Below are 41,373 nucleotides of genomic sequence, written 5' to 3'. Positions count from 1 at the left end.
CTCCGTGCTGCGCGACACTATCGCGGACCTTAGCCAGGACGCCGCGCACCCGGATCCTGAAACGTGCAGCACCGATCAAGTGTGTAGGTACTTGTAGACGGCGGGAGTCAATGACTCAAACGCTACAACCCCGATATGCGCTAGCGCATGTCGATGCCGCCGGTGCCCACCTCGATGATTTTGGTGGTGGCCGCGATAGCACACAGCAGCGGCATCGGGGCGGAGGCCTGCAGCGCGAAGTGGTGGACTCGGAAGGACGCGTTGTTCACGCCGATTTCGTCCGCAGCCTGGGTGATCTCCAGACGAGTCTTGGCGATCTTTTCCGCAGATGGCCCGCACTAGCTGCCGAAGGCGTAATGCCCGAAGCTTAAGAAGCCGAACGCTTTCATTGGATAACACTCCTTTTGATGGTGTTAACGAGAGGGGGTAACTTTGCAACGACATACCGTCGAGTTCAAGTTCAACGTGTAGTTACGTGTAGTCAGGGGGGCACCGCGTCGCGCTCGACTTCCCACGCGAAGCTAGCCCCAGCGATGCGTCCCTGGAACCCGGACATGAACTGGCCGGGCCGGATCTGGGCCCACGCATTCACACCGGGCAGATGACCGGCACGCCGTCGTCGTCGAGGATGCGGGCGCTAATGCCGTAGACCTCGTTGAGGAGCTCAGGGTTGAGCACCGCGGCCGGGGTATCCAGCGCCACGACACGGCCCGCTTTGACCACGAGCAGCTCGTCGCAGAAACGTGCGGCGAGGTTGAGGTCGTGGATTGCAACCAGGGCAAGCCTGTCGGTTCCCGCCACTTCATCGCGGATGATTTCAAGCAGGTGCACCTGGTGGCGCAGATCGAGGGCGGACGTGGGTTCGTCGAGAAGTAAGACGCTCGGGGTGCGCACGAGCATCTGCGCGACGCCGACCAACTGGCGCTGGCCGCCAGACATGTCGGAGACCATGCGGTCGGCGAGGTGCGTGATGTTGAGCCGCTCCATGATGTCCGCCGTTGCCGCGACTGGATCAGCATCGACCGCGCCGCGGCGCTTCGCGGAAACCATGATGGACTCGAACGCGGTGAGTGACGCGGTAGTCAGCATGTCTTGGGGCACGTAGCCGATGGCGGTGGTGCGAGACTTGCCGGTGACTTCGCACCCATCGACGACGATGGAGCAGGTGCCTTGCGACGGCTTCTTAATCCCCGCGATGGTTTTCACCAGCGTGGACTTGCCGGCGGCGTTTGGGCCGATGAGCCCTACGACTTTGCCTTCTTCCAGCGGGCCGAAGGTCATGTCGTCGATGATCGTGGTACGGCCGTAACCGACGGTGAGGTGCTTAGCGAAAATTGCCACGGTTAGCCCCTCTTTCGTGCGCGGGTGAAGATGAGGAAGACGAAGAACGGCACGCCGACCAGCGAGGTGATGATGCCGATGGGGATCGCTAGCCCTGGGATGATGGAGAGCGATACTGCGTAAGCCACGCTGAGCAGCATCGAGCCCGCGGCTGCCGCGCCGGGAAGGAAGAACTTCTGGTCCTCGCCCACCAGCATGCGGGCGACGTGGGGGCCGACAAGGCCGATGAAGCCGATGATGCCGGTGAACGCGACCGCCGAGGCGGCCAGGAAGGATGCCACAAGCAGGGTAGTGAGGCGCAGGCGTTTGACGTCGATGCCGAGGGCAGCAGCGCGATCGTCGCCAAGTCGTAGCGCCGTGAGGCGCCAGGAGTTGACTACGCAGAAGGGGATCGCTGCGGCGACCACCACAGCGAGGATGGCGTTCGCGGTCCAGTTCGCGCGCTGCATCGAACCCATGGTCCAGAACACGATCTGCTGGAGCGCTTCGATGTTGGCGCTGTACTGCAGCAGCGAGAGCAGGGCCTGGAAGAAGAAGCTCAGCGCGATGCCGAGGAGGATCATCGATTCGGCGGTGGTGCCGCGCCACACGGACGCCGCTGCCACGATAGCGACGGCGAGAAGTGCTGCGATCGCCGCAGTGAGCGCCAGGTTGAACTGCGGGTTCGGGATGAGCGTCCAGCCCATCACAATGGCGATCGCCGCACCGAACGCGGCTGCCGCCGAGATACCGAGGGTGAAGGGCTCGGCAAGGGGGTTGTCCAAGATGGTCTGCATCTGCCCGCCAGCGAGGCCGAGCGCGGCGCCGCACAGCAGTGCCATCACCGCAGCGGGCAAGCGCAGGGTGCGAATGACCACACGGGTCTGATACTCCACCGACTCGGGGTGGAAAACGGCGTTGTAGACGTCGGCAAGTGCGATGTCGATGGGGCCGACGATGACGGCGACGAGGAAGCTCGCGAAAGCCGCAATGACCAGCCCCACGATGGCGAACGCTTTGTTGCGCCCGCGCTTGTGGTAGCTCGTAATCGCGGCCTGGCGAGCATCCACGTTTGCGGCGGGCTGCGCGGATACTCGAGTTGTCATGGGTTAGCTCTCGTCCGGGTTCGCAGGATCGTAGAAGAACACGCCGCTGTACTCGAACGGCATCCACTCCTTGTGGAACTCGATGAAGTCCTTGGTGGGGTGGTAGTCAGCGAACTCCTCCGGGTGGATCCACTTGGCGAAGGCTTCAAGCGCGAAGACGTTGAACGGGTTGTCGTAGAACTGGTGGTACACGGCGAAGTAGTTGCCGGTCTTCGGCGCTTCGAGCAGCTCGAAGCCGGGCAGTTGCAGCGGGCCGCTGCTAGTTTCTTTCGCCAGCTCGGCATTAGACTGGTAGCCCATCTCGACGTGACGGAAGAGGTCGGTCTTGTTCGGGTCGCGCGCCCACTCGCCGCCGGTGACAATGATTTTCTCTGGGTTGAGCTCAATCATCTTCTCAGGGGTGATGGTCTTAGTTTCCGGGCCGAGGACTTCTGGGCCGAGGTTGTGGCCGCCGGCTGCGGTGACCAAGGTGCCCAGGTGCACGTTGCCTGCGACGGCGCAGCACTCGTTGTAGCCGGCCGCGGTCCACAGCAGTACGTCAGGCTTCTCGGCAATCTTTGCTGTACGCTCGGAGATTTCCTTGACCTTTGCGTCGTAGAACTCGTTGTACTTCGCGGCGCGTTCGCTCTGGCCGAGCAGGTCACCCAGAAGCTGCATGGATACGGTTGTGTTTTCCAGCGGCTTCTGGCGGAAGTCGATGTAGGCGTAGGTAATGTCGGCGGCATCCATGTCCGCGATCATGCCGGACTCTTCGGCGGCCTTCTTCTGGTCGAGCGTCATAATGACCACGTCTGGGTCCTGCGCGAGCAGGTTCTCAACGGTGACGTCGCCCTTCTGGATCATGCCGATCGTCGGCAGATCCTTCGCTTCCGGCTGCAGTTCGAGGAGCTTATCGCGGAACGCGCCCGCGTTCTTCACTAGGTCCTGGCCGTACGCAACGATGTTGTCCAGCGGGTTTTCCTGCAGCAGGGCGGTGGCGTAGGCTGCGCGGCCCTCAGCCAGCAGGATGCGGTCCGGCATCTCCGCGAACTCGATGGTGCGGCCCGCCGCATCCTTCACCGTCAGCGCTGCGTCCGCAGTGCGTGCTGACGTCTGCTTCTCCGCCGCTGCGGCCGAGGTGGCAACCTCAGAGGATGCCGTGCTGGCGGTGGTGCTGCCGGAGTCGGAGCAGGCAGCCAGGCCGATCGTGGTGGCGAGTGCAACCACGGTTGCACCGATCTTTTGTGAAAGCTTCAAAACTTCCCCTTTTGGTAAGTAAGCCTAAGCTTAGTTGTAGGAACGCTGGAAAGACTAAGGTAAGGCTAAGCAAATGTCAACGGTCTGAGTCGTGCATCATGCCACTTACCCCATAAACATCCCCATATACCCCATATTTTCGCAGTTCTGCTGCCTACACAAAAACTTGTTGCGTTCTGGATCCTGCATAACGGTCCAAACAAGTCCAGGTGCCTCATGGCTGCCGAGTTCAGTGGCACCCAACATCCTGACGCGCTCCACTAGGGCTTCGCGTTCAGTGGCGCCGCCGTCGATGTGCATGCGGTTTTACCGGGGGTGGGGTCGGCAACGCGCTGAAAACTTAGCGCCGGGGCTTACGCCTCGTCGACTTCAACTCCGAGCGCCGCTTCTTCGCTTCGAGACGGCGTCGCACCGAGCCGCGCGTCGGCTTCGTTTTGCGCCGCGGGGGAGGTGGTGGGGCGAGTGCCTCGCGCAACAAGGTGGCCATGCGTTCCCGCGCTTCGGCACGGTTGCGGATCTGCCAGCGCTGCGTCGACGCGCTCACGGTGAGCACCGTGCCGTCCAGGCGGTGTTCGAGGTTGTGGAGGGCGCGGCGGCGTTGGGTGTCGGAAAGCGATGCGCATTCCGCGATGTCGATGGAGAGCTGCACCTTACTGTCGGTGGTGTTGACGCCCTGGCCGCCCGGGCCCGATGCCTTCGCGAACCGCTCCGACAAGTCCGCAGCGACGACGACGAGGCCGTCGGGGATACCCTGGCCGGGTGCGATGGTCAGGTCCTGCATGCCAAACACCCTACGTTCACCCTGGGCGGCGGGCTGTTGCGTCCGGTCCCACAGCATTGATTCCAGTAGCGGAGGCCTGGAGCGTCCATTATCCTGCTCGTAGGGGCTTTCCTGTTGATGAATCACGAATCCGTGCTGCTGAGGATGCCTTGGGACGTACCTTCCCAGACGTCTTGCGGCAGCGCTTGATGTCGGAGAACGGCGGCCAAATCGACGATGACGCACTGGGCGATCTAGCTGGTCATGGCCCCACCGGCCTGTCGGGAGTGCGGTTGTTTAAAGGGGGGGTAATTTAGCACTTCAATGCCCACTTCGGCGTTGTCGTCGAGCATGAGCTGGCTGCCGAAGAGCAGGCTTGCGTCGGACGAGTACGAGAAATGGTTAGGTGAAACCCGCAGCCACACCCGCTTTCCTACGTACTCGTCCCAGCCATTGGTGTTGTCCGAGGTTCCGAAATCCCAGTGCTGCACGGATCCGAGGCGAGCGAAGGGGCTTTCCTGGGCGACCTGGCTTCCCGCCTTATTTGCCGTGATGTTGACGGGGGAGTCGAAGACCAGCACGTAGTACACGTTGTTCGGGTCTTCGTCGCTCGGAGTGGGGCGGCCCTTCCGGGCCTGTTCGGTCGACCATGCCTCCACGTTGCCGGTGACGAGCAGGTCACCGTTCGAGTCGACGACTACCGGCAGGTTTTCCGCAGTATCCGCCGGTGCCTCCGCATCCGCCGGTGCCTCCGTATCCCCGCCAGGCTCTGCAACCTCCGCAGACTCCACAACCTCACTCGAATCCGGGTCCACCCACTGGGTGGACGTGACCACCACGATCTCGGGCGCGCCACCTCCGGCGCAACCCGAAACCACCCCGACAGAACTAGCTACAACAAGCGCGAACGCACGACGCAAATGCATGCGCCCACTCTAACCGGTGGGCGCAGGAAACTCTCGGCTATTTCCCAAGCTCCTTGCGTCGCTCGGCGGCGAGTTTCTCATCCAGCTCGAGCTTGGACGGCGTCCGCTTCTTCAGTGAGACCGGTTCGGCCGGGAGGGCGTCGAAAAGCATGGAAAGCTCCCCGCGCGTGCGCGCAACTACGGCCTGATCTGTGCGTTCTTCGAACTCCCCAACGTCCAGGTGACCGTCTGCGAACAGTGTGCCCAGCTGGTCCAGAGCTTTCGAACGCTCGGCGTCGCCGACGCGGATTTCGTCCATTAATGCTTCCAACTTGCACTTGCCCCTGCGGCAAGCTGTTCAATCGTAACCATGGTAGATGGTATCGAATACACGATCGGCGAGGCCGCGGAAGCCCTCGGCGTTTCCACCAAGGCGCTGCGCCACTGGGAGGCGCTCGGCCTCATCACACCCGCGCGCACGTGGGGCCGACCACCGCGTTTACAGCGATGCGGACCTCGAGCGCGGCGCGGCCATCGCCCTCTACCGTGGAGTCGGCGTGCCGCTTGCGCAGATCGCGCAGCTTCTCGACGCCTCCGGAGCCGCTCTCACCCGCGCCCTCAAGCACCACCAAGAAGCACTCGCTTCTCGACGGCGCACGCTCGACGCCCAACTCACATCTGTCCAGCACCTCATTGACAACGCAACGAAAGGATCGACCGACATGGACGCAATGAAGAAGTACCTCGGCGAAGATATGCCCGCCTACCAGGAGGAGGAGGCGGAGCAGCGCTGGGGTGATACCCCGGAGTGGGCGCAGTCCCAGAAAAAGCTCGCTCAAATGGGCGAAGGTGACTTCAAACGTCTGCAGGAAGAACAAGACGCGCTCGCCGCGGATCTGATCGCCGCACGCGATTCCGGCGTGGACCCCGGCTCCGAGGAAGCCGAAGCACTGGTGGAGCGCCACCGTGCAAGCATCGCCCAGTGGTACGAGGTGACCCCGGCTCGCCAGCTCATCCTCGCGCGCATGTACGTTGACGACGCGCGCTTCCACGAAGCCTACGGCGGCGCGCAGGACTACCTGCTCGAGCTGGTCACCGCCCACGCGGCGGCCGAAGGTGTGGACGTGGGCAACCCGCAGTGGGATTAGAAACCGCGCAGCAGGTGCCCCACCGTGCCCTGTTGTTTCTCTGGATTTACTTACTGTCTTTCGCGAAAGGTTTCTTTGAAACTATGCGTGACTAGTCGAGCAGGGCGCGGTACTGTTTGCGTGCCTTCATGGAGTGAATGACCGTTTCGGTGCTGTCGTCCCAGATGAGTACGACAATCTCGAGCAGCCTCATTGAGCTGTCGAACCCGAGGCGCAGTTCCCGTTGAGGGTGATCTTCGTCGAGCGGGGCCTTAAAAACACAACCTGATGTCGCGGCGGTAACTGTGTCTTCTGGCTTGATGCCGTGTTTCGTGGCGCTTCGGCGTACGTCCATTTCTAAATAGCATTCTTTAGCGCTTCGCGGATTGCCTGAGAGCGTGACCATCCGTTTGCAGCCGCATACTTGTCGAGGTCCGATATCTCCCCGGGGGAAAGCCGAATGGAGATAACCTTCGCAGCATCTTCGTTTCGAGGTTTCCTTCCACGTCGACGAAGTGTCTCTACGTCGTAGCCTTTCTCGGCTTCGGTTACCCACGCATCGATTTGCTCTTCGCTGACTAGCTTCCCGTTGATAGTTTTCATGCAGATAATCGTAATACGGAAAAGGACTTGGTGGCTAGGGAGAGGTTAGATTCTTCCGACAATTCGTCGATTTCAAATTCAACGTGGAACGCAGGGCGGAGCGTGGTTCACGCGTGGCCTTCACTGACGCTTTTCTCCGCCGCAGCACCCGGGGTACCCGCCGACACGCCATGTTATCGACCGACGGTCAATTCACGGTGGAGCACGTGGTCGCGGCCACAGGCACGTGGTCCGCGCCCTTCGTGCCCCACCATCCCGGTACCTTCCGCAGACGCCAATGGCCTCGTCGACCTACCCCGGTCCCGAACCATTCCGCGGCGCGAAGGTCGCGGTGGTCGGTGGTGATTCCGGCCAGCTCACCGCTACCCCCATCGTCGATAGCTTGAACGATCTCGACCACGATCATCTGATCTGGTGCACTGGTTTCCGTCCGGCCCTCGGCCCATTCCGCCACCTCATGCGCGGCCGCGAAACCGCGTCGAAGAATTTACATCTAGTGGGTTACGGCAACTGGACCGGCGACGGCTCGGCTACCCTGATGGGTGTCGGGCCCTTTGCCAAACACACTACCCAGGTAGTCGCGGGCCGTGCCGATGAAACTCGGCATCAAAAGTTTTGAGGCGACGCTTGGTCCCTGAGCAGCTCGATCCTTCTAAGATCCGCGCTGGAGAGCCAGCGCGCTGGGCGAAGGTGTGTCTCAGCGCTTCGCTCGTGCGGCCCGCAGGCCGTTCAAGATCACGATCACTTCGGCGACCTCGTGAACCAACACGACGGCAGCCAGGCCCAGCACGCCGCTGATCGCCAGTGGCATCAGCACGATGATGATGGCCAGAGACAGCACGATGTTCTGGTTGATGATCCTGCTGCCTCGCCGGGCGTGCTGCAGCGCCTGCGGGATCAACCGGAGGTCGTGGCCGGTGAAGGCGACGTCAGCGGACTCGATTGCGGCGTCAGAGCCGGTTGCTCCCATCGCTATGCCCACCGTCGCGCCCGCCAGCGCAGGAGCGTCGTTGATGCCGTCTCCAATCATCGCCGTCGGTGTTTTGGAGGAGAGCTCGGCGACGATGCTTGCCTTGTCCTCTGGGTGAAGCTCAGCGCGCACGTCGTCGATTCCGGCGATTTCAGCCAGCGCCCGGGCGGTGCGAGCGTTGTCGCCGGTGAGCATGCTCACTTCCACGCCGTTGGCGTGCAGGGTCTGCACGGCTTCGGGCACCTCGGGCCGCAGCTCGTCGCGGACCCCGATCGCCCCGGAGAGGGCGTCATCGACGGTGACAAGGACGCAGGTTTGGCCCTCGGACTCCATGCGCTCAACGTCTGCCTTTAGTGGCCCGGCGTCGATCCACCGGGGGCTGCCCACTAGCACCCGTCGACCTTCGACGGTGCCGCCGATGCCATGTCCGGCTTCCTCGCTGATGTCCTGGGCGACGGGCGCTTCGGGCACCGCTGCCGCGATCGCCGCAGCGAGGGGGTGCGTCGATTGCTGCTCAACTGCCGCCGCGAAGGCAAGCACCTGCGCCCGATCGAATCCGTCTGCCGGGACCACGTCGGTAACCTCGGGCTGGTTGCGGGTAAGGGTTCCGGTCTTGTCCACCGCCAGGTGACGGATGCCGCCGAGCCGCTCGAACGCAGCGCCGGACTTGATGACCACGCCGAACTGGCTGGCCGCGCCAATCGCGGCCACGACCGTCAGCGGCACGGAGATTGCCAGCGCGCACGGCGACGCTGCGACCAGGACCACCAACGCGCGGGTGATCCACGTCTCGGGGTCGCCCAGCAGCGAGCCAATCACGCCGACCAGCACCGCCAGGATCATCACCCCGGGCACTAGGGGTTGGGCAATCCGGTCGGCGATCCGGGCGCGGTGGCCCTTTTCCGCCTGCGCCTGCTCGACCAGGTCCACGAGTGTGGTCAGCGAGTTGTCCGTTCCAGCTGCGGTCGTCTCAATCTCCAGCACGCCGGCGGAGTTGATCGCTCCCGCGGGCACCTCGTCGCCGGGCGCGACCTCCTCCGGAATGGATTCTCCGGTGATCGCTGAGGTGTCAAGGCTGGAGCGCCCAGAGCGAATGATGCCGTCCGTGGCGATCCGCTCTCCGGGGCGCACGAGCATCAGCTCGCCGGTCACGAGGTCCTTCGCTGCGACTTCGACCGCCGTGCCGTCGCGCAGCACCGTCGCGGTCTGCGGTACCAGCTTCAACAGTGCCCGCAGTCCGCCCTGGGCCCGGTCCATCGCCTTGTCTTCAAGCGCTTCGGCGATCGAGTACAGGAACGCCAGCGCCGCGGCCTCTCCGACGTAACCAAGGATCACCGCGCCGACCGCGCTGATTGTCATAAGTAAGCCAATGCCGAGCTTGCGCTTCGTGACAAGGTTTCGTACTGCGCCGGGCGCGAACGTATACGCCCCTAGCAGCAGGCTGACCCAGAACAGTACTGTCGCGGGTGCCTCTAGCCCGGACCAGCCCAGCGCCAGGCCTATGCAGAGGGCTACACCGGAGAAGATCGGCAGTAGCAACTCGGGGTCCTTCCACCATGGTCGATCGAGATCTTCGATCTCCGTGGCTGGTTTGTGTTCGCATCCACATGCTGAACTCATGCGTCCGCTCCTTTCCCGTCGCAGCCGGGCACCGAGCACTCAGGGTCGATGCACGGGGCGTTTTCGTCGACAGCCAACGTCGCGTTCACTAGCGCGTTGAGCGCTGTCGCAAGGTGCGGATCGGCGATTTCGTAGCGTGTCTTGCGGCCCTCGGGCTCGGCGACGATGATGCCGCAGTCACGCAAGCAGGTCAGGTGGTTCGAAACGTTCGAGCGGGTCAGGTCCAGGTCGCGCGAAAGCACAGCCGGGTAGCTCGGGCCGTCGAGTAGGGTCATCAGGATTCTGGAGCGCGTCGGATCCGCCATGGCCCGGCCGAGCCGGTTCATGACGTCGAGGCGTGAAGCAATAGTCAGCATGTGCTGAACAATACATCGTGTACTGAACTATTCAAAAGGTGCTGAACTGACAGTTACGCGAAGGTCGTCCTGCGACCTGCAAGAATTAGTCGATGGGATAGCAGATGACTGATCCTTTGTGGTTCGGCTGCCACCCAACGCGGGAGCGACGTGGGCGGCGAGGTTCTCGAGAAAGTAACTTTGCAACTACATACCGTGGAATTCAAATTCAACGTGTAGCTGGGCCTTGGTGCTTCCCACACAGAACTCGTTTCCTTCGGGATCCTGCATGACGGTCCATACGAGTCCTGGTGGATCGTGAAGTTGGGATGGCTCAAGAGCATCATTATGACGGCGGGGCTTAAAAGGCTTCACTGATCGACTTCCCTTTTATCGTCTTCGCGGTAGTCACCGTAATGCGGACTGGACACGGTGTGGTTGCGTAAGGCGGGGGTGTATTTGCATTCGGGTGAGCTCAAACTTAACGTTTTGCGTTATTGACGCTTCGCGTTATGGGGGATAGGGTGAAGCATGATCCAGTCATTCGGGAACCGAGAGACAGAACTGGTATTTCTGCGTGAACCAGTTCCGAAACTGGATCCTCGGATCCACAAGTCGGCGAACAAGAAGCTCCACCAGCTCGACGCTGCTGTCTCTCTTGACTCCCTTCGCATACCGCCTGGTAATCGCCTGGAGGCTCTCAATGGAGATAGGAAAGGGACGTTTAGTATCCGAGTGAATGACCAGTGGGGGATTATATTCCGCTGGAAGGGCGCAGGGCCAGAACAAGTGACCATCGAGGATTACCACTAAGGAATGTCATGGCGAACAAGCTGTACCCGCCGATCCATCCTGGAGAGATTCTCTTAGAGGACTATATTGAGGGATTCGGAATCACCCAGCACAAGCTTGCCGTGTCTATCGGGGTTCCGCCCCGCCGTATCAACGAGATTGTGTACGGCAAACGTGGAATCACGGCTGACACCGCGCTGAGACTAGGAAAGTTTTTTGGCGTGGAGCCGATGTTCTGGATGAATTTGCAGAACCAATTTGAAATTGAGCTGGCGGAAGATAAGGCCCTCGCCGAGATCGAGCGGATTCAGCAGGTTCGCGCTGTCTCGGCGTAGAAAGTCAGCGGCCTCACACGCGTCGCGCCATATCGGGGTAGTGGACTACAACCCCATCATCGTCGACTTCCAGCTCTACATCTACTCCTCGTGTTCCGCTTGCGTAGCGAACTGTGTGTAAGTCGATTGAACTGTAGTAATGATCCGAGGCGATTACCTGGAGAGAAGGCATATCGATCCAGGCCATGATGAGCGGAGTCTTGGGGACATTCTCTTCGAGCAACCCGAGGCGCCGAATGGGCATCGTGTTTGTCAACGGGCATAGTCCGAGGTCGCAGTCCCGTGCAGTAGTAAGATCAGCTGGTTGCGCAATGCCAGGTGACGGGAGGTCGTCCGGCTGGGTGCCTGATTCTTTAGTAGTCGATGTCCATTCGCCTGCTTCGGATCGGATAAGTTCTAGGTGGCGCTCCCAGCCATCGCCCACGACGTTGACCACCACGTTTTGGGTTGCCCAACTGTTTTCAGCACTCAGTTCCCAGGTGGCTTCGTACCCTTCCCCGACTTGGGCGCCGCTAGCCGACAAGCCAGTCTGGTGAAACTGCACCCTTGCTTCGTTCTGGATCAAGGGGTTGTCCACGTGCCGCCATGTGTAAGTCCGCTCCATGGACAGAAGCCTACTGGCCCAAGCCGCTTCTGGTTGCTTGCGCAGAGGCCAAGACGTGTTGCGCGTAGATTTTCGACGGTGTGATCGATGGTGACAGTGCTAGGGAATCTGGGGGCGCCGCCTCGTAGCCTTGAGCTCCGAGCGCCGCTTCTTCGCTTCGAGCCGACGCCGCACTGAGCCACGGGTCGGCTTCGTCTTGCGCCGCGGGGGAGGAGGTGGGGCGAGCGCTTCGCACAAAAGCGAGGCCATGCGCTCGCGTGCTTCGGCGCGGTTGCGGATCTGCGACCGCTGGGTCGACGCGCTCACGGTGAGCACGGTGCCGTCCAGGCGGTGCTCGAGGTTGCTTAGGATGCGGTGGCGTTGGGCGTCGGAAAGCGATGCGCAGCTGGCGACATCGAGGGAGAGCTGGACCTTGCTGTCAGTGGTGTTGACGCCCTGGCCGCCGGGGCCCGACGATCTTGCGAATCGCTCCGTCAGGTCAGCGGCGGCGATGACCGCACCGCCGGGGATCCCAGGGCCGGGGGCGATGGTCAGGTCGTTCATGCCGCCCACTCTACGCACGGATCGGAAAGAGATTCGCTACCGATTGAGGTCGGCCAGGATGTCGTCAAGGCTGAATCGTTCGCCGGTGTCGTGAGCGATTGCGTCGCGAAGCTCCCGTAGGTCGTGTGCATCCTCAATGTCATCCATCCGTATCATCCTTTGCCATGGTTACCCCCTTACCGAGTCTGATTAAAGTGTATTCGGCGGTTGTTTGATGCGTAACGGTTGAGGCCAAGACTGTCCTTGCGTGGCCTTGTTTCGCGTCCGTATGGGGAGACTCATGAGCACTTGAGGCGCACGAAAGCGCGAGAGAGGAACGCAAATGAACGAACAAGCAAAGCTTGAGCGAGTCTTCGCTTACCCCTTTGGCGACATCTACGGCAACTACGTAGCCAAGGTGGAGCGGAAGGGGCACACGCGCGACGAGCTCGACGACGTCCTCGGTTGGTTTATCCAGTTGAGTTCCGAGGAAATTCACGCCGCAGCTGAGTCAGGGAAGACGCTGCGTGAGTTCTTCTCGGATCTTTCGCTCACCCCGCATGCGGAGCTGATTACCGGGAAGGTCTGCGGCGTCCGCGTGGAAGAGGTTGAAGATGAGCTCATGCGCCGCATTCGCATGATGGATCTGCTCGTCGACGAGCTCGCACGCGGCAAGAAAATAGAGAACATCAAGCGTGGCTAGTACTGCATCGAGACAGGACAGGACTCCCGGATGCTTTGTTACATCCGGGAGCTGTAGCGGTTAAGACACAGCGAAACCGGAGTCGGGCGCATCGGTGTCGAGCGGGTCGCCGTTTTCGTCGACGTACCACTCGAGCTCGAGCTCCAGCTCGCGCTTGATGCCGCGGCGCTTCTGCGAGTCGGCGATTTCTAGCGTGGTGCGGAAGGTGCCCGGCAGCGCCATGGTGAGCGAGGAATCACCGGTGCCGAGCGTCATCTCGCCGGCGCGAATGCGCCCAGCCAGGCTCTCAAGCAATTCAGCGAGGTCTCCGCGGCCGAACTCCATTGTGCTACCAAAAGTCCCTGACCAGGTGCGATATGGCCTCCTCGGGTTAAGTGGCAATGAGGGCTTTCGCCATCTCGTGCAGTGTTGCGGTCGCGTGTGCGAGTTCGGTTGGTTGGTCTGCCATCTCCGAGGCGCGGGTGATCGCGGCGTTGAGCAGGGCGATGTCGGTAGGGGAGACGCCGGGGCAGAAGCTTTTGACGATGTCTTCGAAGCCTGCGTGCGCTGCCTGTACTTCCTCGTTCGCAAACGCTTCAGGGAACTGGTGTGCCGCGGTCATGAGCGCCCCGTGCGAGCCGTGGATGAACAGGTCAAGCATCGCATCCACGTAGGCGCAGATACGCGCTTCCGCTTCCGGTGGCGCGCTTTCCACGGCGGCGGTGAGCTGCTCGTTCCAAGTCTCGGTGGCATGGACGAGGAGCTGGACCATGAGGTCGTGCTGGGAGGAGGCGTAGCGGTAGACGCTGGAGCGCGCCAGGCCGACTTCGGATGCGACTTCGGCCAGGGTGGGGACTTTCCCGGCACCGGCAATGATGAGGTGCTGTGCGGCGTCGAGCACCGCGCGGTGTTGCATTGCGCGGTGCTCGGCCACGGTGGATTCCGTGATTTTCGGCATGTACCCAGTTTAGCGCTGCGAAAAGGTACTACTTCGTTGCGCTGAGTTTTCCGTCGACCATCTCTAGGACTCGGTCGCAGTGTCCCAGCACTTCGTAGTCGTGGGTGACCATGACCCCGGCGACGTTGAACTCGTGGCACTCGCGGGCGAGCAGCTCGACGATTTCCTGGGAGCGGTTGCGGTCGAGGGCTGCGGTGGGCTCGTCGACAAGCAGCACCTGCGGATTGGCCACGAGCGCACGCGCGATGCCGACGCGCTGGCGCTCGCCGCCGGAGAGGCTGCCGGGGCGGTGGTGGGCGCGGCTGGTCATGTCGACCTTTTCGAGCAGCTCGGCATTCGAGTAGCGGCCGCGGGTGCCTGCGACGCGGGCGGCGAGTTCGAGCTGTTCCTCGGCGGTCAGCGCGGAGGGCAGGCTGCCGGAGGACTGGAAGACGAAGCCGATGTGCTTGCGGCGAATTTCGGCGAGTCCGGCGTCATCGAAGCCGGTGATCTCTTGGCCGGCAACGGTGACTTGCCCGGAATCCGGGGAGGTCAGCGCGCCCGCCACCGCGAGGAGCGTGGACTTGCCGGAGCCGGAGGGGCCGACGATGGCGACGAACTCGCCGGGGTTGACGCTTAAGTTGACGTGATCGAGGGCGGTGACTTGTGCATCGCCGTCGCTGTAGGTGATGGTGACGTCGATAAGTTCGAGTGCGAGGCTCATCGGTTCTCTCCTAGGGCTGCGAGCGGGTTGGTGCGGGTGACGCGGTAGACGGCGACGAGCGCGCCAATTAGGCCCGCGACGAACAGGATGAGGCTGCCGCCGATGACGGAGCCGAACTCCGTGGCGTACGGCATGGCGGTCTGCTCCAGTAGGCTGCCGAGGCCAACGGCGATGAGCGCGCCGGCGACAATCGAGATGGCGAGGATGGTCACGGCCTGGCCGATGCTGTCTCGCAGCAGGAAGCCCTTGGTGGCGCCCATGGCGCGCAGCGTGGCGATGCTGCCTGCGCGCTGGATGGTCCACACGAGGAAGAACGCGCCGGTGACGAGCGCGGCGATGACGAAGAGGAACCACTTGATCATGGTCAGCGTCATCATCTCGGCGGTGTATCCGGGGGAGGAATCGAAGCTTTCCTTTAGGGCGCGGACGTCGAGGCCGGAGGCGTCGCTAAGCGACGCGGCGTCGGGGCTGTCTTGAGTTTTCGCGACGATGACCGAGGCCTCGTCGTAGGCCTCCTGATTGACCGGCTCGCCGTGGCGGGCACCGGCGTGGATCTCCTGCCAGACGTCGAGAGGCAGATAAGCGACGTCGACGTGGCCGAAGGTGCGCTGGCCGTCAGCGAAGCCGACGACATTGAGCGGGGTGTCCAGGCGGTCGATGGTGATGGTGTCGCCCACGGCGATGCCCTCGTCTTGGAGCGTGGAGGAGACGACGACATCGTGCGGGGTTGCGCTCTGGCTGCCGGCTTCGAGCTGCGCGGCCATCTCGGGCAGTCCTTCGGGGGCGATGAAGGAGCCGGGCTCGACGCCGAGCAGCGTGAGATCCACGGCCGTGCCGTTCTGGTTGTGGGCGTTGACGATTGTCAGGCCGAGCGGGGCGGCGTCTTCGACGTGATCGAGTGCGGCGAAGGTGTCTGCTTTTTCGGTCTCGACGATCGAGCGGGTGAAGGCGGAATCGGTCTGGGTGCCGTCCTCAAAGGCGATGACGTCGGCGTCTAAGGCTTTGAGTCCGGAGACACCGTCGTTGACTAGCCCTGCGGTGAGTCCGGCAATGATGACGACGAGCAGGGACATCAGCCCCAGCACGGCGCCCATTAAGAGAAAGCGGGTGCGCGCGAACTGCATTTCGCGCCAAGCGAGATACATGGTGAAACGTCCTGAAATTCCTGGTGGGTACGCGACCGGGCGGCCGCGCACCACATGTTAGCAACACAACGTCGCTAACATGGAAACAGGGGGTCGCTAAGATGTCAGGACGTTTCTGTTTAGCGCTGCACTCCGAATGCCGCGCCGATTGACCTGCGGGTGCGCTGTATCTGCCATGCAAGGACAAGGCTTGTTACGCCGCAGACGATGCCCCAGATACCGGCAGTCCACACCAGCGCGGTGACGGACTCGGCTGGATTGGAGACGATGAGCCAGATCATCAGCACTGCGAAGATGACGTAGATAATGCCAATGCCCACGCCCCAACCCTGGCTCGTGCGCAGCAGGGTGACGGCGCGGAACACCACGCTTAATGCGATGCACCACAGTACGAGCATTGCGGCGAAGAAGCCCGTGCCGACTGGGACAAACAGGAGGATGACGCCGGCGATGATCGTCGCTACCGCGAAGAAAGTGTCCCAGCCCCAGCCGGGCAGGTCGCGGTGCAGGCGGAGGACAACTGCAAGCTCGCTTGCCCCCGTCGCAAGAAGCCAGAAGGCGATCACGTAGCCGACAAACGGGGTGAGCACCGCAGTGGCGCGAGCGGGTGAAGCGAGGACGAGCGCGCCGAAGATGAGGCCGATTGCTCCGTGTGCGCAGAGTAATCCGATGCTCCAGTTCAGTGCGGAGCTGAGCCGGCTGCTTCGCGGGCGCGGTGTGTAGGAGGTGGTCATGGTCTGCTCCCTTGGGGTGAATGTGTGTAGACGGGCCAGTAGCGGCCCCTAATGTGTATTCTGCGCCGCGCGTGGAGGAATGCAACACATTGTTGTATTGGTTGCCCACGTTTGGGGACGCGGAAACGTGAACGCATCGCACTAAGGCTCCGCGCGTGCGTCGAGAAGCGGCCGTGCCGTACCCTTGAGCACCATGGCCACGAAGTACAAGTTTTCCCTTCCCAACGAGCACTGGGTGCAGGTATCGACGCCCGCGAACATGGGTTTTCTGCTTACCCGCCCCGCGGACGCCGAGCAGTCCGTGTTTATGCCACCGACGATTAGCGGGCTGACCGCCACGCTCGCCGAGGACGCCGACATGCAGGCGGTGATGAAGGACAACCTCGCGCGCCTGGAGCAGGCCGGGCAGAACCCGCGCGTGGAGCAGGGCGAGGTCAGCCCGGATGGGAATGCGGGCTTGCAGCAGGTCACGCTGAGTGCGTCTGCCGCAGACGGTGCCCGGGGCGAGGTCGCCCAGCTGCAGAACTACCTCATCCTGCGTGAGCAGGGCGGGGACACGCGCTGGGTGGTGATGGTGGTGCTCACCGCGGATGTGGGGCGCATCCAGGAGCTGGCACCGGAGTTCCAGCAGCTGCTTGATTCGATCGAGTTCGTCTAACAGATACGTATGTCAGCGCGCTCTCCGGAAAATATCCTCCTTCGCCTGAGCGAACGCGAGGAGGAGGAAGTGCGTTCGATCTACGCGGCGCTGCACCAGCAGGGCTTTCCGCAGCAGCACCAGCGCCCGCACATTTCGGTGACGTTTGCGCAGCACATGGAGCAACGCGTCGTGGAGGAGGCCGCGGCCCTGCTCCCGCCGCTGTTGCCCGCGCGGCTGGACCGGGTTGGCGTGGTGGTCTTCGGCACGAAGTCGAAGCAGACCGTCGCCTGGCTGCTTGAAGCGCCGGAGGAGCTCGACGCGGCGGCTCGGGCGCTGAGCGCGTTGAACCCGCATGGTCGCGGGGCCCGCTGGGTACCACACCTGACCATGGGCTTGCGCATCCCGAAGGCGATGGTGCCGGACTACATCAGCGCGCTCGCCGAGGTCACCAGCCCGCACTTTAAGACGCTGCACGCCGAGCGTGCCGTGTATTTCCGCCCCGCTACTGGCGAGGAGATTGCGCTTTAGCCCCGCGGGAGGGCCGCACCACCGAGGGGTATGTGCGCACGTAGCCAACCGCGATGATGGTCAGCGCGGCCAACGCGCCGAGCGCGGTTTCGGCCGTTCGCGCCAGCAGCATGGGGCCGACCGGGGCGGCCTGCACCGTCTGGATCATCAGCAGCGCGGTCGGGGTGATAAAGCTTGCGGCGATGGTGTAGTTGCGCGTCACGTACATCTCGGTGAGGTATTGCAACACGACGATCCACACCACGATCTGCCATCCCTGCAGCGAGTGCGAGAGCAAGAAGCCAGTAATCGCAATGCCGCTCAGCGTGCCCAGGACGCGCTCGATAGCGCGGTAGTACTGCACCTTGAACCGCGAGTTGACCAGGGGTGCCACGGCGGCGACCATCGCCCAGTAAAAGTGGGAAAGCGGATCGATCAATGTCACTGAGATCAGCCCGATGGTGCCGGCGAGCAGCGGCGAGAAGAAGAAGCGGCTGGCCTCCACCCGGAGTCGCCGCCGCGGCACGGGGCCTGCGTCCGGCGCGCGGTTGGGTCGCTCGGGCGCGTGCACATCGCCACCCGGACCTTCGCCGATGAGGTGGGACAGCTGGCCGAGCAGCAAACACACCAGCGCGGCCCCGCCAGCGATGGCGAAGGCGAGCAGCGGATGCACCGGGTCGTCGAGGGAGCCGACCGCAGCGACCGAGAAAATCACAAATACTGACCCGGTCGGCTTCATGTCGGTGGCCAGCGCGATCGTCGCCCACACCGAGGACGTCACTGAGCTCACCAGCAGCAGAATCCACGGGCTGAGGCTGAACCACGCAATCGTCGCGCCGAGCGTGACCGACAGCGTCAGCGCGATGCCGGCCAGGATGTGGTGCTCCAGCCGCATCGCGCGCGTGGCATGCCTGCCGTACACACCGGTAAACGCGCCGAAGCTCGCGTAAATAGCAAGGTCAAGTCGCCCAAGCGCCAGCAGCGTAAACATGGGGATCGCCACGCCTAGCGCGGTGCGAAACGCCGGAATGTGGTCGCGCTTTGCGGGCCCCATGTGAAACAGCGGGCTGAAATGGTGCAACGTTGGCCTCCTTCGTGCATAGCTTTGATGGACGCCGATTGACTTTAATCAGTCGCGGCGCGGGGTGTGCTCGTGGGCGTCTAAAGCCAAGGCCCCAGGCACCTCGAGCTCGCTTGTCGACGCCCCAACCACCACATTCCCGTACCCATTGCCTTCAGCCAGCACGACCGTGTTCCCGAACACTTCTCGCAGGCCGGCGAGTTCGGCGCGGGTGGTGGGCAGCCCGGCGGTGTCGCCGATGTTGGCGAGGAACAGCCCGCCGGGGCGCAGTGCGCGCCGTGCGGCGGTGTAGAACTCCACGGTGGTCAGCGCGCGTGGGGTGGTGGGGCCAGCGAAGACGTCCCGGACGATCACGTCCTGGGAGCCGGGCGCGAGCGCGTGAGTAAAGGCGCGGGCCTCGGCGACTTTCAGCTCCACCGGCGGGTCAAAAGCCCAGCGCACCAGCTTGGCGAGTTCGCGGTCCAACTCGACCGCGACGTTGGAGGAGCGCGGGGAGCGGTGCTGCATGTAGGAGGCAAAAGAGCACGCGCCTGCGCCCAAGTGCACGGCGGAGAAGCTTTCGGGGAGGGTGCGGGAGGCGAGGATCTCGGCGAACCAGCGCATGTAGTCGTAGTGGAGGACCTCTGGTGCCCCGAGTACCACGTAGGAGGAGGGGACGCGGTTGACTTCAAGCGTATAGCCGCCATCGCGCGCCGGGTCGGCGAGGATGGCGGCGGTGCCAGTGGCGATGGGGTAGTCGCCCTCGATGCGCTGCTTCGGCGCGCGGGGCTTGCCGCGGCTCACGGGTGCTAGCCCAAAAACGCCTTGTCAGACAAGGTTGCGCCCTTGATCTTGGCGAATTGGGCGAGCAGGTCGTGGACGGAGAGCTTACTCTTGTCCTCGCCTGCGGCCTGCCACACGATCTTGCCCTCGTGCATCATGATCAAGCGGTTGCCTACTCGCAGTGCCTGCTCCATGTTGTGGGTGACCATGAGCGTGGTCAGCCCGCCTTCCTCCACGATGCTGTGGGTGAGCGTGGTCACTAGGTCGGCGCGCTGGGGGTCGAGGGCGGCGGTGTGCTCGTCGAGAAGCATCACCTTTGGCTGGGTGAACCCGGCCATGAGCAGGGAGAGCGCCTGGCGCTGACCGCCGGAGAGCAAGCCCACCTTGTGTCCCATGCGGTCTTCCAGCCCGAGCTCCAGGGTGGAAAGTTGCTCGCGGAAGAACTCGCGTCGTGTGCTGCTCAGGGAGCGGCCGAGGCCGCGGCGCTTGCCGCGCAGGTAGGCAAGGGAGAGGTTCTCCTCGATCGTGAGGTTCGGGGCGGTGCCGGCGAGCGGGTCCTGGAACACGCGGCCGATCAGGGTGGCGCGCTGGTGCTCCTTCATCCGTGTGATGTCGGTGCCGTCGATGTGCACGCTGCCCGTGTCCGGGCGCAGGCGACCGGCGACGGTGTTGAGCAGCGTCGACTTGCCCGCGCCGTTGGAGCCGATGATGGTGCAGAAGTCGCCCTCGGCCAGGTCCAGGTCAACGCCGGCGAGCGCGGTGCGCTCGTTGGCGGTGCCGGGGAAGAAGGTCTTGTGCACGTTCGAGATAGTCAGCATTATGCGTCCGCCTTTGCACTTGCGGCTGGCTTCGCATTCTTGCCGCGCTTGCGCCCGGTGGAGGGCAGCACCTTTGGCAACAGGAGCGCGGCGATGACCAGGACCGCGGAGACCAGCTTCATGTCGTTCGGGTTCAGGCCGACCTGCAGGGCGAAGAAGATGATCATGCGGTAGGCCACCGCACCGACGATGACGGCCACGATCGCCTGCAGCAGCGCGCGCTGGCCCACGATCGCCTGGCCGACGATGACCGAAGCCAGGCCGACCACGATCAGGCCAATACCCATCGAGATGTCGGCAAAACCCTGGAACTGCGCCACGAGCGCGCCGGACATGCCGACCAGCCCGTTCGACAGTGCGAGCGTGAGGATCTTCGTCGCGTCAGTGGACACGCCGAAGGAAGTGATCATCTGCCCGTTGTCGCCGGTCGCGCGAATTGCCAGGCCGAGGTCGGTAGTGAGGAACCAGTAGACCACCAGGGCGAGCAGCAGCACGGAAACTACGAGCAGGCCGACCCCGCCCCAGGAGTGGAGCAGCCCGACATCTTTCAACGGGGTAAAAGCGGTGTCGCTGCGCAACAGCGGCAGGTTCGCCCCGCCCATAATGCGCAGGTTGATCGACCACAGGCCGATCTGGGTGAGGATACCGGCCAGCAGTCCGTCAATACCGCCCTTGGTGTGCAAGAGACCGGTGACCACGCCCGCGGCAAAACCAGCGCAGAACCCCGCAGCGGTGGCCACGAAGGGATTGACCCCGCCGAGGATGAGCACCGCGGCGGTGCCGGCGCCGGTGGTAAACGAGCCGTCCACCGTCAGATCCGCGAAGTTGAGGACGCGGAAGGTGAGGTAGACGCCCAGCGCCATGACCCCGTAGATCAGCCCAAGTTCGAGCGCCGGGATCATACGGTCTCAGCCTGCTTCAGGATCTCCTCGGGAATCTCGACGCCTTGCGCCTTCGCAGCGTCCTCGTTGACAACGTAGGAGAACTCGGTGGCGGTCTCCACCGGCATCTCGGCGGGATCCTCGCCGTCGCGCAGGATGCGCAGCGCCATTTCGCCAGTCTGGCGGCCGAGCTCCTTGTAATCAATACCGATAGTGGCCGCGGCACCGCCCTCGACGGTGCCAGCCTCGGCGCCGATCACGGGGATCTGGTGCTGCTCGGCAACTTGCACCAGCGAGGAAATGCCGGAGACGACCATGTTGTCGGTGGGTACGTAGAAAACGTCAACACCGCTGAGCGTTTCTGCCGCCTGCGGGATCTCGCCCACGCTGGTCACTGTCTGCGTCTCGACGGTCCAGCCGCGCTCCGCAGCCTCCTTCTCCGCGTCCTTCACCTGAATCTGCGAGTTGACCTCGCCGGAGGCGTAGACAATACCGATCGTCTTGGTGTCCGGAGCGAGCTGCTCGATCAGGTCGAACTGATCCTTCAGCGGGGTCTTGTCCGAGGTACCCGTGACGTTGGCACCCGGCGCATCCCAATCGTTGACCAGCTCGGCCTCGACCGGGTCGGTGACGGAGGTAAACAGGATCGGGGTGTCGGTGACGTTCTGCGCCATTGCCTGGGCCGCCGGGGTGGCGTTGGCCAAGATCAGGTCCAGGTTCTGCCCAGCGAACTGCTGCGCAATGGTCAGTGCGGTGGCCTGTTCGCCGTTGGCGTTCTGCTCGGTGAACTCGACGTCCACGCCGGCGTCGGCAAAGGCTTCCTTGAAGCCCTCGGTCGCGGCGTCGAGCGCGGGGTGCTGCACGAGCTGGCTAATACCGATGGAGTAGCTTTCACCACCCGCAGTGTCGCCGCCCGAGCCGCCCTCACTGTCGGAGGAACAAGCGGCGAGCGTGGGGAAAAGCAGTGCGGCGGTTGCAATTAGGGCCAGGGCGGGGCGAGAGGTGTGCATGGTTCGTCCTTTGGTCCGGGAAACGTGATGAACGTTAGGTTAATAGATTCTCGCCTATGCCGAGGGATAAATTTCAAAGAAATTGTGATCCGCAATGCAGGCGGCCCCAAGGTTTGCGCTACTTGCCCAGCTCTTTGCGACGCTCATACGCGATTCGCAGCCGTTCCGCTCGTTCCTTGTTGTCCTCCTTTTCGAGCTCTTCCAACACGTCGTACTCTTCTTCGGAAATATCGGCGAAGGAATAAATTCCCAGGCACACCACACCAACGATTGGCCAGGCCACCCAGGCCATTGAGACATCAAAGACGAATTGCAGCAGGAAAAAGACCGCCGCGCCGAAGCCGACAACCAGCCCCGCCGCGCGATCACAGTTCCGCTTCACGCGGAGCTTGCGCTCCAATTCGGCCTCGCGGGTCGTGTTCGCTGGGGAGGCCAGCTCCTTGCTGTGGGAAGGCTCCGGTAGGTCGCGGAAAAGCGACTCAAGTTCGCCGCGCGTCGTGGCCGAGGCGGCCTGTGCGGTGCGTGCATCAAACTCGGCGACGTCGAGGTAGCCGTCGGCAAAATGCGTGCCTAGGCGGTCAAGGGCTGCAGAACGCTCGGCGTCGCCCACGCGCATCTCGGGAGTGTCGGCCACGGTAGCATCCTTTCGTGCAGGGGGTAGTGCGTGCCCACTATAAAAGATCGCAGGAATTACGCGTGTGCGGGGAACCTGTCAAGTACTGCCTCCAGTTGTGCTCGCACTTGCGGCCACGGGCTGGATAGGTCAATCGTTGTCGCACCAATTCGGTGTCCGCCGATTTCAACGTCGAGTTCGGGTTGGATGGGGCCGTCGGTGCGCGCATATACCAGCAAGCCACCTACGGGCACAGACGATGCGGCCGCGGCGTTTCGCACGTATGCATTGATTTGATAGAGGTTGCCCGAATGCAGGCTTGCCTTGCCGAAACGTCCGTAGCTCATCGACTGCGCGTAGAGCTTGGTATCAACAATCAGCGTGGATTCCGGACCGGTGAGTGTGATGTCGGTGCGCATGTTTGGCAGTTGCTGCTTGCCGACGCTGCGCCCGTCCCCAAGATCCCACACCACCTGCGCCGAGCGCGCTCGGAGTTGCGGGTGATGGAAGCGGAAATACTCTTTGACAAAGTTTTCAAACAGCGCGCTCATTGCCTCCGTGCGCTGCCAGGCGAGCGCGGTATCACCGTGCGTGTCGCCAGGGAGCAGGCCTTTCACCGCAAGCTCGCATGCCCCGAGTAGCCACCGATAAGAGCTATTTGCTCGGTGAAGCTGGAGCTGGTCGAAGTTGATTTCGTGTACTGGGATCCGTGGCACTTGTGTGAAGTAGGGCAGCAGCCTCGTCAACGCGCGTCGCCTAGCCGGTGCAACGTCTGCGTTGCGAGCAAGCATGAGCAGCACGGCGTGGACCGCGCGGTTGTGGGCCGTATCGGGGAGAAACTCCTCGTAGTCGCACACGACTGTGCCACGCTGCGTGCGTTGTCGGGCAAGCGTGGCCGACAGGTTCACGCGGCCGCGGATAGTGCGCAGTTCCTCCCGCTGCGGCACGTAATCGTGGTGCAAGCCGCGCCGCAGCTGCCGCGCGGTTTCCTCAGCGATGACGTGTGCCAACAGATCGTGGAGATGCTCGAAGTCTTGCGGGGCACCGGCACTGGTCGGTACGCGTTCCAGGCACCGAAAGGCGTACGCCATCATGACGTACACATTGCCGATGAGGACACTCGTGTTAGCCATCGATTGCGTCTCGAAGAGTATTTGCCCAGGTGGAAGCGTGCTCTGGTTGATCGAACCAGTACTCGTCAAGCAACGGAATCAGCTCGTCTTCCACGATGGATTCCAACCAGAGGTTGTTTTCTAACGCGGAGTCTTCTGCCATGACGAAGCTGTGGCCAATGGCAAAGCCGCGCCCGAGAGCAGGGTCTGCCTCGATCGCTTCGTTGAGAAGCCCGAGTTGCGTGACAAGCTGTGCTAACTGCGGACTGTCCTGCTGTGCGAGGTAGGCGTCAAATTGTGCGGATTCGAAGGCAGGCGCGAGCTCGAAGAATCCGAAGCGGCGGCGTAGCGCATAATCAAGCAGCGCAAGGCTGCGATCTGCAGTGTTCATCATGCCGATGATGTAAAGGTTCTCTGGGACGGAAAACAGTTCGCCCTCGTAGAGCAATTGGATCGAGTGTCCTCTCTTGCTGCCTTCGATCAGCATCAATAGCTCTCCGAAGATTTTCGAGATATTGCCGCGGTTGATCTCGTCGATGAGGAAGAAGTAGTCGTTATCTGCGTCTTCGCGAGCGCGTTCACAAAAGTCGTAAAAGGGGCCAGATTGGAGTTCGAAGCCACCGGAATCTGTCGGCCTGTAACCGCGCACGAAGTCTTCGTAGGAATAGCTCTGGTGGAATTGCACGGTGCTGATTCGTGCCTGATCTTTTTCACCCATGAGTGAGTATGCCAACCTACGCGCAGCGTAGGTTTTGCCGACGCCGGGTGGTCCGGCGAGGATGACGTTTTTCTTCCGCCTGATCAGGGTACGGAGACGATCAAAGCGCTCGTCGGAGAGGAAGACATCGCGGAGGAAGTCCTCCTCCGTGTACGTGCTTTTGAGCGGTGCAGGCCCGGTGGGTTCGGGGCTGGCGTCGAAAAGCGACTCGAGCGCGGCAACGCGTTTGGGGAAACGAGTGATGTCTGTGAGTGTTTTTGTAGCAAACGCCGAGGGCGGCTCCCAAGAGCCAGTATCGGTCCACTGCACCGTTCGGGTGTTGCGGAAGGTCGTGCGCTCGGGATGAAACTCTGGAGTACCGCGGACCACGCCGCGTCCAATGACCTCGTTGCGCCCACGGCGCGCGTAGATTACGTCACCAGGCTCCATACGGTGCTGGAACTCCCACACCGCGAGCGTGTGGTTTGAAAAGCTTTTCCCGGTACCCTGCGTATCCAACGCGGCACGGATATCCTCCCGTGAGGCGTACTGGGCAAAATCTCCGAGAGATGGCCAGTCCAGGGCCATCAGGCCAGCGTCGCGCTGCGCTTCCCAATTGTGCGCGTTGGCGCCCGGCGCGAATGTCCAGTAGTGCATGCCGCGGACGCTGTCGTCATCCTCATCGGCTGCTTGGGGTGCTGTCGCTTCGCTCCACTGTTCGACGATGCCTGGTGACCAGAAATGGAAGGGCTCGTCGCGTTCTTCTGCGAGTGCACGGCGGATTGCCAGAAGGTCCCGGTCTACTGCATCAGGGCTATCACCAGGCTCCGGGGTGATCCAGTCAGCGAAACCCCGGCGAATTTTTGCCTTCATCGGGTTTGAGGAGATTGGCTCAAATACCTCGGGAAACGCCAAGTATTGCAACGCGTTGCGGATGCCTGAGGTGTCGTCCTCGATGTCAAGCATCAGCAGCTGGAACTCCCACGCATCGCTGCGTGACGCCTCGCGCGTAGCTATGTCCTGGGAACGGAGATGTGCGACGAATTTTGCAAGCCAGATCAGTTGCTTCCACAACGCGCCGTGGTAACCCTGGCCACCCTTGAATCCGGAGGGCTCACGGTTCTTCAGCATCTGCCCAAGCCACTCAGGGAGCGCATCAATTCCCGCAAGTGCGAGAACCTTCTTCAGGTGCTTCACCCTGGTGTCGAGCGTGAGTGTGCGCTCAGCGTGATCGCGCAGGAGAACTAACTCCGCCGCCAGCAGGATTACTGCTTCTGGCGCGCCGGTGAGTTGCTCGCTCAACTTGCTCCACTGGTCCCGCTTGCCTGTCAGCGGGTTGTCCTCGATCCGATGGCGGAGTTCTTCGGCTACTTCAGGAGACCAGATTTTCACGTCTGAGACGATTGATGATTGGCCGTCGCCAAGCATCTGCTCAATGATGGGAGCCACGCCGCGTGCAAGGTGCAATTCGCTTTGTGGACGAGAGGGGGCAAGGGGAGAGCTCATAGCCACCAGTATGGCATCTAGTCGTTCCAACTCTTCGTACGCGCGAAGCCGCACGCCAACGCCGCGCCAAGCAGCGTGATGGCGGCGGGCAGGTAGAGCGAGTGGGACATCGCCAGTGCGAACGGGGCGTGCAGTGCCTCGGGCAGTCCTGAGCCTGTGCTCGGGCCGACGGCGGCGTCGCCGGCACCGTCGCCAAGCTGCGCGTCGAGCTGGGCCGACATGAGCGCGGCGATCGCGGCGGAACCGATGACGGCACCGACCTGGCGCAGCGTGTTATAGACGCTGGATCCCGCGCCGGCGAGGGCACCGGGGAGGTTGCGGGTGGCAATCATGGACAGCGGGCCCCACACCATCGAGTTGGCCACGCCGTTGAGCACGGAGATAGCGACCAGCCAGTAGGGGCTGATTAACGGGTCGGTGATCCACGCGGTCAGCGCGATGGAAAGACTCAGCAGAGTCAGGCCCGTGATGGCGAAGGGGTTGGGCTGATGCGTGTTGGTCAGCTTGCCGATCCACGGCGAGAGCGTGCCCGAGACCAGCCCGGCCGGCACAAGCAGCAGGGCCGCACTGGTGGGGGAGAAGCCTTGGACGGATTGGATGTAGATCATCCACGGGATCATGTAGGTGGACATGGCAAAACCGACGGTGGCGATGGTGACGGCGGCGAGCGAGAAGTTGCGATCGTTGAAAAGCTCCAGCGGCACGAGGGCGTCCTGGCGGATCCGTGACTGCCAGGCGACGAAAACCACAAGCAGCACGAGACCACCAATAATCAAGGCGAGCGCCCGCCAGTCCCAGTCGAGCGCGTTGGCCTCCTGGATGCCAAAGATCAGGCAGAACATACCCACGGCGCTGAAGCCGACGCCGACCCAGTCGAAAGTGCGCGCGGTGCGCTCGAGACGGGGGACGAAGCTCCAACCGAGGATGAGTCCGAGGATGCCGACGGGGATGTTGACGTAGAAGATCCAGGGCCACCCGGAGGCGTCGACAAGCAGCCCGCCCAGAAGCGGGCCGGTAATGGTGGCCACTCCCGCGGTCGCGCCCCACACACCCATCGCGCCGCCGCGCTCGGTGGGCGCGAAGGTGCGGATCATTACCGCCATCGTCTGCGGGGTCACCATCGCCCCGCCCAGGCCCTGGAAGGCGCGCGCGATGATGAGCGCCTCGATCGTGCCCGCCAGCCCGCAGGCCAGCGAGGATACGGTAAAGAGCGCAAGGCCGATCAGGTAGATCGTGCGTGGCCCAAAGCGATCGCCGAGGCGCCCAGTAATCAGCAGCGGCACCGCGTACGCGAGCAGGTAGGCGCTGTTGACCCAGATCACCGAGCCGTAGCTCGCACCCAGATCCGCGGTGATCGCGGGAATCGCCACGGAAACGATGGTCGAGTCGACCAGGATCATGAAAAACCCGAGCATCATGCTCCACAGAGCCGCCCAAGGGGATCGTTGCTGCGTCACGCGGGTCACTCTACCTCTAAGCTCTTGCGCGTGGAACAGTACTATTTCGGCATCGACCTCGCCGCCGACCCCGCCAAGACCGGCACTGCGTTGATCCAGGTCACGCCCGCTGGGCCATTGCTTATCGACGCCACGTGCACCGCCACCGACGACCACCTCACCACCCACGTTGCCCGCGCCGAACTCACCGGCGTGGACATCCCGCTCGGGTGGCCGCGGGCGTTTCGGGAGTTCCTCAACGCTCACGCAGCGGGGGAGGACGGCTTGCCCGCTGGAGCGGGTCCGGACGCGCGGCGCGAGCTGGTCAACCGCTTCACCGACCTGGAAGTCCGCCGCACCGCAGGCGTGACCCCGTTGCCGGTGGCCGCCGAGCGGATCGCGCACCCCGCCCTGCGCTGGGCAGGAATCGAGCAACGCCTGCGTGCCGCTGGCGTGAACACCCACCGCGGCGGTGAGGGCAAGGTCGCCGAGGTGTACCCGGCCGCCGCGCTCAAGCAGTGGGGGATGCGGCATCGCGGCTACAAGGGCGCGGGCGATGCCGGGCGAGCTGTCCGCGAGGAGATCGCGGCGGGGCTCAGTGCGCGCTTCGGGCTGGATTGGGGCAACCGGCGCTCGCTTGCAGTGGGAAGCGCGGACTGCCTCGACGCGGTGATCGCCGCCCTCATCGCCCGCGAGGTGCGCGCCGGGCGCTGCATCGCCCCGCCCGCTGACCAGGCAGAACTCGTCGCGGAGGAGGGGTGGATCTGGGTTCCACGCGCCCGCGCTTGACCTTGCCCCTACGGCAACCTGTTCACTTTCACCTATGACCGCTTACACGATTGGCGAAGCCGCCGACATCCTCGGCGTCACCCCAAAGGCACTGCGTCACTGGGAGACACTCGAGCTACTGCAGCCCGAGCGCACGAGCACCGGCTACCGCGTCTACGACGACTTTGACCTCGAACGAGGCGCGGCGATCGCCCTCTACCAGGGCATCGGCATCCCGCTTGCGCGCATCGCAACGCTTCTCGACGCCTCCCCGTCCCACCTCGCACGCGCACTTTCCGCCCACCACGAGGCTCTGCGCACGCGCCGGGACGCACTCGAGGCCCAACTCCAAGCGGTCGAGGAAATGATGGACAAGCAACAGAAAGGCACACTGACCATGGAAGATATGAAGCAGTACTTCGGCGAGGAGTTCCCGGCCTACCAGGAAGAGGCTGAAAACCGCTGGGGGCACACCCCCGAGTGGGCCCAGTCCCAGGAAGCGCTGTCCAAGGTGGACGCGACGAAGGCGCAGCAGCTCATGCGCGAGCAGGAGGAGCTCGCCGCGGCGCTCGTCGCCGCGCGTGATGCAGGAGTCGAACCGGGCTCGGAGGAAGCGGAGCGGCTCGTGGCCGCACACCGCGACTCGATCGCGCAGTGGTACGAGGTCACCCCGGCCCGGCAGCTGATCCTGGCGCGCATGTACGTCGGCGACGAGCGCTTCCACGAGGCCTACGCTGGTGCGCAGGACTACCTCCTCGAGCTGGTCACCGCCCATGCAGCGGCAGCAGGTGTGGATGTGGACTCGCCTCAGTGGTAGGTAAGCTGGGGCGCATGACCGAAAAGCACTCAGCTGACGTTTCGCAAACTGTCATCCTGCCCCAGTCCAAGGACGCCATCTTTTTGACCATCACGCTGAAGGAGGGCGTCGAGAAGCAAGCGCTCGAGGCGATCACCGGCCTGCAGGGCCTGGTCAACGGCGTTGGCTTCCGCTGGCCTTCGGCGCAACTCAGCGCCGTCGTGGGCATCGGTGCCGAGCTGTGGGAGCGCATGTTTGACACCCCGAAGCCGGAAGGCCTGCACCTCTTCCGCGAGCTGCAGGGCACCAAGCACCACGCGCCGTCGACGCCGGGTGATCTTTTCTTCCACATTCGCGCCGACGAGTACGACGTGGCCTTCGAGCTGGCGCGCCGCATCAACGTCGTACTCGACGGCGCCGTCGCCGAATACGACGAGGTGCATGCCTTCCAGTACCAGGACTTCCGCGATCCGCTCGGCTTTGTCGACGGCACGGAGTCCCCGCGCGGCCAAGCCGGCATCGAGACTGCGCTGATCAGCGAGGGTGAGTGGGCCGGCGGCTCCTACATCGTGGCGCAGAAGTACATCCACAACTTGAAGGACTGGGATGCGCTGCCGGTAGAGGAGCAGGAGAAAGTCATCGGCCGCACCAAGCACGACGACATTGAGTTCGACGAGGACGTAAAACCTGCCAATTCCCACGTGGCCGTGAACTCGGTCAAGGACGAGGACGGCGAGTCGCTCGAGATCGTGCGCAACAACCTCACCTTCGGCGATGCACTGGGCAACCAGGGCACCTACTTCATGAGCTACGCCAAGGACGTGGAAATCACCGAGCGCATGCTGCGACGCATGTTCATCGGCGAGCCCGAGGGCAACTACGACCGCATCCTAGACTTCTCCGAGGCGCTGACCGGCGTGAACTTCTTCGCCCCGTCGGCAGACTTCTTGGAAAACGCCGAGGAGCACGCGAAGCCGGGGCTCGTCTCCGAGTAAGGCTTGCAACGACGCGAAAGCGCCCCCGGTGGTAGCCGGGGGCGCTTCTGTCTGTGCTGGCGCTAGATGTGCAGCATCTCGCGCAGCTGCGGCGGCAGCATGTCGCGCCAGAACGGGAAGGACATGGCGGCAATCGCGGCGATGCCGCCGAGCACGCCGACGATGGTGACGATCTTCTCAGTGGTCTCGTCCATGCCGGAGCTCAGCGAGCTGTTGCTGGCGCTCCTTCCATCAGCGCCCGGGATGTCGTTGGCCACGGGAGGCTCCGGCAGGGCGGGCAGGGAAGCAGCATCGATGCCGTAGATCTCGTCCAGGCCGCGGACGTTGAACTGGGTCGCCATGTAGCGCTTGTGGGTGCCGGTGTTCCACTGCGAGATCACCACGTCCAGGTTGTCGATGGTTGAGCCCGGGACGATGTAGCCGCCGTAGGGCTGCGACCAGTTACGTGGCGACTGCGGGTTTGCCCAGCTGCCGTTCTTGGCGATCGTGGTCACCGGCACGTCGTTCCAATTGCGGGCGATCTCGTCGGAAATGCGGACCTCGATCGCCCCGGTCTCGTTGTTGAAGATCACGAGCACCCAGTAACCCTGGATGTAGCGCAAGTTCATCTCGCCGGCCTGCATCCGGTGGTCGATGATGGGGGCGTAGTGGTCGCCCCACTCGCCGGAACCCGGGTTGAACAGCTCCCACTTGTCGCGATCGCCGATATCCTCGATCTTGAAGCGGGAGAGGTACACGTCGTCCTTACGCTCGAAGGAGGACATCACCACGTAGATGTAGCCGTCCGGGCCCTGCTCCCAGCTGATCATGTCGCCCAGGCCATTGAGGTAGTTGTGGCTGGTGTAGCCCACCGAGGTCCAGCGCTTGCCGCGCGAATCCGACTTCCAGATCTGGGTGTTGCTGACGTTGTGCAGGCCGCGGTTCCACATGCCCTGCATGTAGAGGGTGCCGTCGATGTTGATGATGTCGGAGGGCAGCAGCGTGAAGTCCTTCTCCGGTGCGTAGCTGATCAGCGGGCGCACGCGGTTGCCGTCGTTGAGCGGGCCTGAGACCTGCACGAAGCCGTCCTTGTCGACGTGGCCGACAAGACCCGTCGGGCTCATCCAGTCCCCGTCGAAGACCGTGCCGCCGGTAAAGGAATCGCCGAAGATCATGGCGAAGTCTTTCCCACCCAGCGGTGCCATCACGCCGAGGTCAGTTGCGCCCATGCCGACGCCCTGCGACCAGGTGCCGAGGATATCGCCCATGACACGTACGGTCGCCCCACTTGGCATCTTCACCGCGTCCTGGGTGCCTACCTGGTTTTGCTGGTAGTGGAACTCCACTCCGTGCTCCGCGGCGTACTGCTCGGAGAACTCGGCCGAGGCGTCCGGGCCAGAACCGAAGACTTCCTCATTCGAGTCTTCGTCGGCACCGGCACCTGGTGAGGCCACGGTGAGGGAGAGCGCAACAGCGCTGGCGATGGTGGTGCTGCGCAGTGCGCGGCGGCGGGGAGAAGTGTGCATGCTCACTCGGTTCAGGCTGTAAGAAAAATGGAGTTTTCGGCAGAAATGCTTGGACGTTGGAGGCCAAGCACACTGAATGTATCAAAGTTGAATCAATTATGTAGCGCGAGAGTGGAAAGAACTGGCGGCGCGCTGGAAAACTCGTGGTGGAGGGCAACTTCGGCTAGGGTAGGGGGCATGTCTCGTTTTAGTCCCCTGAACTGGCCGGTTGTGCGCCAGATGCGAGACGGTGACCTTTTCGCCCGTGGTGAGAACACCGAATCGCACAAGAGTAAGACGATGCAGGGCCGGATTGAAGATGCGGACCGCGTCGTCAAAAGCGTCTGCCCGTACTGCGCCGTCGGCTGTGGCCAGCGCGTGTACGTCAAGGACGAGAAAGTCATCCAGATCGAGGGCGACCCGGATTCGCCCCACTCGCGCGGTCGCCTGTGTCCGAAGGGCGCGGCCTCCGAGCAGCTGGTCAACGCGCCCGGTCGCTTGACTGAGATCCTCTACCGCGCACCGGGTGCCACTGAGTGGCAGACCCTGGATCGCGACACTGCACTGGACATGGTCACCGACCGTTTCCTGGAGGCGCGTAAGAACGGCTGGCAGGACTTTGACGAAGAGGGGCGCGCGCTGCGCCGCACCATGGGCATTGCTGGCCTGGGCGGTGCCGCGATGGACAACGAGGAAAACTACCTGATTAAGAAGCTGTGGACCGCCTCCGGCGCGGTGCAGATCGAAAATCAGGCCCGTATATGACACTCCTCCACGGTTCCCAGTTTGGGATCCTCGTTTGGACGCGGTGGCGCAACCCAGCCGCTGCAGGACATGGCCAATGCGGACTGCATTGTCATCCAGGGCTCGAACATGGCCGAGGCACACCCGGTCGGGTTCCAGTGGGTCATTGAGGCCAAGGCACGTGGTGCCCGGATCATCCACGTCGACCCGCGGTTTACGCGAACGTCGGCAGTGGCGCATAAGCACGTGCCGATCCGTGGCGGCAGCGATGTTGTGCTGCTAGGCGCGGTGATCAACTACGTGCTGCAGAATGACCTGTACTTCGAGGAGTACGTCAAGGCGTTCACCAACGCTGCGACGCTGATCAGCGAAGAATTCCAGGACACCGAGGACCTCGACGGGCTGTTCTCCGGCTACGACCCGGAGACCGGCGCTTACGACAACTCGACCTGGCAGCCGCAGAAGAACTGGGACGCGCAGGTCTCGTGGGACCACAAGACGGATCCCACGCTGCAGGACCCGAACACGGTCTTCCAGATCCTCAAGCGTCACTACTCGCGCTACACCCCTGAGGTGGTGGAGCAAGCCTGCGGTATTTCGCAGGAGGACTTCTACTACCTGGCGGACTCCATCGTGGAAAACTCCGGGCGCGAGCGCACGACCTGCTTCGCCTACGCGCTGGGCTGGACGCAGCACACCATGGGTGCGCAGTTCATCCGCACGTGTGCGATCCTGCAACTGCTCATGGGCAACGTGGGACGACCGGGCTCCGGCATTATGGCGCTGCGCGGTCACGCCTCGATCCAGGGCTCGACGGACGTGCCGACGCTGTTTCACCTGCTGCCCGGCTACCTGCCGATGCCGCAGGCAACCGCGCAGACCTGGGACGAGTACCTGGCCGCGGTGTCCAAGCGCGACCAGAAGGGCTTCTGGCAGAAGGGTGACACCTACGCGGTCTCCCTGATGAAGACCTACTGGGGCGACGCTGCCACCGAGGAAAACAACTGGGGCATGGACCTTATGCCGCGCCTGACCGGCGCGCACTCGACGTACCACACGCTGCAGTTGATGGATCAGGGCCTGGTTGACGGCTACTTCGTCTTCGGCCAGAACCCCGCGGTGGCGCAGTCCAACGGACGCATGCAGCGTATGGCGCTGTCCAAGCTGAATTGGATGGTGGTGCGCGACTTCCAGGAGATCGAGACCGCCACGTTCTGGAAGGACTCCCCGGAGATCAAGTCGGGTGACCTTGTCACCGAGGAGATTGATACGGAGGTCTTCCTCTTCCCGGCCGCGAACCACGTGGAGAAGGCGGGCACCTTCACCCAGACGCAGCGCATGCTGCAGTGGCGCTTCAAGGCGAAGGACGCCCCGGGCGATGCTGATAGTGATCTGCAGTTCTTCTACGAGCTGGGCAAGCGCATCAAGGAGCGCGTGAAGGACTCGACCGACCCGCGCGACTTGCCGCTGCAGAAGATCACCTGGGACTACGACACCGACGAGCACGGCGAGATCGACCCCGAGTCGGTGCTGCGCGAGATCAACGGCTACTACCTGGAGGGCCCGCGCAAGGGCCAGCTGGTGGATAAGTTCGCTGACCTCAAGGCCGACGGCTCCACTTCCTCCGGCTGCTGGATCTACTGCGGTGTGTTCGCGGGCGATGTGAACCGTTCCGCCAACAAGCGCCCGGGCTCCGAGCAGGACGAGATGGCGCTGGACTGGGGCTGGGCGTGGCCGATGAACCGCCGCGTGCTCTACAACCGCGCTTCTGCGGACGAGGACGGCAAGCCGTGGTCGGAGCGTAAGAAGCTCGTCTGGTGGGACGAGGACGCGGAGAAGTGGCAGTCCAACGACGTCGTCGACTTCCCCGTGGACCGAGCGCCCGGCTTCAAGCCGGATCGCGACGCGGTGGGCCCTGCGGCACTGTCTGGCAGCGACGCCTTCATCATGCAAAACGACGGGCGCGCGTGGTTGTTCGCGCCGACCGGCATGGTGGATGGCCCGATGCCGACCCACTACGAGCCGCAGGAGTCGCCGTACCCGAACGTGTTGTACGCGCAGCAGCAGTCGCCGTCGCGCATTGTGATGCGCGGGGAGGACAACCTCTCGGCGCCGAACTTCGGCGAGCCGGGCACGGAGGTCTACCCGTACATGCTCAACACCTACCGGTTGACTGAGATGTACACCTCGGGCGCGATGACGCGCACGCTGCCGTTCCTGGCGGAGCTGCAGCCGGAGCTGTTCTGCGAGGTTTCGCCGGAGCTGGCGCGCCGCGTCGGGCTGGAAAACGGCGAATGGGCGACGATCATTTCGCCGCGCAACGCCATCGAGGCCCGCGTGCTGGTCACCGAGCGCATCAAGACGCTCACGATCGGCGATGCCACCTTCGAGCAGATCGGTATGCCTTTCCACTATGGCCGCGGCGATTACGCCGAGGTCTCCGGTGATGGGCCGAACGACCTGCTGGGCATCATGCTCGATCCGAACGTGAACATCCAGGCCTCCAAGGTCTCGGCGGTGGACATCCGCCCGGGCCGCCGCCCGCGTGGCGCGGATCGCGTCGCGCTGGTGCGCGAGTACCAGAAGCGCGCAGGTTTGGATCAGGACACAGGGACAGTGCTTCACGACGGGGCGTCGTCCGAAGCCATCCGCCAAGGCCAAGGCGAAACCTCGGCCGCGAAGGACGATCCCACCAAGGACAACATGTCGGACCAGGAAGGGTAGGGCCAGTTGCAGACAACAAACCGGATTACTGAATCGCCCGCCAACGTGGGCTATGACAGGGACAACCGCAAGGCGTTTTTCACCGATACCTCCATCTGTATCGGCTGCAAAGCCTGCGAGGTGGCCTGCAAGGAGTGGAACCGCAACCCGCAGGACGGCGAGTACGCCCTGTCCGGCATGTCCTACGACAACACCGGTGCGCTGGGCGCGGACACCTGGCGCCACGTTGCGTTTATCGAGCAGAGCGAGGAGCAGATCGCGCAGGCGCGCGAGGAGGGCAAGAAGCTCGTCTCCCTCGGTATGCCGAACATGCCGGGGGCGGAGGCGGAGGCACCTGAAGAATCGCAGACCAAGCTGCCGGACACCCCGGATTTCCGCTGGCTGATGTCCTCGGACGTGTGCAAGCACTGCACCAATGCGGGCTGCCTCGATGTGTGCCCGACCGGTGCGCTGTTCCGCACCGAGCACGGCACCGTCGTCGTGCAGGATGATGTGTGCAACGGCTGCGGGACGTGCGTAGCAGGCTGCCCCTTCGGCGTGATCGAGCGCCGTTCCGACGGCGGGGTGCAAAAGCGCAACGAGCGCTTTAAGCAGGGCGAAGACTTCACCGTCGGCGAGGTCGCGCCAATCAAGAACGTCGGCGTGGCGCAGAAGTGCACCATGTGCTTTGACCGGCAGCAAGTCGGGGAGGGCCCGGCGTGTGCGAAGACATGCCCGACCAACTCGATCCAGTACGGCACCTACACGGAGATGCTGGCGAGGGCGAAGGCGCGCGTCGCCGAGCTCCACGCGCAGGGCCTGACCGAGGCACGCCTCTACGGCGCGAACAGCGAGGACGGCGTCGGTGGCACCGGCTCGATCTTCCTGCTTCTCGACGCCCCCGAGGTCTACGGCCTCCCGCCAGACCCCGAAGTGCCCACCGCGAACCTGCCCGAGATGGCCAAGCGCGCCGTTGTCGCGGCAGCAGGCCTGGTTGGCGCCGCGGCAGCAGCATTCGTGATTGGAGGCGGAAAGTAAATGGCAGACTTCGACGCATTCCGACCGCCGGAAGCACCCCGCGGCCCGCGCCGCAAGGACAGGAAGGGACCGCACGGCAAGAAGCAGCGCCGCGGCGAGGAGCTGATGGTGCCGCGCGCGGAGTTCGCGCATTACGACTCCTACTACGGCCGCCCGATCGTGAAGTTCCCGCCCTGGGAGTGGCCGATCGGCGTGTACTTTTTCCTCGGCGGCGTCGCAGGCGGTTCCTCGCTGCTCGCCGTCGGAGCGGGCGCGACCGGCAACCGCGAGCTGCAGCGCAACACCCGGCTCACCGCAGCCGTGGCCGCAGCCGTCGGCTCCGGCTGCCTCGTGTTGGACCTGGGCCGACCCGAGCGCCTTTTGAACATGTTCCGCGTGTTCAAGCTCTCCTCGCCGATGTCTGTTGGGTCCTGGATCCTCGGCTCCTTCTCCAGCGCGGCGGTGGCTGCCGCAGCTGCGGAGGCAGACACCTTAACCGGTGAGCGCATCCCGCTGCCGGCACCCGCGCGCAAGGCACTGCACGCGCTGGCCACCCCGATGGGCGTGTTCTCCGGGCTCATGGGCGCGCCGCTGGCCGTCTACACTGCGGTGCTGCTCGGCAATACCTCGGTGCCGATGTGGCAAGGCGCGCACAAGCAGCTGCCCAACCTGTTCGTCTCGTCGGCCGCGTGCGCATCGGCGGGCGTGGCGCTGGTGACCACCTCGACCGCGAACAACGGCCCGGCCCGCGTGTTGGCGGGGGCGGGCGCGGTGGCGGACGTCGTGGCGTCGAAAAGCGTGAAGCGCGCGCTCGACGATCCGCTGCCGGAAACGATGCAGGAGGGCAAGGCTGGCCGCATGCTCAAGGCAGCCGAGGCGCTCGTCGTCGCCGGTGGTATCGGCGCTGTTTTGGGCGGCAAGAACCGCGTCATCGCGGGGCTAAGCGGTGCGGCGCTGGCCACCGCCTCCTGCCTGACGCGCTTCGGCATCATCGCCGCAGGTAAACGCTCCACCGAGGACCCGAAGTACGTGGTCGAGCCGCAGCGCAACCGCTTGCGCGCCCGCCAGGAGGCCGGCCAGGTCGGCGACTCGATCACGACCGCGCGCTAGCGCACGCGGACTCGCCCGGTGCCCTCGGTGGTCTCGCCGATGACGGGGTAGCCGGGCACCTCGCCGATGACCAGCAGGCCGCCGGAAGTCTGCGCGTCGGCGAGCAGCAGGAGGTCGTCGTCTCCCACACCGTCCGCGTCGACGTGCGGGCGCACCCAGTCGAGGTTGCGCTGCGAGCCGCCGGGGATGAAGCCTTTGTCGAGGGTGTCGCGCGCGCCGTCGATAAGCGGGACCTTCGTGTGGTCGATAACCGCGTCGATGCCGGAGGCGCGCGCCATCTTGTACAGGTGGCCGAGCAACCCGAAGCCCGTGACGTCGGTCGCCGCGCGCACGCCCGCCTCGACGGCGGCGCGGGAAGCATCGCGGTTCAGCGTGGTCATCACCTCAACTGCCTGCTCGAACCACTCGCCGGTGGCCTTGTGACGGTTGTTCAAAAGGCCGGAGCCGATCGGCTTGGTCAGCGTGATTGGCAGGCCGGGGGCGGCGGCGTCGTTGCGCATGAGGCGGGCCGGGTCAATCGTGCCGGTCGCCGCCATGCCGTAGATCGGTTCGGGCGCGGAAATGGAGTGGCCGCCGGTCACCGAGATGCCGGCCGCGCTCGCGCCGTCGAGTCCGCCGTGGAGCACCTCGCGGATGAGTTCCTGCGGCAGCACATCGCGTGGCCATCCGAGCAGGTTGATGGCGGTAATCGGGGTGCCGCCCATGGCGTAGACGTCGGAAAGCGCGTTGACGGCGGCGATCTTGCCCCACGTGTACGCGTCGTCCACCACCGGGGTGAAGAAGTCGGCGGTGGAAATCACGGCGAGGTCCTCGCGCACGCGGATGGCGGAGGCATCATCGCCGTCGTCCAGGCCGACGATCACGTTCGGGTCGCTCACGCCAACCAGGCCTTTGACGGCGTCCTCGAGCTCGCCGGGTGGGATCTTGCAGGCGCAGCCCCCGCCGGCAGCAAACTGGGTGAGACGGATTTCTGGGTTCGTAGTGCTCATGGGGCCTATGGTAGCGTTTTGCGCGGAGGCGTACGCGTCCTGGTGGGCGCCCCAGTCTTCAAAACTGGTGAGGCCGAGTAGCTCGGTCTGGCAGGTTCGATTCCTGTCCGTCTCCGCCACGCGCTTATAAGGGAGGACACGAGTTTGAGCGATCCGCGCCGCAACATCCCAGGTACCGATACTTTGCTTGCGCTCGCCCCGCACGCGCTGAAGGCTTGTGCGCACGAGGTGCAGGCTGCTTGTCGACGCGGCGAGCTCCACCCCGACGATGCCCCCGAGCACTTCCTGAACCTGATCGACGCCGGCGCGACCACACTCACGCCCGTGCTCAATGCCACCGGCGTGGTGGTGCACACCAACGTCGGTCGCGCGGCACTCGGCCCGCTGGCGGTCGACGCGCTGGTTTCCGCCGCGGGCTACGTGGACGTGGAGATGGACTTAGCAAACGGGGTGCGCTCCCGCGATCGGGGAGCGGGCGCGCGCAAGGCGTTGTTGGCGGCCTGCCCCGCGGCCGAGGACGCGCTGGTGGTGAACAACGGCGCGAGCGCGTTGCTGCTGGCCACGGCTGCGCTTGCCGAGCACGGTTCGGTCGCGATCTCGCGCGGCGAACTCATCGAGATCGGCGCCGGGTTCCGCCTGCCCGAGCTCATCGAGTCCGCCCACGTGAAGCTGGTGGAGGTCGGCGCGACCAACCGCACGCACCCGCACGATTACGAGCGCGCCGCCGCTGATGATTCGCTGCGCGCGATCTTGAAAGTGCACCCCTCGAACTACCGAGTCCACGGCTTTACCGCCGAGGCTTCTGTGGCGCAGCTGCGCCAGATCGCGGATGCCAACGGCCTGTCGCTCATCGTGGATACCGGCTCCGGCCTGCTGCACCCGGACCCCGCGCTGCCGGACGAGCCGGACGCGGCAACGGCGCTCGCCCACGGCGCCGACATCGTCCTGTTCTCCGGCGACAAGCTGCTCGGCGGGCCGCAGGCGGGCGTGATCATGGGGCGGGCCGAGGCGGTTGCGAAGTTGCGGCGGCATCCGCTGGCGAGGGCGGTGCGCGTCGATAAGCTGCGCCTGGCCGCGCTCGAGGCGACGGTGCGGGCGGCGGAAACACCGACCTCGGCCGCGCTGCATGCGGACCCCGACACGCTGCGGGCGCGCACACAAGCGCTGGCCGAGCGTGTGGGCGCGCCCGTGGTTGCGCACGACGGGCGCGTCGGCGGCGGGGGAGCGCCCGGCGTGCCGCTGCCTGGGTACGCGGTCGCGCTCGATCCTGTACTTGCTGCCCCCTTGCGCAGGCGACGGCCGGCGGTGCTCGGGCGCGTCCACGACGGCCAACTGCTGCTGGACCTGCGGTGTGTGCCCCCGCACCGCGACGAGGAGATCGCACAGGCGGTGCTCGAGTGCGCGGAGGCGGAACGCTGATGCCGTACGTCGTCGCCACCGCGGGCCACGTCGATCACGGCAAATCCACCCTGGTCAAAGCACTCACCGGCATGGAGCCAGACCGCTGGGAAGAAGAGCAGCAGCGCGGTCTGACCATCGACTTGGGCTTCGTGTGGGCGAAGCTGGATACGTTGGACGTCGCGTTTGTCGACGTCCCGGGCCACGAGCGCTTCATCGCCAACATGCTCGCCGGCGTTGGTCCCGTGCCCGCCGTCCTCTTCGTCGTCGCGGCCGACGAGGGCTGGATGGCGCAGTCGCGCGACCACGCCGCGGCTATCGACGCCTTCGGCATCTCTCATGCGGTGATCGCGATGACCCGCGCGGACCGCGCCGACGCGCAGCGCAGGGACGAGGTGCGCGCCGAGATCACCCGCGAGGTCGCGGGCACCACGCTCGAAGGCGCGCCGATCGTCGAGGTCTCCGCGCACACCGGCGAGGGCCTCGACGCGCTCGTCGCCGCCTGCGTGGAGATGCTGCGTGCAGCACCTTTACCTGACCCCGCCGCTCGCGTGCGTTTTTGGGTCGACCGCGCCTTCAGCGTCAAGGGCGCGGGCACGGTGGTCACCGGCACGCTGACCGCGGGCACGATCCGCCCCGGAGACACGCTGCGGCTTGGCGCGCGCGACGTGAAAGTCCGCGGCATCCAATCCGAGGACACACCCGTCGACGCCGCCCGCCCCGCCATGCGCGCCGCCCTCAACCTGCGCGACATCAGCGCCGACGAGGTGCGCCGCGGAGACGCACTGTGCACCCCCGAGGCGTGGGAGCACACTTCGCTTCTCGACGCCCACATCACCACCGGCACACCCGCCACCGCACTCCCACACGAAGTCCACGCCCACCTCGGCACCGCCCAGGTCACGGCGAAGATCCGTCCCTTCGGCGAGGACTACCTGCGCCTTATTTTGGAGCGCCCGCTACCGGTCACGCTCGGCGACGCCCTGGTCCTGCGCGCACCCGGTGCCCAGCACATCCTCGCCGGAGTGCGCACTGTCGACGTCGACCCGCCCGAACTGCCGCGCCGCGGCGACGGCCGACGCCGCGCCGCAGAATTGCCGACGCTGCCCGACCTCTCCCACGAGATCGCCCGCCGCGTCGCGGTCACGCCCGCGCACCTGGCCCGCCTCGGCTTTCCGGTGACAGGGGAGCCGCCGCAGGGCACCATCGAGTTCGCCGGCTACTGGATCCGCGCGACCCAAGTCATGGAGTGGAAGCGCGAGCTTTTGGAGGCGGTCGCCGAGCACACGCGCCGTGATCCTCTGTCGGCGGGGCTTAGCGCGGGGGCGGCCGTCGACAAGCTTGGCCTGCCGGATCCGCAGCTGCTGGCGCTTGCCGCCGCCGCAGCGAAGCTCACGCTTGCCGACGGCGTGCTCACCACCCCCGCCGCTGTCGCCCCCGGCATCGCGTCGCTCGAGGAGCACTTACGCCGCGCTCCTTTTCAAGCACCCGAGGCAGCTGACCTCGAGCGCTGGGAGCTCGGCGCGAAGGAGCTCGCCGCTGCCGAGCGCGCCGGCCGCATTATCCGGCTCGGCGCGAACCGGGACATCGTGCTGCTTGCCGACGCCCCCACGCACGCCACCAATCTCCTGCGCCACCTCGATACGCCCTTTACCGCTTCCCAGGCGCGCAAGGCGTGGGACACGACCCGCCGCGTGGCTATTCCGCTGCTCGAGTATCTCGATGCGGCAGGGGTGACCCGCCGCGTCGACGGCACCGCGCGTGTTTTGCGATAACCCTTATTAGACGCACGAATTGGGCTGTCGGTTCCCTTTTGGGGCGAAAGTGGAATACTTCTCACATTTGCTTG

At 64.2% G+C, this 41,373-nt stretch carries 44 protein-coding genes, 1 tRNA gene and 3 pseudogenes; 18 read left to right on the top strand and 30 right to left on the bottom strand.

What is annotated here, in order from left to right; all coding sequences use genetic code 11:
* Window positions 1-97: pseudogene (locus HMPREF2990_RS13230) on the top strand (heavy metal-responsive transcriptional regulator); the annotation flags it as partial.
* 46 nt (window positions 98-143) lie between these two features.
* Here HMPREF2990_RS13230 and HMPREF2990_RS13335 read toward each other — a convergent pair.
* From HMPREF2990_RS13335 to HMPREF2990_RS05780, 8 genes and pseudogenes are all read right to left on the bottom strand, one after another.
* Window positions 144-389: pseudogene (locus HMPREF2990_RS13335) on the bottom strand (alkane 1-monooxygenase); the annotation flags it as partial.
* A gap of 199 nt (window positions 390-588) precedes the next feature.
* Window positions 589-1,341, bottom strand: a complete 753-nt coding sequence (locus HMPREF2990_RS05810) for an ABC transporter ATP-binding protein (protein WP_038589569.1) — start codon at window positions 1,339-1,341, stop codon at window positions 589-591.
* Window positions 1,342-1,343: 2 nt separating this feature from the next.
* On the bottom strand, window positions 1,344-2,426 hold the full coding sequence (locus tag HMPREF2990_RS05805; RefSeq protein ID WP_070763135.1) for a FecCD family ABC transporter permease: 1,083 nt from the start codon (window positions 2,424-2,426) through the stop codon (window positions 1,344-1,346).
* A 3-nt stretch (window positions 2,427-2,429) separates the two neighbouring features.
* Complete coding sequence (locus HMPREF2990_RS05800; RefSeq protein ID WP_070763133.1) at window positions 2,430-3,662, bottom strand: ABC transporter substrate-binding protein; 1,233 nt, start codon at window positions 3,660-3,662, stop codon at window positions 2,430-2,432.
* Window positions 3,663-3,767: 105 nt separating this feature from the next.
* Complete coding sequence (locus HMPREF2990_RS13330; protein ID WP_371575381.1) at window positions 3,768-3,908, bottom strand: VOC family protein; 141 nt, start codon at window positions 3,906-3,908, stop codon at window positions 3,768-3,770.
* 94 nt (window positions 3,909-4,002) lie between these two features.
* The gene (gene arfB / locus HMPREF2990_RS05790; RefSeq protein WP_070763131.1) at window positions 4,003-4,443 is read right to left on the bottom strand and encodes an alternative ribosome rescue aminoacyl-tRNA hydrolase ArfB; all 441 of its coding nucleotides are present in this window, start codon (window positions 4,441-4,443) and stop codon (window positions 4,003-4,005) included.
* Between the two features lie 233 nt (window positions 4,444-4,676).
* Window positions 4,677-5,348, bottom strand: a complete 672-nt coding sequence (locus HMPREF2990_RS05785) for a hypothetical protein (RefSeq protein WP_141757812.1) — start codon at window positions 5,346-5,348, stop codon at window positions 4,677-4,679.
* Window positions 5,349-5,385: 37 nt separating this feature from the next.
* Window positions 5,386-5,646, bottom strand: a complete 261-nt coding sequence (locus HMPREF2990_RS05780) for a DUF1707 SHOCT-like domain-containing protein (RefSeq protein WP_051904786.1) — start codon at window positions 5,644-5,646, stop codon at window positions 5,386-5,388.
* A gap of 51 nt (window positions 5,647-5,697) precedes the next feature.
* Here HMPREF2990_RS05780 and HMPREF2990_RS13225 point away from each other — a divergent pair.
* Together HMPREF2990_RS13225 and HMPREF2990_RS05775 are read left to right on the top strand one after the other, a co-directional pair.
* A pseudogene (locus tag HMPREF2990_RS13225) lies at window positions 5,698-5,769 on the top strand (hypothetical protein); the annotation flags it as partial.
* Between the two features lie 115 nt (window positions 5,770-5,884).
* Window positions 5,885-6,475, top strand: coding sequence for a TipAS antibiotic-recognition domain-containing protein (locus HMPREF2990_RS05775; RefSeq protein WP_246817459.1), 591 nt, complete (start codon window positions 5,885-5,887; stop codon window positions 6,473-6,475).
* A gap of 91 nt (window positions 6,476-6,566) precedes the next feature.
* On the opposite strand, the gene HMPREF2990_RS05770 is transcribed toward HMPREF2990_RS05775, so the two are convergent.
* Both HMPREF2990_RS05770 and HMPREF2990_RS12425 read right to left on the bottom strand, forming a co-directional pair.
* Window positions 6,567-6,809: a hypothetical protein gene (locus tag HMPREF2990_RS05770; protein WP_038589581.1), complete on the bottom strand. Its 243-nt coding sequence runs from the start codon at window positions 6,807-6,809 to the stop codon at window positions 6,567-6,569.
* Window positions 6,810-6,811: 2 nt separating this feature from the next.
* Window positions 6,812-7,057, bottom strand: a complete 246-nt coding sequence (locus HMPREF2990_RS12425) for a ribbon-helix-helix domain-containing protein (protein ID WP_083317030.1) — start codon at window positions 7,055-7,057, stop codon at window positions 6,812-6,814.
* Window positions 7,058-7,334: 277 nt separating this feature from the next.
* Between HMPREF2990_RS12425 and HMPREF2990_RS05765 the strand changes: the two genes are divergently transcribed.
* The gene (locus tag HMPREF2990_RS05765; RefSeq protein ID WP_070763128.1) at window positions 7,335-7,676 is read left to right on the top strand and encodes a hypothetical protein; all 342 of its coding nucleotides are present in this window, start codon (window positions 7,335-7,337) and stop codon (window positions 7,674-7,676) included.
* A 78-nt stretch (window positions 7,677-7,754) separates the two neighbouring features.
* Here the strand turns inward: HMPREF2990_RS05765 and HMPREF2990_RS05760 are convergent, their stop codons facing one another.
* Window positions 7,755-9,647 (bottom strand): heavy metal translocating P-type ATPase, encoded by a 1,893-nt coding sequence (locus HMPREF2990_RS05760; protein ID WP_070763126.1) that lies wholly within the window; start codon window positions 9,645-9,647, stop codon window positions 7,755-7,757.
* Window positions 9,644-10,003 (bottom strand): Cd(II)/Pb(II)-sensing metalloregulatory transcriptional regulator CmtR, encoded by a 360-nt coding sequence (locus tag HMPREF2990_RS05755; RefSeq protein WP_038589587.1) that lies wholly within the window; start codon window positions 10,001-10,003, stop codon window positions 9,644-9,646. Before HMPREF2990_RS05755 ends, HMPREF2990_RS05760 begins: the two co-directional genes overlap by 4 nt.
* A gap of 510 nt (window positions 10,004-10,513) precedes the next feature.
* On the opposite strand from HMPREF2990_RS05755, the gene HMPREF2990_RS05750 reads away from it, so the two are divergent.
* Window positions 10,514-10,795 (top strand): type II toxin-antitoxin system RelE/ParE family toxin, encoded by a 282-nt coding sequence (locus HMPREF2990_RS05750; RefSeq protein ID WP_070763124.1) that lies wholly within the window; start codon window positions 10,514-10,516, stop codon window positions 10,793-10,795.
* 8 nt (window positions 10,796-10,803) lie between these two features.
* The gene (locus HMPREF2990_RS05745) at window positions 10,804-11,109 is read left to right on the top strand and encodes a HigA family addiction module antitoxin (protein WP_070763122.1); all 306 of its coding nucleotides are present in this window, start codon (window positions 10,804-10,806) and stop codon (window positions 11,107-11,109) included.
* A 13-nt stretch (window positions 11,110-11,122) separates the two neighbouring features.
* Here HMPREF2990_RS05745 and HMPREF2990_RS05740 read toward each other — a convergent pair whose 3' ends face one another.
* Window positions 11,123-11,713, bottom strand: a complete 591-nt coding sequence (locus HMPREF2990_RS05740) for a putative glycolipid-binding domain-containing protein (RefSeq protein ID WP_083317029.1) — start codon at window positions 11,711-11,713, stop codon at window positions 11,123-11,125.
* Window positions 11,714-11,812: 99 nt separating this feature from the next.
* A complete protein-coding gene (gene arfB, locus HMPREF2990_RS05735) occupies window positions 11,813-12,256 on the bottom strand; it encodes an alternative ribosome rescue aminoacyl-tRNA hydrolase ArfB (protein WP_070763120.1) in 444 nt (147 codons plus the stop codon).
* Between the two features lie 322 nt (window positions 12,257-12,578).
* On the opposite strand from arfB (HMPREF2990_RS05735), the gene HMPREF2990_RS05730 reads away from it, so the two are divergent.
* Window positions 12,579-12,938 (top strand): DUF2200 family protein, encoded by a 360-nt coding sequence (locus HMPREF2990_RS05730; protein WP_070763117.1) that lies wholly within the window; start codon window positions 12,579-12,581, stop codon window positions 12,936-12,938.
* A 60-nt stretch (window positions 12,939-12,998) separates the two neighbouring features.
* Here HMPREF2990_RS05730 and HMPREF2990_RS05725 read toward each other — a convergent pair whose 3' ends face one another.
* The 5 genes from HMPREF2990_RS05725 to HMPREF2990_RS05705 all read right to left on the bottom strand — a co-directional run bounded on the left by HMPREF2990_RS05725 (window position 12,999) and on the right by HMPREF2990_RS05705 (window position 16,457).
* Window positions 12,999-13,262, bottom strand: coding sequence for an amphi-Trp domain-containing protein (locus HMPREF2990_RS05725; RefSeq protein ID WP_070763115.1), 264 nt, complete (start codon window positions 13,260-13,262; stop codon window positions 12,999-13,001).
* A gap of 46 nt (window positions 13,263-13,308) precedes the next feature.
* A complete protein-coding gene (locus HMPREF2990_RS05720; protein WP_070763113.1) occupies window positions 13,309-13,875 on the bottom strand; it encodes a TetR/AcrR family transcriptional regulator in 567 nt (188 codons plus the stop codon).
* A 28-nt stretch (window positions 13,876-13,903) separates the two neighbouring features.
* Window positions 13,904-14,578 carry an ABC transporter ATP-binding protein gene (locus HMPREF2990_RS05715; protein ID WP_070763111.1) on the bottom strand — a complete coding sequence of 225 codons (675 nt, stop codon included), beginning with the start codon at window positions 14,576-14,578 and terminating at the stop codon, window positions 13,904-13,906.
* Complete coding sequence (locus HMPREF2990_RS05710; RefSeq protein ID WP_070763109.1) at window positions 14,575-15,723, bottom strand: ABC transporter permease; 1,149 nt, start codon at window positions 15,721-15,723, stop codon at window positions 14,575-14,577. The genes HMPREF2990_RS05715 and HMPREF2990_RS05710 overlap by 4 nt, the downstream gene beginning before the upstream one ends.
* A gap of 119 nt (window positions 15,724-15,842) precedes the next feature.
* Entirely contained in the window at window positions 15,843-16,457 is a 615-nt protein-coding gene (locus HMPREF2990_RS05705; RefSeq protein ID WP_038589606.1) for an HdeD family acid-resistance protein, read from the bottom strand.
* A 193-nt stretch (window positions 16,458-16,650) separates the two neighbouring features.
* Between HMPREF2990_RS05705 and HMPREF2990_RS05700 the strand changes: the two genes are divergently transcribed.
* Entirely contained in the window at window positions 16,651-17,115 is a 465-nt protein-coding gene (locus HMPREF2990_RS05700; protein WP_070763107.1) for a hypothetical protein, read from the top strand.
* 9 nt (window positions 17,116-17,124) lie between these two features.
* Window positions 17,125-17,625, top strand: a complete 501-nt coding sequence (locus HMPREF2990_RS05695) for a hypothetical protein (RefSeq protein WP_038589612.1) — start codon at window positions 17,125-17,127, stop codon at window positions 17,623-17,625.
* On the opposite strand, the gene HMPREF2990_RS05690 is transcribed toward HMPREF2990_RS05695, so the two are convergent.
* The 9 genes from HMPREF2990_RS05690 to HMPREF2990_RS12685 all read right to left on the bottom strand — a co-directional run bounded on the left by HMPREF2990_RS05690 (window position 17,600) and on the right by HMPREF2990_RS12685 (window position 27,502).
* Window positions 17,600-18,685, bottom strand: a complete 1,086-nt coding sequence (locus HMPREF2990_RS05690; RefSeq protein WP_141757811.1) for an FUSC family protein — start codon at window positions 18,683-18,685, stop codon at window positions 17,600-17,602. The two genes, HMPREF2990_RS05695 and HMPREF2990_RS05690, sit on opposite strands and share 26 nt — an antisense overlap.
* A 48-nt stretch (window positions 18,686-18,733) precedes the next feature.
* A complete protein-coding gene (locus tag HMPREF2990_RS05685) occupies window positions 18,734-19,468 on the bottom strand; it encodes a spermidine synthase (RefSeq protein ID WP_070763105.1) in 735 nt (244 codons plus the stop codon).
* 5 nt (window positions 19,469-19,473) lie between these two features.
* Window positions 19,474-20,265, bottom strand: a complete 792-nt coding sequence (locus tag HMPREF2990_RS05680; protein ID WP_070763104.1) for an ABC transporter ATP-binding protein — start codon at window positions 20,263-20,265, stop codon at window positions 19,474-19,476.
* A complete protein-coding gene (locus HMPREF2990_RS05675; RefSeq protein WP_070763102.1) occupies window positions 20,265-21,167 on the bottom strand; it encodes an ABC transporter permease in 903 nt (300 codons plus the stop codon). The genes HMPREF2990_RS05680 and HMPREF2990_RS05675 overlap by 1 nt, the downstream gene beginning before the upstream one ends.
* A complete protein-coding gene (locus tag HMPREF2990_RS05670; RefSeq protein WP_070763100.1) occupies window positions 21,164-22,156 on the bottom strand; it encodes an ABC transporter substrate-binding protein in 993 nt (330 codons plus the stop codon). The genes HMPREF2990_RS05675 and HMPREF2990_RS05670 overlap by 4 nt, the downstream gene beginning before the upstream one ends.
* A gap of 118 nt (window positions 22,157-22,274) precedes the next feature.
* Window positions 22,275-22,772 carry a DUF1707 SHOCT-like domain-containing protein gene (locus HMPREF2990_RS05665; RefSeq protein WP_070763171.1) on the bottom strand — a complete coding sequence of 166 codons (498 nt, stop codon included), beginning with the start codon at window positions 22,770-22,772 and terminating at the stop codon, window positions 22,275-22,277.
* A 74-nt stretch (window positions 22,773-22,846) separates the two neighbouring features.
* Window positions 22,847-23,902 carry a 5-methylcytosine restriction system specificity protein McrC gene (locus tag HMPREF2990_RS05660; RefSeq protein WP_070763098.1) on the bottom strand — a complete coding sequence of 352 codons (1,056 nt, stop codon included), beginning with the start codon at window positions 23,900-23,902 and terminating at the stop codon, window positions 22,847-22,849.
* The gene (locus HMPREF2990_RS12690) at window positions 23,895-26,084 is read right to left on the bottom strand and encodes an AAA family ATPase (RefSeq protein ID WP_246817455.1); all 2,190 of its coding nucleotides are present in this window, start codon (window positions 26,082-26,084) and stop codon (window positions 23,895-23,897) included. Before HMPREF2990_RS12690 ends, HMPREF2990_RS05660 begins: the two co-directional genes overlap by 8 nt.
* Window positions 26,085-26,101: 17 nt before the next feature.
* Entirely contained in the window at window positions 26,102-27,502 is a 1,401-nt protein-coding gene (locus tag HMPREF2990_RS12685; RefSeq protein ID WP_070763097.1) for a DHA2 family efflux MFS transporter permease subunit, read from the bottom strand.
* A 69-nt stretch (window positions 27,503-27,571) separates the two neighbouring features.
* Between HMPREF2990_RS12685 and HMPREF2990_RS05645 the strand changes: the two genes are divergently transcribed.
* From HMPREF2990_RS05645 to HMPREF2990_RS05635, 3 genes are read left to right on the top strand one after another with little or no spacing between them, the layout of a single operon-like run.
* Entirely contained in the window at window positions 27,572-28,309 is a 738-nt protein-coding gene (locus HMPREF2990_RS05645) for a DUF429 domain-containing protein (RefSeq protein ID WP_083317028.1), read from the top strand.
* 34 nt (window positions 28,310-28,343) lie between these two features.
* Complete coding sequence (locus tag HMPREF2990_RS05640; RefSeq protein ID WP_070763095.1) at window positions 28,344-29,105, top strand: MerR family transcriptional regulator; 762 nt, start codon at window positions 28,344-28,346, stop codon at window positions 29,103-29,105.
* 14 nt (window positions 29,106-29,119) lie between these two features.
* A complete protein-coding gene (locus tag HMPREF2990_RS05635; RefSeq protein ID WP_070763093.1) occupies window positions 29,120-30,079 on the top strand; it encodes a Dyp-type peroxidase in 960 nt (319 codons plus the stop codon).
* 62 nt (window positions 30,080-30,141) lie between these two features.
* Here HMPREF2990_RS05635 and HMPREF2990_RS05630 read toward each other — a convergent pair whose 3' ends face one another.
* Window positions 30,142-31,584, bottom strand: coding sequence for a DUF4185 domain-containing protein (locus tag HMPREF2990_RS05630; protein ID WP_070763091.1), 1,443 nt, complete (start codon window positions 31,582-31,584; stop codon window positions 30,142-30,144).
* A gap of 177 nt (window positions 31,585-31,761) precedes the next feature.
* Here HMPREF2990_RS05630 and fdnG point away from each other — a divergent pair, with 177 nt between their 5' ends.
* The 3 genes from fdnG to nrfD are packed head-to-tail and all read left to right on the top strand — an operon-like array spanning window position 31,762 to window position 37,137.
* Window positions 31,762-35,031 (top strand): formate dehydrogenase-N subunit alpha, encoded by a 3,270-nt coding sequence (gene fdnG, locus HMPREF2990_RS05620; RefSeq protein ID WP_210399964.1) that lies wholly within the window; start codon window positions 31,762-31,764, stop codon window positions 35,029-35,031.
* Window positions 35,032-35,037: 6 nt separating this feature from the next.
* Window positions 35,038-36,048, top strand: coding sequence for a 4Fe-4S dicluster domain-containing protein (locus HMPREF2990_RS05615; RefSeq protein WP_038589632.1), 1,011 nt, complete (start codon window positions 35,038-35,040; stop codon window positions 36,046-36,048).
* Window positions 36,049-37,137, top strand: a complete 1,089-nt coding sequence (gene nrfD, locus HMPREF2990_RS05610; RefSeq protein WP_070763089.1) for an NrfD/PsrC family molybdoenzyme membrane anchor subunit — start codon at window positions 36,049-36,051, stop codon at window positions 37,135-37,137.
* On the opposite strand, the gene selD is transcribed toward nrfD, so the two are convergent.
* On the bottom strand, window positions 37,134-38,126 hold the full coding sequence (gene selD / locus HMPREF2990_RS05605) for a selenide, water dikinase SelD (protein ID WP_070763166.1): 993 nt from the start codon (window positions 38,124-38,126) through the stop codon (window positions 37,134-37,136). The genes nrfD and selD overlap by 4 nt on opposite strands.
* A gap of 24 nt (window positions 38,127-38,150) precedes the next feature.
* On the opposite strand from selD, the gene HMPREF2990_RS05600 reads away from it, so the two are divergent.
* From HMPREF2990_RS05600 to selB, 3 genes are all read left to right on the top strand, one after another.
* Window positions 38,151-38,245: transfer RNA gene (locus HMPREF2990_RS05600), tRNA-Sec, on the top strand.
* Between the two features lie 25 nt (window positions 38,246-38,270).
* Window positions 38,271-39,545 carry an L-seryl-tRNA(Sec) selenium transferase gene (selA, locus tag HMPREF2990_RS05595; RefSeq protein ID WP_210399963.1) on the top strand — a complete coding sequence of 425 codons (1,275 nt, stop codon included), beginning with the start codon at window positions 38,271-38,273 and terminating at the stop codon, window positions 39,543-39,545.
* Window positions 39,545-41,299 (top strand): selenocysteine-specific translation elongation factor, encoded by a 1,755-nt coding sequence (selB, locus tag HMPREF2990_RS05590; protein WP_070763087.1) that lies wholly within the window; start codon window positions 39,545-39,547, stop codon window positions 41,297-41,299. The genes selA and selB overlap by 1 nt, the downstream gene beginning before the upstream one ends.
* Window positions 41,300-41,373 lie beyond the last annotated feature (74 nt).

The organism is Corynebacterium sp. HMSC071B10, assembly GCF_001814825.1.
In the GTDB taxonomy this organism is placed as follows: Bacteria; Actinomycetota; Actinomycetes; order Mycobacteriales; family Mycobacteriaceae; genus Corynebacterium.
Note: the sequence above shows the minus strand (reverse complement) of the source record. Positions and strands in the feature narration are given on the sequence as shown.

Excerpts from the sequence above, each read along its gene's own strand:
- HMPREF2990_RS05805 (WP_070763135.1), bottom strand. The coding sequence starts at position 2,426 with ATGACAACTCGAGTATCCGCGCAGCCCGCCGCAAACGTGGATGCTCGC.
- HMPREF2990_RS13330 (WP_371575381.1), bottom strand. The coding sequence starts at position 3,908 with ATGTTGGGTGCCACTGAACTCGGCAGCCATGAGGCACCTGGACTTGTT.
- arfB (WP_070763131.1), bottom strand. The coding sequence starts at position 4,443 with ATGCAGGACCTGACCATCGCACCCGGCCAGGGTATCCCCGACGGCCTC.
- HMPREF2990_RS05785 (WP_141757812.1), bottom strand. The coding sequence starts at position 5,348 with ATGCATTTGCGTCGTGCGTTCGCGCTTGTTGTAGCTAGTTCTGTCGGG.
- HMPREF2990_RS05780 (WP_051904786.1), bottom strand. The coding sequence starts at position 5,646 with ATGGACGAAATCCGCGTCGGCGACGCCGAGCGTTCGAAAGCTCTGGAC.
- HMPREF2990_RS05770 (WP_038589581.1), bottom strand. The coding sequence starts at position 6,809 with ATGGACGTACGCCGAAGCGCCACGAAACACGGCATCAAGCCAGAAGAC.
- HMPREF2990_RS12425 (WP_083317030.1), bottom strand. The coding sequence starts at position 7,057 with ATGAAAACTATCAACGGGAAGCTAGTCAGCGAAGAGCAAATCGATGCG.
- HMPREF2990_RS05765 (WP_070763128.1), top strand. The coding sequence starts at position 7,335 with ATGGCCTCGTCGACCTACCCCGGTCCCGAACCATTCCGCGGCGCGAAG.
- HMPREF2990_RS05760 (WP_070763126.1), bottom strand. The coding sequence starts at position 9,647 with ATGAGTTCAGCATGTGGATGCGAACACAAACCAGCCACGGAGATCGAA.
- HMPREF2990_RS05755 (WP_038589587.1), bottom strand. The coding sequence starts at position 10,003 with ATGCTGACTATTGCTTCACGCCTCGACGTCATGAACCGGCTCGGCCGG.
- HMPREF2990_RS05750 (WP_070763124.1), top strand. The coding sequence starts at position 10,514 with ATGATCCAGTCATTCGGGAACCGAGAGACAGAACTGGTATTTCTGCGT.
- HMPREF2990_RS05745 (WP_070763122.1), top strand. The coding sequence starts at position 10,804 with ATGGCGAACAAGCTGTACCCGCCGATCCATCCTGGAGAGATTCTCTTA.
- HMPREF2990_RS05740 (WP_083317029.1), bottom strand. The coding sequence starts at position 11,713 with ATGGAGCGGACTTACACATGGCGGCACGTGGACAACCCCTTGATCCAG.
- arfB (WP_070763120.1), bottom strand. The coding sequence starts at position 12,256 with ATGAACGACCTGACCATCGCCCCCGGCCCTGGGATCCCCGGCGGTGCG.
- HMPREF2990_RS05730 (WP_070763117.1), top strand. The coding sequence starts at position 12,579 with ATGAACGAACAAGCAAAGCTTGAGCGAGTCTTCGCTTACCCCTTTGGC.
- HMPREF2990_RS05725 (WP_070763115.1), bottom strand. The coding sequence starts at position 13,262 with ATGGAGTTCGGCCGCGGAGACCTCGCTGAATTGCTTGAGAGCCTGGCT.
- HMPREF2990_RS05720 (WP_070763113.1), bottom strand. The coding sequence starts at position 13,875 with ATGCCGAAAATCACGGAATCCACCGTGGCCGAGCACCGCGCAATGCAA.
- HMPREF2990_RS05715 (WP_070763111.1), bottom strand. The coding sequence starts at position 14,578 with ATGAGCCTCGCACTCGAACTTATCGACGTCACCATCACCTACAGCGAC.
- HMPREF2990_RS05710 (WP_070763109.1), bottom strand. The coding sequence starts at position 15,723 with ATGTATCTCGCTTGGCGCGAAATGCAGTTCGCGCGCACCCGCTTTCTC.
- HMPREF2990_RS05705 (WP_038589606.1), bottom strand. The coding sequence starts at position 16,457 with ATGACCACCTCCTACACACCGCGCCCGCGAAGCAGCCGGCTCAGCTCC.
- HMPREF2990_RS05700 (WP_070763107.1), top strand. The coding sequence starts at position 16,651 with ATGGCCACGAAGTACAAGTTTTCCCTTCCCAACGAGCACTGGGTGCAG.
- HMPREF2990_RS05695 (WP_038589612.1), top strand. The coding sequence starts at position 17,125 with ATGTCAGCGCGCTCTCCGGAAAATATCCTCCTTCGCCTGAGCGAACGC.
- HMPREF2990_RS05680 (WP_070763104.1), bottom strand. The coding sequence starts at position 20,265 with ATGCTGACTATCTCGAACGTGCACAAGACCTTCTTCCCCGGCACCGCC.
- HMPREF2990_RS05675 (WP_070763102.1), bottom strand. The coding sequence starts at position 21,167 with ATGATCCCGGCGCTCGAACTTGGGCTGATCTACGGGGTCATGGCGCTG.
- HMPREF2990_RS05670 (WP_070763100.1), bottom strand. The coding sequence starts at position 22,156 with ATGCACACCTCTCGCCCCGCCCTGGCCCTAATTGCAACCGCCGCACTG.
- HMPREF2990_RS05665 (WP_070763171.1), bottom strand. The coding sequence starts at position 22,772 with ATGCGCGTGGGCGACGCCGAGCGTTCTGCAGCCCTTGACCGCCTAGGC.
- HMPREF2990_RS05660 (WP_070763098.1), bottom strand. The coding sequence starts at position 23,902 with ATGGCTAACACGAGTGTCCTCATCGGCAATGTGTACGTCATGATGGCG.
- HMPREF2990_RS12690 (WP_246817455.1), bottom strand. The coding sequence starts at position 26,084 with ATGAGCTCTCCCCTTGCCCCCTCTCGTCCACAAAGCGAATTGCACCTT.
- HMPREF2990_RS12685 (WP_070763097.1), bottom strand. The coding sequence starts at position 27,502 with ATGATGCTCGGGTTTTTCATGATCCTGGTCGACTCGACCATCGTTTCC.
- HMPREF2990_RS05640 (WP_070763095.1), top strand. The coding sequence starts at position 28,344 with ATGACCGCTTACACGATTGGCGAAGCCGCCGACATCCTCGGCGTCACC.
- HMPREF2990_RS05635 (WP_070763093.1), top strand. The coding sequence starts at position 29,120 with ATGACCGAAAAGCACTCAGCTGACGTTTCGCAAACTGTCATCCTGCCC.
- HMPREF2990_RS05630 (WP_070763091.1), bottom strand. The coding sequence starts at position 31,584 with ATGCACACTTCTCCCCGCCGCCGCGCACTGCGCAGCACCACCATCGCC.
- nrfD (WP_070763089.1), top strand. The coding sequence starts at position 36,049 with ATGGCAGACTTCGACGCATTCCGACCGCCGGAAGCACCCCGCGGCCCG.
- selD (WP_070763166.1), bottom strand. The coding sequence starts at position 38,126 with ATGAGCACTACGAACCCAGAAATCCGTCTCACCCAGTTTGCTGCCGGC.
- selB (WP_070763087.1), top strand. The coding sequence starts at position 39,545 with ATGCCGTACGTCGTCGCCACCGCGGGCCACGTCGATCACGGCAAATCC.